The organism is Deinococcus roseus (genome assembly GCF_014646895.1).
Taxonomy (GTDB): domain Bacteria; phylum Deinococcota; class Deinococci; order Deinococcales; family Deinococcaceae; genus Deinococcus_C; species Deinococcus_C roseus.
Map to the genome: position 1 here is coordinate 1 of NZ_BMOD01000031.1, position 46,634 is coordinate 46,634.

Below are 46,634 nucleotides of genomic sequence, written 5' to 3' on the forward strand. Positions count from 1 at the left end.
TGAAGACGATGCAGGGGGCGGCTTTCTTGGCCTGCTCGAAGAGGTCGCGAACACGGGCGGCACCGACGCCGACGAACATTTCGACGAAGTCTGAGCCGCTGATGCTGAAGAAGGGGACGCGGGCTTCACCTGCGACGGCTTTGGCGAGCAACGTCTTGCCGCTTCCGGGAGGGCCGACCAACAAAATGCCGTGGGGGATGCGTGCTCCGAGGGCGTGGAAGCGCTCAGGGTTCCTTAAAAACTCAACGACTTCCTGGAGTTCGTATTTGGCTTCTTCGCAGCCTGCGACGTCACTGAAGGTCAGTTTGATTGAGCCTTCGGTTAAGACATGCGCTCTCGATTTGCTGAACTGGGTCACGCCCGCGTCCGAGTTGGCCCGCACGCTGCGGTTCATCCAGAGGATCAGCAGAATGAACACACCCACGGAAGTCAGGGGCAGGATCAAATTCCACCAGTTGAAGTTGCTGATGGGCTGGATGTTGATGTTGACCCCGTATTTCTGCAGGGAGCTGGTGCTGAGCAGGGGATCGTTGTTCAGGGTGCGAACAGTGATCAGGGTCTTGCCATCTTTGAGGGTGGCCTGCGCCTCAGTGGTGGCACCTTCTGGAACCAGGGTCACCGACTGAACCTGCTGGCTTTGCAGTTGCTTCTGGAATTCGCCGATGCTGACTGCGGTGCTCGGGGTGTTGCGGACCGCCACGCTGATCATGATGGCCAGGATGGCCACCACCAGAAACACCCACCAATAATTGAGTCCCCTGAGGTTCATACCCTATTTTAGCCACGTTTTCCTTACAAACGTATGAACCGCTGTCACAAAGAAATCTTAATCATCACATTTTTGTTACATTTCCTGAGTGTATAACACTCAAGTCTATTGACAAAGCTTACATTCATGGTTATGATGATCATTGTAACAAGCCTGTTTATGGCTTGCTGGAAGAAAAAACACCAAAGCACTGTAAAGGAGCTTGAACATGCCTAGAGCAGTAGGAATCGACCTGGGAACCACCAACTCTGTCATCTCCGTCATGGAAGGTGGCAAACCCGAAGTCATCGTCAACGCAGAAGGCGCACGCACCACCCCCTCTGTGGTGGCCTACAAAGGCGAAGACCGTCTGGTCGGCCAGATTGCCAAACGCCAGGCTGCCCTCAACCCCCACGCCACCCTCTTTGAAGTCAAACGCTTCATTGGTCGCCGCTGGGACGAAGTCAAAGAAGAAGCCAAACGCAGCCCCTTCAAGGTCAAAGAAGGCCCCGGCGGCTCCGTCAGAATTGAAGTGAACGGCAAAGACCTCGCCCCCGAGCAGGTCTCTGCAGAAGTGCTGCGCAAACTGGTGGACGATGCCAGCGCCAAAGTCGGCACCAAAATCAAAGACGTGGTCATCACCGTGCCCGCCTACTTTGACAACAGCCAGCGTGAAGCCACCCGCCAGGCCGGAGAAATCGCTGGTCTGAACGTGCTGCGCGTGATCAACGAGCCCACCGCCGCTGCCCTGGCCTACGGTCTGGAGAAAAAAGGCAACGAAACCGTGCTGGTCTTCGACCTTGGGGGCGGAACCTTCGACGTGACCATCCTGGAACTCGGTGATGGCGTCTTCGAAGTGAAATCCACCCACGGAGACACCCACCTGGGCGGTGCTGACTTTGACCACGCCATTGTGAACTGGCTGGTGGCCGAATTCAAAAAAGAGCACAGCTTCGACCTCACCAAAGACCCCCAGGCCCTGCAGCGCCTGATCGAAAGCGCTGAAAAAGCCAAGATCGAGCTGTCCAGCGCCACCGAAACCACCCTGTCTTTGCCCTTCATCACCTTTGACCCCGAGACCCGCACTCCCCTGCACCTTGAGCGCACCCTGTCCCGTGGCAAGTTTGAAGAACTGACCGCTGACCTGCTGCGCCGCGTCAAAGACCCTGTGACCAAGGCCCTCAATGACGCCAAGCTGAGCGCCAGCGACATCAACGAAGTGATTCTGGTTGGGGGTTCCACCCGCATCCCCGCCGTGAAGCGCATCGTGCGTGACCTGATGGGCAAAGAGCCCAACGAGAGCGTCAACCCTGACGAGGCCGTTGCTCTGGGTGCTGCCGTTCAGGCCGGGATCATCACCGGTGACTCTGCCCTCGGCGACATCGTGCTGGTGGACGTGACCCCCCTCACCCTGGGTGTGGAAGTCAAAGGTGGCATGATTGCCCCCCTGATCACCCGCAACACCACCGTGCCCGCCAAGAAAACCGAAATCTTCACCACCGCTGAAAACAACCAGCCTGGTGTGGAAATCAACGTGCTGCAAGGTGAGCGCCCCATGGCTGCCGACAACAAATCCCTGGGCCGCTTCAAACTGGAAGGCATTCCTCCCATGCGTGCCGGACAGGCCCAGATCGAAGTGACCTTCGACATCGACGCCAACGGCATCCTGCACGTGACCGCAAAAGAGAAATCCAGCGGCAAAGAATCCAGCATCCGCATCGAGAACACCACCACCCTGGACAAAGGCGAAGTGGACCGCATGGTGCGCGAAGCCGAACAGAACGCCAACGCCGACAAGCAGCGCAAAGAGCGCACCGAGAAGAAAAACACCCTGGACAGCGTGCGCATCCAGGTGCTCGGGGCCATCGAAGACAACGCTGGCGCTCCCCAGGACCTCAAAGACAAAGCCAGAGGCATTGCCGAGGAAGCTGAACAGGCCATCCGGGATGATGCTGACAACAGCAAACTGGACGACATCAAATCCCGTCTGGAAGCCGTCCATCAGGAACTCCATGCCGCCGGACAGGGCGCACAGGGTCAGGATGCCCAGGGTGCACAGCAAGGTGCCCAGAAGCCCGACGAAGACGTGATCGACGCCGACTTCAAACCCGCAGACTGATTCATCCCCTCCCTCTCGTTGAACCCCAGCTCAACCTGTTCCATAAAGGACAGCGTTCTGCATCTCCCCGGGGTTTAATGGGGGGGACTTTTTTGCAAGGAGCCTCCCATGAGCGAAGAAAACCTGAAAGACCAGCACCTGACCGAAGACCAGGTGGATGAAGAAAACACCGAAGAGGACACCAGCGGCTTTGATCCCGAGGGCTTTGACCCCAACATGATGGCTGGTGTGCAGGAAATGATGGCCAAACTCCAGCGCGCAGATGAACTCGAAAAAGAAATAGGTGATCTGAAAGGCAAATACGCCCGCCTGCTCGCCGACTTCGAGAACTACCGCCGCCGCACCAACCAGGATGTGCTGGACGCCCAGAGCGCAGGAGTGGGCAAGGCTGCTGAAGCCCTCTTTCCCATCCACGACGATCTGGACCGTGCCCTGCAAGCTGCCCAGCAGAACCCCGAGAGTGTTCTGGGAGGCATCCAGGGTGTGTACAACAACCTGATCCGCGCCTTCGAGAAACTGGGTCTGGAGCAGACCGGGAAAGAAGGGGAGCAGTTTGACCCCAACTTTCACGAAGCCCTGACCGTGGTCCCTGGCGAACAGGACGATGTGATCGTGCAGGTGTACCAGAGCGGCTTCCGCATTGGCAGCAAACTGATCCGTCCAGCCCGTGTGGTGGTCAGCAAGAAGTAAGTTTACAGCAAGTTTACAGTTCACAGGCTACAGTTCACAGTTTTGACCCTTACTTTTGCTGTCTTGACTGTCCACTGTAAACTGTGAACTTTTTGCTTCGCAGCAGGAGGTGAATGATGGCATATAAGGACTACTACGACATCCTGGGGGTGAGCAAATCCGCCTCCGAAGATGACATCAAATCGGCGTACCGCAAGCTGGCCAAAAAATACCATCCAGACAAAAACAAGGATGATCCCAGCGCTGCAGACAGATTCAAGGAGATTGGAGAAGCCTACGCGGTCCTCTCCGATGCCGAGAAGAAAAAATATTATGACCAGTTCGGCTCCACCGGGCAGGTTCCCCCAGGAGGCTATCCCGGAGGCGGCTTCAATCCTCAGGATTTCCAGGGCGGCGGAGCGGCAGGTTTTGACCCCAGCCAGTTCAGCGACTTCTTCCAGCAACTGTTTGGAATGGGTGGGGCCAGAGGAAGAGGACCCTCTCCTTTTGGGGACATGTTTGGCAGCGGGTTCCAGGGCCAACCCCAGGCCCAGAACCTGCAGGCCAGCCTGAACATCACCTTTCAGGAAGCCTACTCTGGCGGACCCAAAACCATTCAGGTGGATGGGAAGCGTCTGGAAATCAACATTCCGCCTTATACCAGGCACCACCAGAAACTGCGCCTGAGGGGGCAAGCACCCGGAGGCGGGGACATCATCCTGCGTCTGGATGTCAACCCCGATTCCACCTTCACCCTGGACGAAAACGACGTGCGGGTCTCTGTGGCCGTTCCAGTGACCGTGGCTGTTCTGGGCGGTAAGTGGAAAGTCCCAACCCTGAAAGGCAACGTGGAACTGACCATCCCTGCAGGCACCAGCAGCGGCAAAACCCTGCGCCTGCGCGGTCTGGGCTGGAAGCACAAGGAGTACACCGGAGACCAGCTGGTCACAGTGCAGATCCAGGTGCCCAGAACCCTGACGGATCAGGAACGGGAATTGTACCAGCAGCTGGATGATTTGCGCATGCAGTAAGCCGAGAGCCGAGGGCCGAGAGCATAAAAAGCAACAGCTTGAGCTGCGTGTCCAACCACAATGCTGAAACAAAAGCTTTCTTTAGCCCTCGGCGCTGCGCTCTCGGCCCTCAGCCTTTATGAACCCCCCTTAACATAGACACCCCCCTGGGTTTTCATACTTGCGAAAGGTCAAGCCTGATACACTACCCCCTTGATGAGGGCTGGCCTGATTTTCCTTTCGCTTTCTTTGCTGGCAACGGCCCAGGCGGGCAAATTCAATCCGGTGGGGGCGGGTGCCCTGATGCGGCTTCCCCACACCGAGGGGGATGCCTACCTGTGGGTGCCGCACAGTTGCAAACACAAAGCCTGCAGCCTGATGGTGGTGTCCCATTCCAGGGGCAACACCTCCGAGGCGACCCTGCAGAAACCGCACCTGATGCAGTTCTTCAAGACTTTTGTGGACGATGGCATTGCGGTTTTGATCAGCAATGACGCTGGACCCAACACCTGGGGCAACGAGAAGGCCCTGCTGTACCTGAAAAGCATCTGGGAGGAAGCCCGCAGCAGCTTCCATTTCAATGGGAAGACTTTCGCTCTGGGTTACAGCATGGGTGGATTGCCTGCCAGTTTGAGTGTGCAAAAAACCCTCTATCCGGTCAGTGCCCTGGTTTTGATCGATGCCCGTGTGGACATGCTGGCCGCTTACCAGGGCTCAGATGCCAGTCGGGTGCAGGAAATCCAGGTGGCTTACCAGCACGATCCGGCTGCAACTGAAAATCCCCTGCTGCACGACCCCATGACCGAAGCTTTTGCAGGAAGTGTGCCCCTGATGGTGATTGGCAGCAAAGACGACCGCACGGTGCCCTTTGCAGACAATGGAGAGAAGTTCTTTTTGCTGCACGGGAAAAACCCCAACAGCGTGATGCTGCAACTGCCCGGAGGCCACCTGCACATGAACCGCTGGGACCCGGACACCGCCAGGGACATTCTGGGGTTTCTGAAGCACCTGAAGCCTGGGGTGGAGAAGCCAATGGAAGCGAACAAGCAGTAAAGATGGCCGAGAGCCGAGGGCCGAGAGCTAAAGACAAAAAGGGGAATTCGAAGTGTTATGGACCGCCCAAGTTCTGGGCCATAAAGCAGGCAGAAAGCTGAAGCATCATGTATTTTCTGCCTGAGCCTTCTGCCTGCTTTCTTGATCTCAAACAGGGTCCAACTGGTCTGCCCCTCTGGTTTTCGGCCCTCGGCCCTTGGCTCTCGGCTCTCGGCACCGTCGCTGCAAATTCCGTGCCGCTCATGGGCAGCAGCTCAACTGACTTGCAGGCGCCTGGTCAGCACCTTGATTTTGGCCCGCACCATGCCCAGCCTGAGGTCCTGCACAGGGATCACTTTTTGCAGGTGCTCCCAGATTTCGAGGTCTTCGGGGAAGCGGGTGGCAAATTTCCAGACCAGATCAAGGTCCTGGCTGCCCAGCACGGCACTGCGCACGCTTTCGTGCAGGTATTCCCGGTAGTCGCTGACGGCAGGGGCATCCGAGAAAGGCAAAAGTTCGCCCTGATAAAGGTCCACGGCTTCTGCAAGCCTGCCCTGCATGAGGAGGTTCTGCACGTCCAGAAAGTCGGCTTTCAGGCGCAGGGTGACGCGGTAGGGTCTGCTCTGGATGGGGACCAGTTTGGAGAGGCGGTGGATTTCCAGGGCCTGGTTCTGGCTTTCGCTCCACTCTCCGTAGAGTTCCATGCCCAGTTTGCTGCTGGTGACCCCGCAGGGGTTGGTGGCCAGGATGACCAGGATTTCGCAGAAACGGCGGCGGAGTTTCATCACCTCTCCAGAGAGGGTGGCGTGTTCCTGTCCCAGAAAGTGCAATTGCAGAATCTGGTGTTCGCCGGGGGCGGTTTCGGAGGGGGTCCAGGGAATGACGGTCATGGGCATCCTCCTTTCAGTGCAGCAGTCCTGCCCGCAGGCGGGTGGTTTGCAGGGTCTGGGCGGAAAACAGCAGGATCCCACTGAGCGCCACAACCACCGGGAGGGCTGCGGAAGCGGTGTAATCCAGCACGGGCCAGTGGTTGAATGCGCCCAGGTACCAGAGCACGAAGTACAGCACCTCGAAGAGGGTGTGGTTCTGGCTGAGGGCTCCCAGGGCAATGCTGAGGGTGCCTGTGAACAGGGCTGCAGCCAATACAGTGAGGGCTTCCAGCACCTGCCCATTTGCCAGGAAACGCAGGAAAACACTGCTGCACAAGGCAAAGCTGATCAGGACTGCCGCAGCCCATTTGAAGAACAGCAACCTGTCTCCGTTCAGGGTGGTGAACAGCACGCCGGGCAACTGGTGCTGGTAAGCGCTGCTTCCGAGTCTGGACAGCACCAGAACAGGGGCAACCAGGAGCAGGGGCAGCATGACCTGTGGGAACACAAATCCAGCAGCCCAGAGTGCGGCAGCCAGCAAAAGCGCACCGAAGGGGGTGCCTTTGAGGGCAATGCGCAGTTCCAGATTCAAAACCGTGAGCCACACTGGACCGGGGCGCATCCCTCTGACAGGTTTCTGGGAGGTCTTTGCAGCCCGGTAAGCGGTTTTGCGTGGAGCCTGATAAATGGCGGCACCCCAGCCCAGCAGCAGCAGTCCAGCGAACATCCAGCCCAGACGGCCCAGCAGGTAGGCTGGAGTCCAGTCAAATCCGGTCCAGGTGAAGGTGTGCACCTTCAGGTTCTCCGTGACCCCGATGTTGATGTCTTGCAGGTTGGGCTGGGCACTGATGCTGTACAGAATGTCTTTCATGATGGCAGCCACCCCCAGGGGATCAGGGAAGTGGGCATTGACGGCCAGGCTGGGAATCACCAGACCGGACCACAGGAAGAAATAAATCAGGTTGCCTGCACCTGCCCTGAGGCCTCTGGCAGCCTCGAAGAACACGGCAAGGCAGCTCACCAGGAACATGCTGGGCAGCGTGACAAACAGGGTGGGCAAGAAAAGCTGTGCCGCATGCACCTCTGCAGCCTCTCCCCGGAAAAGCTGGATGGGCAGGGCTGTGATGGCCACGGTCAGGGCCAAAAAGGACAGCAGGGCAAAGTTGCTGAAGGCTTTGGAGCACAGGTAGGTGAATTTTTGAATGGGGCTGCTGAACACCAGTTGCCACACCCCCAGGCGGTGGTCCCGTTCCAGCGCATTTTTCACCAGATAAAATCCGGGCAGCGTGAACAGCATGGCCCCCAGAATGGCCACCACCAAACCCACCCAGGCGGAATTGTAAATTCCACGGGTGTTCATGGCGATCAGGGTCACGTAACTGGCGTCTTTTGCAGGCAGGTAAGAGCTGGTCAGGACCACCATCACCAGCAAAGCCAGAATCACGTAAGGGCTGCGCAACCGGTCTTTCAGGTCAGCCGAGGCGAGGCGCAAGCTGCGCACGGGGCACCTCCTCTTTGCGGGTGTAAAACAGGTAGGCGTCTTCCAGGGTGGGCACTGCTGCAACAGCTTTTGAGGATGGAGCCGTCTGACTGAGAACGCGCACCAGCACACCATCTTCCTGCTGCACACTGGCGCTGATGGTGTACCTGCTTTGCACTTCTGGAAGGTCCTGCTCGGAGACCAGCAGGTTCCAGACTTTGCCTTTCATGCTGTCCTGCAGGGTTTTTGTCTCGTTCTGGAACACCACCTGGCCCTGGGAGAGCAACACCACCTGACGGGCCGCAGATTCGAGGTCCGAAACGATGTGGGTGGAAATCAGGATGATGCGGTCTTTTGCCAGCGAAAGCAGCAGTTGCCTGAACCGCACCCGCTCCTCGGGGTCCAGACCCACGGTGGGTTCATCCAGAATCAGGAGTTCAGGGTCTCCCAGGAGGGCCTGGGCAATCCCCACCCGTTGCCGCATCCCACCGGAGAAATCTCCGATGGGGCGGTGCAGGGCACTGGAGAGGTTCAGGGCTTCCAGCAGTTCCAGCGAGCGTTTTCTGGCTTTTGCAGCAGGAATGTTCTTCAGGGCCGACACGTAATCCAGAAATTCCAGCGGGCTGAGGTTGGGGTAGGCATTGAAATCCTGGGGCAGGTAGCCCAGTCTGGAACGCAGAATCTGTGGGTTGCGGGTGATGTCCTGGCCCTGCCAGAGCAGTTTGCCTTCGGTGGGCCGCGTCAGGGTGGCCAGAATGCGGATCAGGCTGGATTTTCCGGCCCCGTTGGGTCCCAGCAGGCCAATGATTCCGGGCTGCAGTTGCAGATTCACGTCCTGCAAAGCGGTTTTCTCTTTTGAATAACGGTGGGTCAGGTGTTCAATTCGAAAGTCCATGGTCTGTCCTCCGTGCGGGCATGCTGCGCCCGGTGTGCCTGAAGTGCCCTCACAATGGCATGCGTGGCGGGCAAATGAAATTCAGCAAATCCCTGACCCGCCTCGAAAGGGGTGGGTTTGAGGGGGTTGATGAACCCGCAACTGCCATCCGGTTTCTGCTGAAAAGCCAGAAATTCAGCCACTTCGCGCACCACCGGGGTTTGCAGGTTCAGGTACAACATGAGTCTCAGCACATCTGCCGCCAGAGGCAGGTGGTATTCCCGGCAGGCCACCATCGCGCAGGCGGGGAGCACCGCCAGATGATCCTGTTCCAGCCTGGGGGGGTGATGCAGACTGTACCTCACCTGGGCCAGAAGCTCCTCATCCGAAAGCAGGAGCCAGTCCAGCACGGGACGGGGAGCGGGTGGCTCTGACCATTCGGCATTGAGGCTTTCTGGTTCCCCATTGCACATCTGCACGATGTCCTGCAACAATGCACGCTGATGTTCTGGGTGGGGTTCATGCAGTTTCAGTTCGGCCCAGGCCTGAACGCTTTTCCAGTTGAACAGGGAAATCAGGTCAGAGGCCCTGGTCCCCTCCAGGTGGGAAGGGGAGGTGCTTGCTGTGAACTTCTTGAAGCCAGCATTCTCCTGCTGGGAACTGGACCAACCTTCAAATTCAGACATAAAACATCTCCTTGCGAATGAGTGCAATGGCCAGATCGGCGCTGCTGCTGGCCGCATCCCACACCGAGGCGGGCCTGAGCTGCACGGCTTTTTGAATGGCCTGCTGGTACAGACGGCTGTCCGTGCCTGAAGTCAGGGCGTAATGCAACAATGCGCTGCTGAGGGGTTTCAGGGCCTGTCCGTTCAGGCTGGCCAGCAGTTCGGCGGTGCAGGTCACCTGCCAGTGTTGGGGCACCTGCAACCGGGCGGTGGAAGCCACCTTCAGCAGGTAATCCAGCACAGAGGTTTTCTCGTAGCACCACATCCAGGCCGGGACATGCACAGGCAAAACCGTGCTGTCGTAAGCAGCCTCTACATCGAACACATCGAAGCCAGAGAAGCCCAGTTCCTGCATGGACACGCTGACCTCCAGCAGGTAAGGGGGCATCCATTCGCTGTCCTGGATGTAATTCCATGCCAGCAGCCTGTGGATGGGTTCCAGCACCTGCTCCATGCGGGGGCCGCCAGACCTGCGGTACAGCCTGAGGAGCGGCAAACTGCTGATCAGCAGGGAGGGGTTGCGCATCAGGGTGTCCAGCCAGATCGGGGAGTGCAGCAGGGCCTGCACGGCTTTCAGCAGGCGGGGGATGTGTCCCAGTTGCTCGTGCAGCACCTCTTCCGGGAGGCACAGCAGCACCCGGCTGATCTGGGCCAGCTGAGAGAAATCCTGCTCCACCTCCTGCACAAAAATGCGTTTTGGAAGGCTGCCATTCAGAACCTCCAGCCAGTCTGTGGCGGTTTCGGGAAGTCTGGAAAGGGTCATGCAACCACCTGCTTTCCGTACACCATCACCGCTGCGCCGAGCATCACAAGGGTGGTGTGGTAGCACTGGGTGAACTCGTAACGCTGCACATCCTCTTGCATCTGTGCTGCTTTTTCAGGGCTGTAGGTGGGGGCAGGCATGGCCCCTGAAGACAATTGACGCTCTGAGAGCAGGTTCCAGGCAAAGCGGGTGATGGGTGTGTCCAGCACCTCCACAAAAGCCAGGCACATCAGGAATTCTCCGGCCAGATCAAGGTTGTCCTGCCTGAGCATCATGGCGAGGGCATCCTGCAGCATCCTTTGCAAATCATGCGTTTCTGCGGGCAGCACCTGCTTTAAGGGCACCTGCCCAAGGTCTGCCAGGTAAAACAGTGTGTGGGTGATGCTGTAGAGGTCGTTGGTGTTGCACTGGGTCAGGCTGCGGCCTTTTGCCAGAATGGTTTTCTGGTAGAGGGGCAGGTAAAGCACGGGATCAAACTGCCCTGTGGCCCGGTCCAGTGCGTAATGCAAATCCATCACCCGAAAAGGAATGCGGCTGCGCTCCACCACTTCGTGCAGCCTGGAAGCCAGGAAAACCTCCAGCAAACCATCTGCACAGCGCTCTGGCTGCCCGGTGATGTTGAAGAACTCGTTCCTGAGGGCAAAAACCATCAGGCCAGCAGGGTCATGGTGGGCAAAGGCCGGGAAATCATAACTTTCAAAGGTGCGCTCGATGAAGTGGCGGATGGTGTGCAGCTCTGGGAATTGCCGCTCCAGGTTCATGCGCAGAAAAGGATTCACCACAAAGACCAGTTCCAGAAAGGGTTTCACCCTCAGGGTGTGGTCCTGCACGTAAGGATGCCCAGGGTCAAAGCACTCCAGATGGTCCATGACCCACTTCAGGGACTGCTGGAACACCCGATCAACCTGCAACGACATGGGGCACCTCCTCCGCTTTTGGTCCGATGATGGCTCCTGCGCCGCCCTGCAAGTGTTTCTCTGCCAGAGCAGGAAGCACTGAAAGTTGCGTGTCCAGCAACCTCTGCATGAAAGCGGTGCGCACCTGGGGGGTGTACCCTCTGGCCTGATCCATCAGGGTTCTGCGGGCCTGGGCTGCACTGGACACCAGGGGCCGGATCTGCCGGAAACTGGAGAGTTTGGCAGCATAAAGCTGCTCTGGGGTGATGTCTTTTGCAAGCTGTCTGGCCTGCTGGAACACTTTCAGGGTGGCCTCTGCCTGGGGGTCTCGCAAGGAAGCGCAGATCAGCAGGCCCTGTTCAGGTGCAGCCCGGCCCATCGCGCCGTAAGCCCCGCCTTTTTCACGCACCTGCACATGGAAATGGTCGTGCAGGATGCGGGCCAGCAGGTACATCCCCGGCGCATCGTCGTGCAGATAAGGCACGGTGCGGTAAATCCATGCTGCAAAAGACACCGGACTGGGGATGTGCTGCCTCCAGATGGGGGCAGAGGCTGCTGTTTCAGGGAAAACCACCTTCTGGGACAACACAGCTTCACCCTGAGGGAACCGGGCGAGAAAATCAGGCAAAGCCTGCAGTCCCGTGTCTTCCTTGCTGCAGATCACCACCTGCATTCTGGATTGCTGGAACAGCAACTCATGCAGGTCCTGAAGCCTGTCCAGCAAGTCGGGATCCTGCAGGTGCTGATGGTGGGTCTGCAAAGCAGTCAGACCATCCAGCTGCTCTCTCCACTGCAGAGCAGGGTTCAGCCTTCTGGAAGCCTGCAGCACAGCGAACTGGTGCCCGGCCACCACCATCTGGTTTTCCATCAATTTGATGCGCTCCTTCAGGACGGCCTGCACTTCCTGGGCTGTGAACTGCAAGCCAGCAAGCCAGCTTCCCAGCGTTTCCAGTGCCTGAGGGATGCGCTCTGAAAGCCCTCTCAGGTGGATCAAAAGTTGAGCACCCACCAGGCCCGAATGTTCCGGGCTGTGAAAGATGTCCACTGCAGGGGTCCACTGGGCGCCTGCGTCCTGCATGCTGGAGGCCAGCGCTGCAAAAGTCTGCTTTTCTGTCCCACAGCGGCCCAGCATCACCTGATAGGTGGTGAGCAGTTCCCACTGCTCAGAAGTCAGGTCAGAGAGTTCCACCGTCAGGGTCAGGTGCGTGAGGCCCGATTCTGCCAGAACCACCTGCTGCACAGGAACACCAGCAATCAGGTGCAGGTCGTGGGCCACTTCAGGGGTTTCCGGGTTCAGGTCTTCCAGCTTTAAGGCAGGCAGGATGCAGGTGTCCAGGGCTGGAGTTGCTGTGCGCTGGCGTTCCAGCCTTGCAGCAACATCTTCCGGGTTCAATTCAGGCAAGTTTTGCTCTGCAGGACCAGACTTCATGACGATTCTGGAAGGTTGCTGGCTCATCAGGTGCTGCTGGACCAGACCCTGCAAAAACCCTGAAGGATCTTCCATGCTTCTGAGCTGCTGGATCCAGCCTCCCATCGAGCAGGCCTCTGCACTGCTGGCCTGGTGGTGGTGTGCGCCCAGCACGCTGAACAGCAACTTGACCCCATAAGGCACCTGGGCGTGTCCGGTGTCCCGGTCTTCCAGTTCAAAGCGGGTCAGGGCCGCCTGGATCAGGTCATTTGGCACAGGTTCACGCAGGCAGGCCAGCACCTCTCTTTCAATCAGATCTGCATCGGTGGTGCCTTTGATGCCCACAGCAAAGACCGCTTCTTCGGTTTCGGAGTGAAAGCCAGAGCAATCTGCCAGCGCATAACCGTGTTTCAGCAGCACTTTTTGCAGGGGTGCAGCGGTGTGCCCCAGCAGAATGAAGGTCAAGAGGCTCAGGGCAAAATGTTCCAGCCCTTCTTTCTGGTGCACGGTTTTCCAGACCAGCAGCACCTGATCGGTGTTGGGGTGGGTGCAGATCAGATCAGACACTGGAGGATTCAGGGCTTCAATTCTGGGAGCAGGCTGGCCCACGGGAACGTGTTTCAGCACCTCATCCAGCTTTTCCAGCAGGTCAGAAAGCTTCACATCGCCGTAACTGTAAAAGCAGGTGTTGGCTGCACAGTAATGCTCTGCATGGAAATCCCGCACCTGATCTGCAGTCAGGTTCACGATGGCTGCAGGATCTCCCCCGGAGTTTCTGGCCCAGGCACTGCCCGGAAAGAGCGCACGGGTGACCTGTTCGCGCATCACACGGGCAGCGTTGGCCATGCCGCCTTTCATCTCGTTCATCACCACGCCCTGGTACTCACCTGTCTCCGTGACCCGGCAGGCTTCCTGATCGAAACTGCTGTCCAGCAACAAGGGATGAAAGCAGGCATCCAGGTACACGTCCAGCAAATTCCAGTAATCCTGCGGCACACTGCTGGCAAAGGTGAACGCAGTCCAGTCGCGGGTGGTGCTGGCATTCATGTAATCGCGCAAGGAACGGCTCTGCATCTCGAAGAAGGTCTTTCTGGAAGGGTACTTCCGGGATCCGCACAGCACCAGATGCTCCAGCACGTGGGCCACACCAGAATCGTCTGGCACCGGGGTGTAGAAAGAGGTGGTGAACACGCGGCTGGAATCCGGGGTCTGCAGGTGCAGCAGGGTGGCACCACTCTCGTGCCTGAGCTGCAGAAACTCCCCTCCCAGATGAGACAGCGCCTTGCGCTGAAGGACTTGAAAACCATGTGACAGTGTCATGTTGCTCCCCACAAATGCTGATGATGTGAATGGGTTTGAACGGTGCTTCAGAGGTGAAAGATGCGCTGGGGCCAGAAGGTCATGATGCTCAACCCAGGAAAACCCAGATCTTTCTTATGCTTTAAGCAAAGCTGCTGCACACCCTGAAAGCTGCTGTCTGACCGCTGACTGCTGCTCTCAATAGCTGTTCAGCACACCCTGCAGACGCACACCCCGGTCTGCTTTCCTGAACACCCACACCCCGAGGGCAAACCACAAGAGGCCGTTGGCCAGCATGAGGGCGATTTGCTCTAAAGGCAGGCTTTCCCCGCGCACCATCACGTCCCGCAGGCCAATGGCACTGGGCACCAGGGGCAGCACAGACAGGAGTTTCTGCACCAGAGCAGGGCTTTGCTCGAAGGGGGTCATCATCAGGAACAGCAGCCCGAAATTCACAAGGTTCAGCAGTTGCTGCACTTTCTTGGCACCCAGGGCCAGTGCCCCGAACAGGAAGGCCAGTCCGTAAGCGGCCAGAATGGTGGTCACCACGGGCACCAGCACCCACACGCTGATGTGCAGGTGCACTTTTGTCAGCAGCACAATCAAAGTCAGGATGATGGCATTGCTGAGGACCATCCAGATGGTGTTTGAAAAGGTGCGCAGCACAAAAATCTTCGTGAGGCCGTAAGGGGAAAGGCACACCTGCTCCAGCGTTCCGCTCTGGGCTTCCTGGCTGGTGTCGCTGCTGATGTCTGCCAGAATGAACAGAATCAATGCCCACAGGGTGTACCCCACCACGATGGAATCCAGACGGTCTCCGAACTGGTTCAGGCCCGACATGTATTTCGCACCAAAAAACAAAGCCAGGAACACAATGGTGATGCCCAGAATGCTGCCGATGGTGTTGCCCATGTAGCGCTTCAGCAAAATGGCGCTGCGCCGGAATTCCGCAAAGAACAGCTCAAACATGGAGGGCTCCTTTCTGCAGGTGCAGGAAGATGTCTGTGAGGTCTGCAATGGTGGGTTCCAGATGGCGGATGTCCAGGGGTCTGAGCACATCCAGCACCTCGTAAAGTCCTGCAGGTGAGCCAAAATAAAGCAGTCTGTCTTCCTGCACGTTCACAGGGAGAGAGCGCAGCTTGTGTTGCTGCAGGGTGTCCAGCTCACCTGCAAACTGGATGGTGTAAGACTGACCGCTGTACTCGGCGATCAGTTCCCCGGTGGGTTTCTCGGTGAGGATTTCCCCCTGGCGCATGATCACCACGCGGGTGGAGAGCTCCTGCGCCACATCCAGCTGGTGGGTGGTCAGCAATATGGCCTGACCCTGCTCTGCAAGCTCCATCACCATGCTCTTGATCCCCAGGGTCGCCTCCACATCCAGACCCAGGGTGGGTTCATCCAGCAGCAGCAGTCTGGGCTGGTGGATCACGCTGAGGGCAATGGCCAGTTTCTGCTGCATGCCTCTGGAGAGCTGGAACACCAGGGTGTTTTTCTTCTCGGTGAGGCCAAAGCGCTGCAGAAGTTCGGCAGCACGGCTTCGGGCCTGCCTGTGGTTCAGGCCCTTCAAGACCCCGAAGTACTCCAGGTTCTCCTGCACCGACAGTTTCCAGTACAGGTTGCGGTTTCCTTCCAGCACAGCACCGATCTGGCGCAGGGCTTTCGGGTCCCGGTTGGGGTCCTCTCCGCACACCTCCACCGTTCCGGCATCCGGCCTGACCAGACCGGTGAGCATCTTCAGGGTGGTGGTCTTCCCAGCGCCGTTCGCGCCCAGAAAAGCCACCACTTCGCCCGCAGCACAGCTGAGGCTGAGGTTCTTGACCGCTTCGACGGTCTCGCCACGCACCCGATAGTGTTTTTTCAGTCCTGTTGCCTTGAGAATTTGCATGCTGCCCACCTCCATGAATGGGGTAGGGTCAGGGTATTCCCGCATCAGGGAAAAAACGGAGAAACCCACCCTCTTCAGGCAGGTTTCTCCGCTCGGTTTTCCGTTTTGGTTTTTGGGGTGTTTCTGGTCTTACTCGAGTTCGGCGGCGAGGCCGCTCTCGAAGGCTTCGGTGTCGGTGTCGGTGTTGGAGTACACCAGCACATAACCGGTCAAAGCCAGAATGTTGACGCTCACTTCTTCGCTGTACACGCTTGCATCGTTGGTCCAGAACATGCCTTTATCCATGGTGTTTCTCCTTTGGGATCCTCTGGTTTGCAGAGGAGTGAATTGCGTTGGGGTGAAGGGCGGATTGTGAAATCAGAAGCGCTGAATTACTCGAGTTCGGCGGCCAGGCCGCTCTCGAAGGCTTCGGTGTCGGTGTCGGTGTTGGAGTACACCAGCACATAACCGGTCAGGGCCAGAATGTTGACGCTCACTTCTTCGCTGTACACGCTTGCATCGGTGATCCAGAACATGCCTTTGTCCATAAAAGTTCCTCCTTGAGCTTTCCCTGTCTGGGAGAGCGTTTAAAAATTCCCGGGGTGGGTTTGAAAGTTCAGCAGCTTATTCGAGTTCGGTGGCGAGGCCACTCTCGAAAGCTTCGGTGTCGGTGTCGGTGTTGGAGTACACCAGCACATAGCCGGTCAGGGCCAGAATGTTGACACTCACTTCTTCGCTGTACACGCTTGCATCGGTGGTCCAGAACATGCCTTTATCCATAACGTTTCCTCCTCAAATTTCACTCAAGCTCAAGAGCCAGTTCGCTCTCAAACGCCTGTGGGTGACGAAGTTCGCCCTCGAAAATGAACCTGAATCCGGTAAAGCAGAAGATGTTGACATCTTCGGTGGGTGAGGTGTCCTGCACCTGGGATTCCTCTGCCCAGAAATTCGCTTTCTGCATCTCCAACTCCTTTCCTTCACTGTCATGCACTGCCTTGCACTTTCTTGCTTTTTGTTGTTCAGAAGCCTGTCTCTGAAGTTCGCTGTCCTTCTCGCCCGCTTCTTGATATGAAGTATGCGCTTTGCCCCTTTGCAACCGTTTTTCACCCTTTTGCCTCAAATTTGCCTGGTTTTTCCTGGGTGTTTCCCGAACTTTTCCCAGGTTTTGCAGGCACCTTTCAAATTGGATTGGGTTTATTTTTGGGGGTGGGCGAGGCATGCCTGATTTGAGGTTTCTTCCATTGGGCTACAGTCGTTGAGACCAGCTCTGCCAGCGGTTCAGCCAACAGCGATGAAAAGACCATCGATATTTCTGCCATTGAGACGACCAGGCACAGTCTTGTTCGAGGTTCCTGCCAACAGGGCGCAGCGTGCTGCGCCCCTACAACCCGTTGAACATTTCGTCCCATGCCTCTGCCTTCTGCTGTCTTTTGCCCTCTCTTGACCCTACAACGTGCTTGCGGGACGACCCGCGTCGCACTGGTCGCTCTGCCCTCGGCTTCCCTCCCCCTTAGGGGTTTCCTCTGACTCTTTTTCCAGAGGTTTACCCGTAAAATGGGAAGGGATTTTCACGGATTCCCCGCTGTTCATGGGGATCGGTGACTGCGGTCACTGCTTGCAGGGTGGAGGCGAACGGACAATTCAGGAAGACTGAAAGCCTGACTTCTTCCCCTGTGCTGATTTGCACACACATCAAGACGGCCCTGAATGGGAGTTGTCCATGAAACGAATTCACCGTCCACCCCAGGCCCTGAAACAGGAGCTTCCCCGGGCCTTGCTGCTGGAGCGACTGGCCCGAGCGCAGGATCACAAACTGGTTGTGTTGCTGGCCCCCTCAGGGTACGGCAAGACAACTTTGCTGGCGCAGTTTGCCCGCACCAGTCCGCAAAAAGTTCTGTGGCTGTCTTTGCAGGAGGACGATGCAGACCCGGCCATGCTGCGGCATTCCATGGCACTGGCCCTGTCTTCACTGGAACTGGGACTGGATCCTTCCTCGCCCTTGCGGCTTCTGGCCCAGGCCCTCAACACCATCCCGGACAACCTGCGCCTGATTCTGGATGGGGTGCAGCATCTGGGGGGCGAGGCTGGACGGGAGCTGGACAGTTTCATTGATGCCCTGAGCGAGGGACATCAGGTGCTCTTAAGCACTTACATGGATCCTCCCATCCGTCTGGCAAGGCACCTGGCCCAGGGAACGGCACTCCTGCTGGGTCCAGATCAGCTGTCTTTCACGCCTCAGGAAACAGAATTGTATTTGCAGGCCAGGCATTATGCCGGGAATGCCCTGCATGCCCACCAGACTTTGCAGGGCTGGGCGGCAGGTCTGGCCCTGATTTCCAGTGAGGCTTCTCTGCATTACGCCCCGGAAGATTTGATTCTGGAAAGCCTGGACACCCTGCCCTCTGCTTTGCGAAAACACCTTCCCCAGGCGGCTGTGCTGGATGTGTGGAGTGAGGAGATGGCTGCTGCCACCGGAATTCCGCTGCCAGAAGGCTGGCTGGATGAGGTGCGCAAACTGGGCCTTCCGCTCACCCCACTGGGAGCAGGGCGTCACCTGCCCCACCACCTGATGACCCAGACGCTGGAACGGGAACTGAAGAAGAATCCTGAGCTGTACCGCACCTTGCACACCCGCGCGGCCCGCAAACACCAGGAGCAGGAGGAGAACCTGCGTGCCCTGCAACATTTCCTGAAAGCTGGAGAGCACAGGGAAGCGGTTCAACTGGCAGAGCGTCTGATCGAGGGGTACAGCCAGCGTGCAGAGTTGCTCCTGATCCGTCAGGTGCTGCAGGATTTTCCGCTGGAGGTGCTGTCCGACACCCTGAAGGCCCAGCTTGCCATTGCCTGGATTGAAACCGGGAATGGCAAAGCGGGTGCAGAGCTGCTGAGATCGGTGGAACACCTGCAGACCCCACAGGTGCTGTACCATCTGGGTCGCCTGTACAGCAGGCAGGGACGCAGAGAAGACCATGTGCAGCAGCTTAAACACGCAGAGCACAGTTTGCATGCCTACCCCAGAGACATCCGGTTGCACTGGCTGAAATCCCATGCCCTGATGAACCTCGGGGAAGTCCAGGAGGCCCTGCAATCGGCCCAGCAGGCGCACACCCTGGCCCTGTTTCAGCAGGCTCCTGTGGAGGTGGGGCTCAGCCTGTACATCATTGCCAACTGTCAGGAACAGCTTGCCTTGCTTTCTGAGGCCCAGCAGACCCTCCGGCAGGCTTTGCTGCACTTTGAAACCCTGAAGATGCCTGCCCGCACCATCACCATCCTCAACGATCTGGCGCACCTGCACCTGCGCAAACAGGAATACGAGGAGGCCCGAAAACTTCTGGAACGTGCCCTGCCCATTGCCCGGGTGGAGCGCAATTCCTTTCTGGCGGTGCTGCTGGAAACCCTGGGTGAGATCCATCTGGCCCTGCAGGACCTTTCAGGCGGCATGGACCACTTGCAGGAGGCCTTGCAGCACAGCCAGGACACAGGTCAGACTTCTCTGGAGGTGCGCATCCGCCTGACCCTGGCCGAAAGCCTGTGCATTGCTGGAAGGCCCCGGGAGGCAGCGCAGCACCTTGCCTTCTGCACCCCTCCACCAGAGAAATTTTCGGACATGCACCGCTTTGTGGAGGGATTGCTCGCTTTTCAGCAGGGGGAATCCAGAGAGGCCCAGCGGCTTTTTGAAACCCTGATTGGGCAGGACACCGTGCATGCTTTGCGGGCAGAGAGCCATCTGGCAGAACTTGAGCGACAGCAAGGCCAGCTGGATTCTGCTGCCCTGAATGCCCTCAAAAGACACTTGCAGAACCATCCAGAGCAGCACCAGCTCCGAAGAGACCACCATCTGGGTTTGCTGCTGCACAACAAAACCCTGGCTTTTGAAAGTTCGGCCCTGCAAAAACCGGTGCTGAAAATTTTCACGCTGGGCCGCCTGAAAGTGCTGACCGCTGCAGGTGACCTGCACCTGCCTTTCGCCAAGGCTGGAGAATTGCTGGTGTGGCTGGCCCTGCATGGCCGCGCCCACCGGGACCGCATTGTGGATGCCCTCTGGGAAGGCTCCAGAGAGGAAAAACACGTGGGGTACTTCAAGGTGGCCGTGCGCAAATTGCGGGCGGTGCTGATGGAGCACCATCCCAGCGTGCTGAACCCGCTGCCCTTTGAAAACGGACAGTATTCTCTCAGCCCTGAGCTGGATGTGCAACTGGACGCCTTGCACCTGGAACATGATCCTGATTTTGACCTTGCCGGGTATCAGGGGGATTTCCTGCCTGCCTTTGACACGGAATGGATCCTGCAGCACCGCGATCACCTGCGGGAATGCATGGTGAGGTTGTGTCTGACCCGTGCCCGAAATGAAACCCACCTGACCAGGGCTTTGCAGGCCTACCAGAAAGCCCTGCAGCTCGATCCCCTGAGCCTGCCCATCCACCAGGAGATCATCCGGCTGTACCACCGGGAAGGGGATGTGCAGCTCTCACAACGGGCCTACCAGCAGTACGCCCGCCTGATGCGAGAAGAGCTCGGAGACCATCCCGAGCCCTATGAGGTTCTGCTGTCTTCCTGATTTAGAGTTGTCAGTTCACAGTTTTTAGTTCACAGTTTTCAGTGAGAGCAAAAATTGCCACCAGGATGCAAATGAAGCTTGATTCAAGTTGCCCTCAGAATTTTTTGCTGTGGACTGTTCACTGTAAACTGTTGTCTTCTTCAACGACTCATTCTTGCTGTTGATCGAATGAATCCATCCCCCTGGAATTTTGCGGTTCCAGCCAGTTCTGTACGGCTTCTTTCAGAGCGTGCAGCAGGGTCACATCAATGGAGGGCAGGTGGTCTTCCAGCACCTCCAGGCGGTGCAGACTGCTCTGGACACACCAGAGGTCCCGGCACCCTTCCAGCAGTTCCAGCTCGATGAGAAGTTGCTGCTGGACGAAGGGGTCCACCTGTTCACCATTCCAGTAAACTGCACGGCGGCGCAACACGTCCATGATGGGGGTTGCAGTGGAGAGATTGAAGCCTGTCATGTCATCCTCAAATTTTGGGCAGGGGTGGGAGGGTGATGGTTCCTCCGGTCCCACAGGGAGAAATGATGATGGTGATGCCAGCACTGGTGGAAGTGAAATCAGGAGTGGTTTCGGCGTGGGCCACAGCAGCAAACAGCACAATCACAAAAGCCAGTACGTGTTTTTTCATGGTTGGTTCCCTCCTGCTTGAATTGAAATCAGGTTAGAGGGAAGCCAGAGAAAAAACGGGGAAAAAGAATGCAGTCTGAAAGTTTAACCGCCCTGCTTTGCCCCACCTGCCAGCACGATGTTCTGACTGGCCGCCCATTCGGAGATGGGTCTGCGCTGGATCGCCACTGCCATCAGGTCCGGGAACTGGTCCGGGGTGCAGGCAAAACTGGGGATGTCAAAGGCAGCGAAAGCCTCTGCCACACGGTGGTCAAAGGAAGGTTGACCGTCGTCGTTGAGGGCCAGCAAGGCCACCACCTGCACCCCGGAGGCTTTCAGGTGCCCTGCACGCCGGATCATGGCTTTCTGGTCTCCCCCTTCGTACAGGTCGCTGATCAGGATGAAAATGGTTTCCTCCGGGCGCTCGATCAGGGTTTCGCAGTAGGCCATGGCCCGGTTGATGTCGGTGCCTCCACCCAGTTGAATCCCGAACAGCACTTCCACCGGGTCAGAAAGCTGGTCGGAGAGGTCCACAATTTCGGTGTCAAAGACCACCATTCTGGTGCTCACCGCCTTGATGGAGGCCAGCACCGCTCCAAAGATGCTGGAGTACACCACGGAGGTGCCCATGCTGCCAGACTGGTCGATGCACAGCACAATGTCCCTGAGGGCAGATTTCTTGCGGCCATACCCAATCCTGCGCTCTGGGATGATGCTTCTGTACTCCTGCTGGTAGTGCTTGAGGTTGGCCCGGATGGTGCGGTTCCAGTCCATCTCGTTGTGGCGGGGTCGGTTGTTGCGGATGGCCTTGTTGAGGCTTCCGGTCACGGCTTCACGCATGGGTTCTGCGAGTTTGCGTTCCAGATCTTCCACCACTTTGCGCACCACCAGACGGGCGGTGTCCTTGACCTTGTTGGGCATCACCGATTGCAGACCGATCAAAGTGGCGGCCAGGTGCACGTTGGGCTCCACGTTTTCCATGAATTCGGGTTCCAGCAGCATGCGTTCCATGCCCAGGCGCTCGAAGGCGTCTTTCTGCATGACTTTCACCACACTGCTGGGAAAGAATTTGCGGATGTCTCCCAGCCAGGCTGCAGCTTTGGGGGCACTGGAACCCAGGCCTCCCGAGCGGTCTGAATCGTAGAGGGCTTCTAAAGCCCGGTCCATGCGCAGGGCTTCACCTTGCAGCTTGCATCCGGTGCCGTCCTGCTGGCCCCCCAGGATGAGCCTCCAGCGTTCCAGACGGCTTGAATTGTTTTCAGTTGAATGGTTTGTGGTCATGGGTATCCTTTCAGAGATTTTACCATATCAAGAAAATGAAGGCATGTATTTTGTTTATAGCATATTTTTTGCAGCAAGTTCATTTTGTGGATGGGGTGAGATTGGGATGTGCGGCCCGGCTGGTTTAATGGCTTCCATCAGAGGAGCAATTCCCTGAAATGCACAACCCATATGAAAGGAGATTCGTATGCCCCTGGTGATCCTGCTTGTCGCATGCCTGCTGTTCTGCAGCACCCCCGCACGCTAAGATTCATGGGCAGGTTTTCTGTGTCACAAACCTGCCCACCCCTCTGACAGGAGTCACCATGCTGGAATTCCAGAACCTTTCATTCGCTTTTGAAAAGCAAACCATTTTTCGAGACCTGAACCTGACTTTGCCCCGGCAAAATTATGCGCTGATCGGCAAAAATGGCAGCGGGAAATCCACCTTTGTCAAATTGCTGCTGGGAGAACTGCATCCCAGACAGGGACAGATCCTTTTTGAAGGCAAACCCCTCTCTGCGTCCTGCATCTCTTACATTCCTGAAACCCTCAGTTACGGGCTGGATCTGCGGGTCCGTGACTTTCTAAAGTACATGGCAGGCATTCGGGGACTGGAGCTCAAACTGATGCACCAGATCGCTGAACACCTGGACTTCGATGCCTTTGGCAGCACCCTGCAGGATCTGTCTTATGGGATGCTGCAGAAACTCAACTGGGTGCAGGGTCTGGCCAAAAAACAGGCCCGCATCTTCATTCTGGATGAGGCCACCGTGGGTCTGGACGATGGTGCCCGCAACAGGGTGCTGGAATACTTCAAAACCCATCACCGAAACCAATGCTCTTTCATGATCTCCCACCGTCTGGACGACCTGCTCTCCACCAGCACGGCATACCTGGCCATCAAAAACCACAGCCTGTGTCCCATCGATGTGCTGGATTACGTGGATGTGCATTTCAAAACGCAGGTGGGAAACCAGATCGTCACCACCACCCGTCCTTTCCAGGAACGCGGCGAAATGGACCTTGCGGGGCTGCTGGGCATGGAAAACAGCATCAACCATGACCGCCTGTACGGAGAAACCCATGCTTAAAATCCTGACCCTGGTGCGCCTGATGCTGCACGAGTATTACCTGCGCACCTTCTGTGTGCTGGAATTGCTGGTTGCGTTTCTGGCCTTCACCTTCAGCGATCCTGCGCAGGACCTGAACCTCTTTCAGGCCCAGTTGACCCTGATGTTCAGCCTCACCGGTGTGCTGCTGGCTTCCCGGCTCAGCAGCCGGTTCAAAGGCAGCATCCCCCGGATTTTGCGGGCAGAACTGGGCACCCCGGCCATTTCACTGGCCCAGAACCTTGCGGTCACCCTGCTGACCACCACGCTTTACCTGCCCATGGTCCTGAGGTACAGCTTGCAAAGCCACACCTTTCCTGCAAGCCTTCCACTGCTGGTTCTGACGGCTTTTTTGTGCACCAACCTGTATTCCCTGCTGCTCTACCGCAGCCACCTCAGCCTGAACAGGGGAGCCAGAACCATCAACTCCACTTTTGGTCTCTCTGTCCTGCTGATCCTGGGATCTTACTTTCTGGGAGGACAGTCGGTGGCAGGCCAACTCCTGCCTTTTTACCCTGGCGATGTGACCCAGCTGGTCGTCGCCATCCCCAAAACCCTGTTGTATTCAGCCCTTGTGCTGTGGGGTGTCCAGTGGACCATCCGCAGAAAAAACATCCTGCTGGATTGAGGAGAAACCATGCTGAACATTCAAAACCTGACCCACCGTTATGGAAACCACACCGTTTTCGAGAACCTGAACCTGACCATTCCCCCGGGAGGCATTTACGGATTGCTGGGCAACAACGGGGCAGGAAAAACCACGTTGCTGCGCATGATCTGCACCACCCTGCAACCCCAGCAGGGAGGCATCACCTTCCGGGGAGACTCCATTTTTCAGCAACCCGTCCTGCACCGAAACCGCATTGGGGTGGTCAATGGTGGCATGAACCTGTATGACCAGAGCAGCGCAAAAGCCTTCCTGCATTTCTTCGGGCACCTGCATGGCCTGAAGAGGCAGCAGATCGACCGCCGCATCGATGAACTCGACGAGGTGCTGCACTTCCGGGACTTCCTGCTGCAACCCGCAGAACAGCTTTCTACAGGAATGCGCCAGAAAATCATCATTGCGCGGGCCATCCTGCACGAACCCGAAGTGCTCATTCTGGACGAGGCCAGCAGCGGCCTGGACATCCTGACCCGCAAAACCCTCTTTGATTTTGTGGCCTACTACCGTTCTGCAAAACGCACCATCCTGTACTCCACCCACATCATGGAAGAAATCGAGCGCCTGTGCGACACCATCTGCATTCTGGACCAGGGACAGGTGGTCAGTGAAACCACCCGCAACCGGTTGCTGCTGAAAGGCCAGTCCATGGAGGAACACTACTTTGAGAGCATCCAGATGCCTTCGCAGGCCCTGCGCCTCTCCCGGACAGGAGCCTCAGCATGAACCCCCGCATGAACCTCTCCCCGTTGCTGCACATTGCCAGAAGGGAAATTCTGGCTTTCATTCTGGACCGCAAAGCCTTTTATGCCAGTGTGCTGGTGCCCCTGCTGATCATTCCGGTGCTGATGCTGGGTCTGCCTGTGCTGTACGGGAATTTCATTGGCAAGACCAGCACCGAGAAACAGCAGGTGGCCGTGCAACACCTGGAACACCTGACTCCAGAACAGAGGGACTTCCTGGAAACTGGAAGCGGCACAGGCAGCACGTTCCAGCTGGTGCCCCTGGCAAAAATCAATCCTGAGAGCCTGAAAAAACATCCTGTGGTCCTGGACATCAGCAAGCCTCTGGGGCAGCCTGAGGCCAGAATGCAGCTGTACTTCAACAGCACCAACCAGAAAAGTGCCCTGATTGGCAGCAACCTGAAACAGGCCCTGGAAAACCTCAAGGTGCGTCTGATTTACGAGAAAGTGGACAAACAGCTCAGGCCCCTTGAAGGACCCACGGCTTTCCAGCTGGCCTATCAGGACACGGCCAGCAAACAGGAAAGGCAGAACGGGATGCTGTTCTTCCTGATCCCCATATTCCTGATCCAGTTCATCATCATCGGAGGCCAGGCTGCGGCCATTGACACCCTGGCAGGAGAACGGGAAAAAGGCACCTTTGAAAACCTGCTGGCCGCCCCTGTTCCCATCCAGATGGTCTTGCAGGCCAAACTGCTCACAGTCATTGTCATCAGCCTGATCAGCAGTGCCTGCGTGTTTCTGGGGCTTTCCCTCTCCAGAATCCTCACCCTGACGGTGCTGCCAGAAATCCTGCACCACCTGAAAGGCGTGAGCAGCAGTTACACCCAGCTTTTCGGACAGGGCATTCAGCTGGACCTGATGGGTTACCTGCTGGTCGCACTGGTGCTGTTCAGTTTTGCCCTGATCAGCAGTGCAGTGCAGTACCACATCTCCATGACCTCCAGAAGCGTCAAGGAAGCCCAGAGCAGGGTGGCCCCCATCGGGATTGTGATTGCCACCTCGGCCCTCATCATCCAGTTCTCCGATTACTTTCAGAGCCACAATGCCCTGTATTTTGCCCCGGTGATCAACAACATGCTCCTGATCATCGACATCCTGAAAAACCAGGCCAGCACCCTGCATCTGGGGTCTGTGCTGCTGACCAATGTGCTGGTTTTCATGGTGCTTTATCGGCTGTCCATGCGGTTCTTTGCAAAAAACCAGATGGCTTTTCGCAACCGCTGATGTCTAATGACCAGAAGGGACTGACCAAAACCTCAGGTCAGTCCCTTTTCCAGAATTGCCACCACTGTTTGCGCCTCGTCTGCATCTGGTTGATGAAAGAACGCATCTCCCCTGCCTGCAGCACCCGCTGTTCCTCGGGAATGAAAATGAAATGCACCTTGAACAGCTTGAAAGGACCCCTCGGCTTCAGGGTGTGGTCAAAAACCGCCTCGGTCCCGAGTTCCCAGGGAAGCCCATTGAGCAAACACTCCACGAAAGGTTCATTGCCCTCCATGGAGTGCATCACCAGACGCCAGTCGTAGACCCCAAACTCGGTGAAGTCGGTGGGAATGGCCCGCTGGTTCACCAGTTCCACCCACGGCTGCGAATGAAAATGGCTCAGGACTGCAGCACGGGTTTCAGGACTGGGGGTTCTGACCTGCGGGGTGCCAGCGTAAACCTTCCAGGTTCTCAATAAACCAAACTCGGCATTCAGGCTGTAAACCTGGTATTCAGGCTCCATGTTCTCGATGCACTGCCACAGCACCTCGTAAACCGAGTTGCGCCAGTTGCGACAGGCCTCATGGATGGCTTCCTGCGCGTCCTGTCCAAACTCGGTGATGCTCTCCTGCAAAGGGGCCGAACCGGGGAATTTTTCCAGGATCACCTGAAACACCAGACCCACCTGCACCATGGTCGGGTGTTCCTGGCGGGCAAATTCACGCACCGAACCCTTCATTCCGGGAAGCGAGAACGTGACCTCAGTGTCCCTGGTCCTGACCTGCATGGCCGGAAACATCTGACGCAAGCTCTCTGCTATCCACTTTTCGGACATTACCCCTCCGGGAGTTGCCAGTTGATGGGGGGCAAATTTGCCTCCTCAAGTGCCTGATTGGTGCGACTGAACGGACGGCTGCCAAGAAAATGTTTCACACTTAAAGGACTCGGGTGGCCTGACTCCAGCACCACATGTTGCGGGCCAGTGATCAGTTTGTTCTTCTTCCTAGCGTAACTTCCCCAGAGGATAAAAACCACCCTCTGCTCTTTTCGGTTCACCGCCCGGATGATGGCATCCGTAAATTCCTCCCAGCCCTGGTTGGCGTGGGAGTTCGGCTCGGCCTCCCGCACGGTCAGTACGGCATTGAGCATCAACACACCCTGCTCTGCCCAGGAGATCAATTCACCGTGTTTCGGAATTTTGAAGTCCACATCGGTTTTCAATTCCTTGTAGATGTTCTTCAGTGAAGGGGGCGGGGTGACGCCCTTTTTGACACTGAAGCTCAGGCCATGCGCCTGACCTGCCCCGTGGTAAGGGTCCTGGCCCAGAATCAGCACCCGCACGTTCTCGTAAGGGGTGAGCCTGAGGGCAGAAAACAAATCCTCTCTGGGAGGGTAAACGGTGTGGTTCTGGTACTGCTCAGAGAGGTGTTTTTCGAGGGCAGCAAATCTGGGGGAATCCAGCACATCGCCTAAAACAGCTTGCCATTCTTCAGGGATCAATTCACGCAAGTTCATGGTTTTCTCCTTTAAAGGGGGAATTTGGGGGGCGGGTGAGGGCGAGGCATGCCTCGCCCCTACAGGTGTCATCTGTTTTAGACACCATCATCTTTCTTGAGAATGCGCTTCATGGATTTTGAGGTCTCTTCATGCTCCACTTTAAGCAGGCCCAGCCTGTGCATGGAGTATTTCTCAGCCCAGCCATCTTCTCCTGCATACTCGGCCTCACAACCATCCGTCAGGTCCAGGGCGTCCACATATTCACCCTGCTGGTTCTGAATGGAGATCTTGAACCTGAGGTCGGTGTCAAAAACCTGCAAAAACACCTCAATGGCACTGTCAACCGCGTATGGGATCATGTATTCCTTTAAGAAATGCTCTTTGTTCTCTGCTTCCTGATACTTCTGCAGGAGGATTTGACCTGTTGTGCTGCGGGTTTTGCCAGTGAAGAAATCATCAAAGAAAGTGATGACATCATCACGGGCATATTTCACCACCTGCCGGGCAAAGATTTCCAGAAGTTCCTGCTGGCTCATGCACTCCCCAATATCATGTGCAGCAAAGGAAGCACTTTCTCGCTCCGTTGCACATTGATGCCCTCTTCTTGCTGTGCGGTCAGGGTGCCCTGACCCTGTCTGGCCTGTTCTCCGAGTTTCTTGCGTTCTGCAGGAGCAAAAGTGGAGAAGGTGCGGCGCATCAGGGGCAAAATGCGCTGAAAAGCATCTTCGGAGAGTTCAGTGACCCAGTGGTCCAGCAGGTTCCAGAGGTTGTGGTCGTGGATCAGGACCAGACCGCTGCCTTTCAGGAAACCCTCGGCCCAGTTGGCGGCCTGTTCGGGTTCGGGGTTGCTGAGGCCCAGACGGAAGGCTTTTGCGACCTCATCAGGATTAAATTCTCTGGCGTCGCTGAGCAGGCGCACCACCCGACCCACCACCAGACCATGCACGCCACCCTGGCTGGAAATTTTCTTGAGGGTGCCCTGCCATTCTTTCAGGTATTCCTCGTTCTGCAGGTTTCTGAGGGCAGCATGGGTGCTCTGCACCCGTTCCTGCATCTGGTCTGCCGCCTGATCGTCCAGAGAGGCCACAGCATTGGAGAGGCCCACACACACACGGGCAATCAATCCGTCCAGCACGTGCAAAAGAAGCTGGGTGTCGGTCTGGCGCACGTTGCCGTACCGTGCCACCTGTCCCAGGCTGGGAATGGCCTGCATCAGGTGGGTCACGTCGGTGCTGCTGGCAGCCAGATCGCTGAGTTTCTGGATGGTGCGCTTTGTGGCTTCAGGAAGGTGGGCCAGCAAAGTGTCCTGCAAAACCTGGGTGACTTCTGGCAGGGTGGTGGCCTGCTGGGTGATTTCCAGCACCCGGTTTTCTGAGGCAGAGGCCACCGTCTGGCCGTAACGCCCGGCTTCAATCAGGCGGATTTCGTACTCGGGCATCCACTGCAGGGTCCAGCCTTCTTTAAACGTGCCCTTGGTGGACACCGGACGGATTTCCCCCCAGTTCACGCCCAGAAGCCTCAGGCGGTGCAGCACCTGGGAGCGTTCCAGATCGTTCTCTTTTCTAAGATCAAGGTCCAGATCCTTCGCTCCAGCCGCAGGAGACAGCCTCAGGCGTTTCTGCAAGGCTTGCAAATCTCTGGAAAGGGGCGCACTGGGCACTTCTGCAGGCACCGTTCCCAGTTCTTCTCCCAGGATCAGTTCCTGATGGATCACCTGCACCATCCCATCGTCCCCGAAGCACAGCACCGCCCGCACCGCGTCCATCAATTCAGGCAGACCGGGCACCTTGCGCTGCGTGAGGGCAGTCAGGGTTTCTGCCAGACGCACCGCCTCAATGACAGAGGCACTGGAAGCGTCCAGATCTTTGCTTCTGAGAAGCTGGGCCACCCGCACCATCCAGGAAACGGTGGGGTTCTCGGGGTTGCGCCACAGGTGGGAGTACCAACCGGGAGATTCCACCCCAGCACCATACCCACTACTGAAGGCCAGTCTACCATGCGTCCAGGGCACCCAGGTCATGGCGATTTTGGCTTTCGGAAGGTCTTTCAGCAGGGCTTTGTCCGCTTTTGCATTGCCCGGGTCCAGCAGGGCCGGAGCATGCCACGCTCCGCACACCACGGCAATTTTCTCGAAGCCGTCTTTCTGGGCTTTGCGGATGCTTTCCCGCATGAAGGCTTCACGCTGCTCCTCGAAAGGAGAAGCAGGTCTTGGGGCATCATGGGGAGCCACCAGAACCTCCCGTAAAGCACCCATTGCCCCCAGCACGGCCTCGAAAATGCCCTCCTCGTTGCCCCGCAGTTCCACATGGTGTTCCCACCAGCGCTCGCTGTCGGAGTAACCTGCAGCCTCCGCCAGATGGGAAATCGGGTCTTTCTGGAAAGGGCTGGCCTCGATCTGTTCTTCTGCTGCGGCTTCACGGGGGGCCAGCCAGTGCACCTGCGGCATGTCCATGAAACGCACCCGTGCTCCATGCTGGACTCCGTGCTTCATGGCAATCCACTCTGGGCTGAAATCCGCAAAAGGGAAAAACGCACAGCGGCTGGGGTCTTCCGGCACATAAGACAGCATGGCCACCGGAGGTTTCAGGTCTTCGGACTCCAGAAAATTCAGCAGGGGTTCGGCCTCGGGGGGGCCTTCAATCAGGATCACATCGGGTTCCAGGCGTTCCAGGGCCGCTTTCAGGCTGCGGGCGGATCCCGGCCCGTGGTGACGGATGCCAAAAAGATGCACGTTGGACATGTTCACGCTCTTTTCTGCCACTTCATGTGGACTTCGATTTTGCGGCTGGCTTCCCCATCCCAGAACACCTGCAAACCGGTGGTCTTCAGGGTTCTGAAGATGGTTTCTGCAATGTCTTGTTTGATCTGGAGGTTTTCATAAAAATCCTGATAACCCAGGTAAAATGCTTTGCCTCTGACTGCATCATCCATCCGATACCCCGTGTAATAAACATAACCTTTAATCTTCACGGGCTCAGAGTGCAGCAAGCCATAATAACAATTGTCATCCAATTCTTTATCAAAAGGATCCAGCACCCCCAACTGCTTGAGCAAATAAATGAAATCAAACTCCAGAAGGCGTTCTTTCAATTCCTCCAGAGCCTCATAAGGTGCGGATGAATTGGTGCTTTGCAGGTTCTGCAGAACCAGAATTCCTTCATGCTCCATGCTTTCAAATGCCTGTTGCAACAGGTCATGGTCAGTGGGGAACACCCAGGTTGCTTGTTCTGACCTGTATTCCTCGAACAGGCGATCTGTCAGGATCTCAAACAATCGCTGGTTCTCAGCATCTTGCCAGTCTTGAAGATAATCCACCACAAAACAACGTTTGAAATCCTCTGGGTTTTCAAATCCACCCCAGATCCGTAAACGCATTTGTTGTTCAATCTGCTGCCAATCTTCCATCTTTTGGTATGCACCCCTGTGTTTTTGTGTAGGGGCGCAGCGTGCTGCGCCCTTTCCAACGCCAATGCCCTCTCCCCTTATCCTTCCAGATCCCCCTGGTAAAGCGCCATGTCTCTGGCTTCAATGGAATAAATGGTGGAGGTGGCCGGGGTGTCTCCGTAGAACACCAGATCCACACCAGAGGCAAATTTCAGGGTGAGGTTTTCGGGGTCGTAGGTGTATTGCAGGCCCTCTTCATCTGCAGCTTTCATGGTGTCCAGGATGTGCACGCCAGCGGTCAGCACCCAGGGGTCGAGTTCCTGGGTGTTTCCCAGGGTGGGCACCTCGAAGTCCTGCGTGTGGATCATGTAAAGCTGGCGGCTTTTGGGGGAGAAGGCAAATTCAAAGAGGCCGTATTCCAGCGTGTGGGCAAAGGTGTCGGTGTATTCGTAGGTGGGTTCACCCAGGGCAGCCTTGAGGGCCTCGGGGCTGGACCCGAGGGGAACCCCAGCAAAGGCGCGGGTTTTCAGGAAGTCAAGGAGCTGGATCATCGGGGGTCCTTTCCGGAAAAGTCAAAATCAGTTGCTCAGGTCGGTGATGTTTTCGATCCACCCGAAAAATTCATCCGGGGTCAGGCCGTCTTCGGTTTGCACTTCAGGGTTCTGGAAAGCGTCCAGCCTTTCCTGAGGGGTCAGATCTGCAGCCAGTGGAACGGCAGCATCAAGGTATTTTTGCAGGGCTGTTTTGATGGCTGCATTGGCCGCTTCGCTGTACATGCCAAAACGGTCTGGGAGTTTGTAGCCTGCCCTGGGCACCAGAAATCCCAGGTACACGGCCTCAAACAGATTCTCCCGAACGGCAGTGTCAAAGATCTCCCCGTGGTCTTCTGCAACGTCGTTCAGGTCATTTAAAAAGTCTTGCAGGGCCTGATTCAGGTCAGCGGTCATCAGCTGACTTCCTTGCAGGCGCGGTAGACATCCTTCCATCCCGAGCGCTCTTTCACCACGGTTTCCAGGTATTCATGCCAGACCACCCTGTCCTGCACAGGGTCTTTCACAATGGCCCCCACCAGACCTGCGGCCACATCGTGGGGCCGCAAAATGGCATCTCCGAAGTGTGCAGCCAGACTGAGCCCCTGTCCCACCACCGAGATGGCTTCTGCAGTGGACAGCGTTCCAGAAGGGCTTTTCAGCTTGGTTTTGCCGTCTTCGGTGACGCCATTGCGCAGTTCACGGAAGATGGTGACAATGCGGCGGATTTCTTCAAGGGCGGGGGGTTCGCTGGGGATTTCCAGGGCACGGCCCAGTTCGTTGACCCGGCGCTGCACGATCAGGATTTCCTCTTCTGCACTGTCTGGCACAGGTAAAATCACGGTGTTGAAGCGGCGTTTGAGGGCGCTGGACAGTTCATTGACCCCTTTGTCCCGGTTGTTGGCGGTGGCAATCACGTTGAACCCCTTGACCGCCTGCACTTCGGTGTTCAGTTCGGGAACCGGCAGGGTTTTCTCGGAGAGCACGGTGATCAGGGTGTCTTGCACGTCGCTGGGGATGCGGGTCAGTTCTTCAATGCGGCAGAGCTTGCCTTCCTGCATGGTGCGCATCAGGGGGCTTTCCACCAGCGCTGCACGGCTGGGGCCTTCGGAGAGCAGGCGGGCGTAATTCCAGCCGTAACGGATGGCTTCCTCGCTGGTGCCTGCAGTGCCCTGAATCAGCATGGAAGAGTCACCCGAGATGGCGGCTGCAAGGTGCTCAGATACCCAGCTTTTTGCAGTTCCAGGCACCCCATAAAGCAAGAGTGCCCGGTCTGTGGCCAGGGTGGACACTGCAATTTCCATCAGGCGGCGGCTTCCCACGTATTTGGCGCTGATTTCGGTTCCATCTGGCAGGGTGCCTCCCAGCAGGTAGGTGATCACTGCAGAGGGGCTGAGTTCCCAGTTTGGGGGTTTGGGCCTGTCATCAAAGTTTTTGAGGGCAACGAGTTCGTGGGCAAATTGTTTCTCGGCGTGCTGGCGCAAAACGTCACTCATGTCAGATCTCCTTGTGCATGCGGATTCGCAGGTCAATCAGGTGTTCCACCTGTGCGTAATTGGGGTGTGCGATCAGGTTTTCCTGCAGGGTCTTCGGGTGCAGGTACAGGGCCATCTGGTGCAGGAAGCGCTCCAGTTCGTACTGTTTGTTGTAATCGTTGGGTTTGAGGGCCTTGAGTTTTCTGGAAAACACATGCAGCACATGCAGGGAAAGATCAGCACTCCAGCGGGGCAGAATGCGCAGCACCGTCACATCGGGCAGGCGGTCCTGGGTCAGCCAGTTTTTGATTTTTTGCTCGTGCTGGTCTGCAGGGTAAAATTCCAGCCACAAAGCATTGTGGTAGTTCTGGATGACATCCAGCCACTGCAGATTGCGGGTGTTTTTGGCCGCTTCCGTCAGGGCAGACATCAGGTGTTTGCCCCAGTCCTTGTTCTGGGCCACCATCTGCCAGAAGGCTTTTGCTTCCAGTCCAGCGAGTGCCGTCCAGAAATCAGGATCGACTTTCTGCACCACCTGCACCAGCCAGTAGCCTTTGTCTCCCAGGCCATAAATCTGGCTTTTCTCCTGGATGCCGTCTTGCTTCCAGTCTTCCGGGAGGGTGTCTGGGAGTTGCACCTCCAGTTTGAAGTCGGGCTGGCCTTGCAGTTTTTTCATCACACTGAGTTGAACAGGTTGTTTGACGATCAATGTGCTGGCCCGTTGCTGCATGCGTTTCTGGTAGGCAGATTCTGGCAAACGGGCCAGCAAGGTGCCTGCCTCTTCCCGGACCCCTTTTGCACGGTCTGCCAGTGCTGCTTCTAAAAAGGCTTCATCTGCACCGGAAAGCCCTGAATGAAAGGTCTGCAAAAAGCTTTCCCGGTCTGCTGCTTTTTCCTGCTTCCATCCGGTTTCCAGCAGGGTTCTGGCCTGTCGGGGGTCCAGCTGGCGCAGCTTCTCAAGGTGCTGGCGGCGCTCCTGGGGGGTGCCGTTTTCCCAGTCCTGTTCGGTGCCCTGGGCCTGAACCGCCCACTTCCAGCGGGGATTCTGGCGGGCCAGCCAGTTGCCCCGTTCCCCCATCACAGCATTCAGAGGCACCCTCAGTTCTGTTTCTGCAGTGGCGGTTTCCAGCAAAGAGGGCAGCAGGGCATGCGGCACCCGCCAGCGCCTCTGTTGCAGCAAATTCAGGATTTCGGGCAGGAGCAAGGAAGAGGTGGCCTGCACGGCTTGCAAGACAGAAGTGGCAGCAGGGCTGCATTCTGGCAGCTTTTCCAGAGCGGCTTTTTCAGCCGTGTGAGCGGGCGCAGCCTGGGGTTCTCTGGACACCCTCAGGTACAGGCCCAGGGCTGCCAGTGAAAAAAGGGCCTGTTCTTCGGGGGTGCCCTGCGGTACAGGCAGTCCTTCTGGGAGGTTTGCGGCTTCTGGCTGCCTGGCGGTTCCCAGAAGCACCTGCTTTTTGAGGGTTTCCCAGGCAGAGGTGGCTGTCACTGGTGGCCTCCTTTCAGGGCAATGGCCTGTCCTTCTACAAATGCGCTGAAGGGCACAAAAACCCCTCCGTTGTATTGCCCGAAAAGCTGAATGGGTTTGCCACCAGAGAGGGCCAGCAACGTCCAGAAATCCTGGTCGTACACAGAGGTGGGAAGCACCTGGCCCTGACTGTCCTGAAACAGGGGTCCACGGTCTGGTTTGCTGACCGTGATCCCGGAAATCAAAGCTGGAAAAGCCACCATCCAGGGGTTCTGAGCAACTGCAGCAGCATAACCGTCCAGCATGGACTGAAGGTTGGGATGCGCTTCCGGTTCGGCCTCGGTGAGCATCACACTGGAGGTCTTGACCAGTGCCCTCAATGGAAAACCGCTGACAAAGTAGACCAGTTCTGCATACAGCACACTTCCCACAGCGTAAATGCCATTGAAGCTGGGCTGACCGTGGGCGTAATCCAGCACCATGGCGTATTTCTGGCTGCTGAGGCCGTAAAAATACGTCTGGCGGGTCCACAGGCGTTCATCGGATTCGGTTTTCTGTCCGATCACCAGCCAGTCGTCTTTGATCCCGTCCTGCAGCAGCAGGGCTTTCTGGTCCTGGGTGAACCCGATGGCGGTTTTCACATCCTGTTGCAAGAGTTCGGGAAGGGTGTCCAGGCGGTCAAAGGCTTGCAGCAGCAAAAAGAGGTCTCCCAGCTGGCGCATCAGGGAACCGGGAAAATCCTGACCATGGGCACTGAAATTGAGGCCCCGCACCATGCGGGCCAGACCGGGGGCCTGGGCATCGATGAGGCGGCGTTCCATGTTCTCTCTGTCGCGCAGGGTCTGGGGGTTCACCTGGGCCAGTCCCGCGTGCAGCAAATCCGAGAGCCAGACTTTGAGTTCCTGGATGCCTCCTTCCACCTTGTTTTCACGGGCCTGCTGCCTTTTGGCCTGCTGGGCAGCATCAACGGGTTTGTCTTCTTTTTCTTTTCTGGCACTTTGTTTGGCCTGACGGCCTTCCAGCCATTCGGTCACCCACCCTGGAGGCACTGTGTCCTTCAGCACGGCGGGGGTTGCTGCGTACATCAGCATCAGGCCGATGGCATGCTTGCAGGGAAATTTTCGGCTGGGACAGGAACATTTGGTGTTTAAATCGCTGAAATCCACACGGGTCTGGTAGGGTTTGCTGCCACTGCCCTGGCATTCTCCCCACAGCGCCTGAGTGTTGGCCCCCAGGGTCACCCATTTTTTGGGTCCGCTGAGGCCCTGTCCGGCTTTCTGGGAGGCGGCATCTGGAGCAAGACCGAGCACCTGAGCTTCTGTTAATTGCACAATAACCTCTCTTGTTATGTTATATACAAAATCCATCCTGTTGGCAAGATGGACGGCTCACCCTCACTGTGCTGTTCAAGCCCCATAATAAAACAGACATGCGTAAAATCCTTATCCTCGCACTTGCCAGCCTCTCTGTGGCCCATGCACAACTCATGAACCCCCAGGAATTCATCCTCAATTCCACATATTTCAAGGGGTACCAGAAAGCGGCAGATGGCAGTTACAAAAAGGGTTTCAACACCCTCAAACTCACCACCAAAGCAGGTCTGGTTTTAAAAGCCGAATTCACCAGCAACGCCACCACCCTGGAAACCGCATCCCAGATGGTGGCTTACCTCACAGGGTACGGAGAGGGGTTTGACCAGTCGGTGCTGGATTTCTGGAAACAGAACCAGAAACAACTTGCCAATGGCCTCTCGGTGCTGGACCAGGAAAGCCAGTACAACATCAGCCTGGTGCAGCAAAATGGCCTGCTGGGGCTCTCTGTCGAACGGTACCAGTTCCCCGAATCCACCTTTCCAAAAGACGTGCCCACCTACGGAGATTCCAAAGCAAAGGTGGCCATTCGCATCCTCAGCGATTACCAGTGCCCTTACTGCAAACAACTGGCGACCACCGTGCTGGCCAGCTGGAAAAAGCAGGCTTCCCTTCTGGGCTTCAAAATCGAGCACCACCCCTTCCCCCTGAGCTACCACAAGAACGCCTTCATTTCAGCCGAGGCTTCCGAGTGTGCCCAGGCCCAGGGCAAATTCTGGGAGTTCACCGATGCAGCCTTCCAGAACTGGGACTGGACCCAGAAAGATGTGCTGGGGGCCATGAAAGATTTCTCCCAGATGGCCACCAACCTGAAGATGGACACCAAAAAGTTTGACACCTGTCTCTCCAGCCACCAGTTCAAAGACAAAGTCAATCTGGGCCTGAAAACCGGAGAGAATGCCAGATTGACCGGGACCCCATCTGTATATGTCAATGGCTTTAAAGTCAGCAGTTACACCGACTGGAAAGAAATGCTCACCCTGATTCAACTGTCACAGTAAGGTCTTCCCTTCCAACAGCCCGAGCACCCCTCGGGCTTTTTTCTGCATATGGGACTTTAAAACTCAATAAACTTGACAATGCTACACTCAATTTATATTATTGTATTAATGAAGTTGAGCGTTGTGCCAACCCCCACCCGTGAAAAATCTGACTGCCTTCAGGCAGCAGGTTCTTTACCCTTGAAACAGGAGGACCTATGAACCCCGAGCGTTTCACCGAAAGCGCTTTGCAGGCGTTTCAGGAGGCCCAGCAGCTGGCCACCCAGAACCAGAACCAGCAAATTGCGCCCCTCCACCTGCTGATTGCGCTGCTTTCTGATCCCAACACCCACAAAGTTGTGGAACTGGCCGGAGGCAATGCCAGTGCCGCCCTGAACATCCTGCGCGGAGACCTCACCAAACTCCCCAGGGTGAGCAGTGGTGCAGGCATGTACCTGGATTCCAGCGTTCCCAACATCTTCAACAAAGCAGAAGAAATCGCCAGTGAGCTGCAGGACAGTTTCATTGCTGCAGATGCTTTTCTGGTGGCGGCCACCAGCGAGTACAGGGGCCGCGCTTTGCCCTCTTTCAAGGACCTGAGGGCAGCCCTGAAGCAGGCCCGAGGAGGCAAAACTGTGAGCACCAAAACCGCAGAACAGAACTTTGATGCCCTGGAAAAATACGGTCTGGATTTGACCGAGCGGGCCAGAGAAGGCAAACTGGACCCGGTGATTGGCCGCGATGAGGAAATCAGGCGCAGCATGCAGATTCTGCTGCGCCGCACCAAAAACAACCCTGTTCTGATCGGTGAGCCTGGTGTTGGTAAAACTGCGATTGCAGAAGGTCTGGCACAGCGCATCGTCAAAGGGGACGTTCCCGAGGGCCTGCGCAACAAACGCATCGTGACCCTGCAAATGGGAAGCCTGCTGGCCGGGGCCAAATACCGCGGTGAATTCGAGGAGCGCCTGAAAGGCGTGATCCAGGAGGTCATCGACAGCGCTGGAGAGGTGATCCTCTTCATCGATGAGATCCACACCATTGTGGGCGCAGGCAAAGCCGAAGGGGCAGTGGATGCAGGCAACATGCTGAAACCCGCCCTGGCCCGTGGCGAACTGCACCTGATCGGGGCCACCACCCTCAAAGAGTACCGGGAAATCGAGAAAGATGCGGCTCTGGAGCGCCGTTTCCAGCCCGTTTATGTGGAAGAACCCTCTGTCGAGGACACCATTTCGATCCTGCGCGGAATCAAGGAGCGCTACCAGCTTCACCACAACGTGGAAATCACCGACCCTGCGCTGGTTGCTGCTGCCACCCTCTCCCACCGTTACATCTCAGACCGCCAGTTGCCAGACAAGGCCATTGACCTGATTGATGAATCCGCTGCCCGCCTGCGCATGGCCCTGGAATCCAGCCCTGAGCAGATTGACGCGCTGGAACGCCGCAAACTGCAACTTGAAATCGAACGGGAAGCCCTCAGGAAAGAAAAAGACGAGGAATCCCAGAACCGCCTTCTGGACCTTGAGCACCTGCTGAAAGACATCACCGAGGACCTGTCCCATTTGAAGACCCGCTGGGAATCTGAACGCCAGGAACTTGCTGAGATCAAGCAGAAACGCGAACTGCTGGACCGAATCCGCACCGAAATTGAGCAGGCAGAACGCAACTACGACCTCAACAAGGCTGCAGAATTGAAGTACGGCAAACTGCCCGTGCTGGAAAAAGAAGTGCTGGACCTGGAGAAGAAACTCAAAGGTGCAGAATTTGCCCACCAGCAGGTCACAGACGAGGACATCGCCTCGATTGTCTCCCGCTGGACCGGCATTCCTCTGGAAAAACTGCTGCAGGGTGAACGCGAAAAACTGCTGAACCTGGAAGACGAACTGCACAAACGGGTGATCGGACAGCATGAGGCCATCCAAAGCGTTGCAGACGCTGTGCGCCGTGCCCGTGCAGGCCTGAACGATCCCAAACGTCCTCTGGGCAGCTTTGTGTTCCTTGGCCCCACAGGGGTCGGGAAAACCGAGCTTGCCAAGGCCCTGGCTTCCTTCCTCTTTGACACCGAAGACGCCATGGTGCGCCTGGACATGTCCGAGTACATGGAGAAACACAGCGTGTCCAGATTGATCGGTGCCCCTCCTGGATACGTGGGCTACGAGGAAGGGGGGCAACTCACCGAGGCCGTGCGCCGCAGACCCTACAGCGTGATCCTGCTGGACGAAATTGAGAAAGCCCACCACGATGTATTCAACACCTTGCTTCAGGTGCTTGATGATGGCCGCTTAACGGACGGTCAGGGCCGCACCGTAGACTTCAAGAACACCGTGATCATCATGACCAGCAACGTGGGTTCGCACTTCATTCTGGAAGCTGCCCAGCATGGCGGCATCAGCGAAGCCACCAAACACCAGGTGATCAGTGAGCTGCAGCGCTCTTTCCGGCCCGAATTCCTCAACCGCATCGATGACATCATCGTGTTCGATGCCCTGAATCCCGAAGACCTGCGCCGCATTGTGGACATCCAGCTTTCTGGCTTGCGCAACCGTCTGGCAGAGCGCCGCGTCACCCTGACCCTGACGGACGCGGCCAAGGACCATCTGGCCCGCGTGGGTTACGATCCACAATTTGGAGCCAGACCCCTGAAAAGGGCCATCTCAAAGGAAATTGAAACCCCACTGGCCCGTGAAATCCTCTCTGGCAAAGTGCCAGACAACTCCCAGGTGGTCATTGACTTCCGTGAGGGCAAACTGCTGTTCAATCCCCAGTTTGTGAACTGATCCCTGCACAGAAGACCTGCAGCAAGATTCTTGAATCAGGCAAATTCACTCAAAGCCTGGAACCTTAAAATTCCGGGCTTTTTGCTTTGCTTACACACCCGTAACACTTAACAGTTGAAAAGCAGTTTTGAAGGAATTTAAAAACCCAGAGAACAGAGTTTTTTGAGGTATTTTTCACTGAACCTTATTTTTTATTGCCAGATGAGGTGACATGCTCACAAAGACACTGCATATTGGCTTTTGATGTGTTTCTTGTTAGAATCACCTGTCTATACCTCAACAGGTAGGAGAAATCCCATGAAAAAACTTGTAATCAGCATGCTGCTCGCACTTGGAGCGGCACAGTCCACTGATGCACCTTCACAAATGGACGATGGCGGCAATGGCGGCAAAACCATTCACCTGGCCATCGTTGGCCCCTACAGCAAAAACGACCCGGTTGCCGAACAGATCCGCATGGCCACCGAACTGGCCCTGGAAGAAGCCAGAGAATACATCAGCGTGAACTTCGGCTGGCAGCTGGACACCATCACCATCGACGATCAGGACGACCTCGGAAATGTGGGCAAAGTGGTCAAACAGCTCAATGCAGATTCACGGCTGGTGGGCGTGATCAGCGCCTCCAACTCGGAAATCACCGCAGAACTGGTGGAACAGCTGTCCAGAGACAAAATTCCGGTGATCTCCTCCACGGCCACCTCCAACATGCTCACCGAGCGCAACTTCCTGAACTTCAACCGCCTGATCCCCAGGGAATCCACCCAGGGGGCCATCGTGGCCGATTTCATGCAGAAATCCCTGGTGGCCAGAAAAGTCTACATCCTCAACGACAAAACCAGCTCTGGTGAAGACCTGGCCAGTGCCGTGCGCAGCACCCTGAACCAGAGCAAAGTCGAAGTGGTCAGTTACGACGGCATCCCCGACCAGACTTACTTTGCTCCCGCCCTGATCAAAATCAAGAACTACAAACCCGATGTGATCTTCTACGGAGGCAAAGCCGAACTGGGGGCCGAATTCATCAAAGCCCTGCGCAACGCCGACATCGATGCGCCCTTTGTGGGCGGGGCCGGACTGGACACCCCCACCTTCACCAGACTGGCAGGCAAAGCTGCTGTGGGCACCTACTTCAGCACCGTGGTGGGACCCACCGAGGGGTACGCCTACGCAGATGACTTCCTGAAAACCTTCAAGAAAACCTACCGCAAGGAAGCCACAGGCTGGGCCATTCTGGCTTACGACTCTGCCAAGGTGATGATCAAAGGCATCGCCAGGGCCGCCGTCATGAAAGACACCGACCTGGGCAAAATCCCCAGCCGCAGCGCCATCATGGAAGGCATCCGCAGCCTCAGTGCCCAGGACCTCGCCACCGGAGATGTGCGTTTCAACAAGAAAGGCGACCGCTCAGGCACCACCCTGTTCATCATGAAAGTGGGCAGCAACCTGGAACCCAGCATGATCCGCAAGGTGGGGGCGGAGCAGTAAGAATGCCGAGGGCCGAGGGCGTACAGTGCCAGAGCAAAAGCAAACTGTAAAGAGCAAAATGCTCAGGCAAAAACTTTCTTGATTTGCTCTCTGCTCTGGGCTCTCGGCTCAGAGCTACTTCTTCACATCCAGCAAAACCGTTTGCTCTTTCTCGGTCACCGATTTCACTGTGCCCAGGTCTTCCACCACCCAGCTTGTGGCATGGGTGACCACGGGTTTCAGGAAGTCCAGCACGGGAAGGGTCATGCCTTCTGGGGTGGCGTTGCCGCCCTGCAACTGGGATTTGAGGTCTTCCAGCATGGGGCTGGAGAACACCGAAGTGATGGTGGATTTCAGCTTCCAGGCGGTAAAAGTGCCTGCTGGAACCGTGACGCTTTCCTGTCCGACCACTTCTTCTTCCCCTTTGATGGAAAAGGTCATGGTCATGCCTTCGGTTTCCCCTTCAAAGCTGTACTCGTAGGTCCATCGGGTGCCCACATTCCAGGTGCCCAGGGGAAGGCGGGTGCCTTTGGAGGTCACCTTGCTGACCCTGAAGCGATCCATGCCGGGTCCAGTCATTTGCTGGCTGTCCAGCGACATGTACCCGACTTCACCGCAGGTCCAGTGGGAAAGCAGCTTTTTGCCATCGTTGAAAGACATCAGCAGGGTGAAGCCTTCTGTTCCGATTTCCGGGTAGGTCTGCTGGTAGGTCTGGATCTGGGTTCCGGTGTTCTGGTAGGTCCAGGTCCAGTCGGGGCGCACCGGGAAGTAAGGGCTGTCGCATCTGGCCTGGGCCACACTGAGCAACAAAAGTCCGGTCCCAAGAATTTTTTTCAGCATGGGCATCTCCTTTGATGCTTTCAGCATAGGGAGCACACAAGCTCAGAGATCTTAAGCGGCCTTTTTAACATTGTTAAGCTGCCAGGTGAAGGTGCAAAGACCCCAGCGTGAAAAAGCCTGCCTGCAAATGCTTCACATCAGGCAGGCTTTCGTGATTCAGGCGTGCTGTTCGGATTGCCTGGCCTGGATGATTCTGCCCTGCAGGTGCTGGGGTACCTCTGCGTAATTGCTGAATTTCAGGGAGTAGGCTCCGCGTCCTCCGGTGATGGAGCGCAACTGGGCGCTGTATTCCTGCAGTTCTGACTGGGGCACCAGTGCACGCACCACGGTGAGGTTGCCGTCGGTGTCCATGCCCAGGATCTGTGCCCGTTTGCCTTGCAGGTCGGCCAGCACATCGCCCATGCTGGTTCCGGGGATGTAGACGTTCAGTTGCAGGATGGGTTCCATCAGGATGGGCTGGGCTTTGGACATGGCTTCCCTGAAGGCCAGTCCTGCTGCCATCTTGAAGGCAATGTCTGAAGAGTCCACCTCGTGGTAAGACCCGTCGTAGACCACCACTTTGATGTTCTGCACGGGGTATCCTGCCAGTGCTCCTTTGCTCAGGCTTTCTTCCACCCCTTTGTGGATGCTGGGGATGTATTTGCTGGGCACCACCCCACCCACCACCTCCGAGGCGAATTCAAAGTTTTCTCCGCTGGGTTCCAGCCTGAGCCAGCAGTCTCCGTACTGGCCGTGCCCTCCGGTTTGCTTCTTGTATTTGCCCTGGGATTTTGCTGTGGTTTTGATGGTTTCGCGGTAAGGAATTTTCGGTTTGCTGGTGGTGACCTGCACACCCAGCAAAGCCAGTTCTTCAATGGCCAGGTTCAGGTGCATGTCTCCCAGTCCAGAAAGCACCCATTCTCCGGTTTCGCTGTTGCGGGCGAAGGTCAGGGTGGGATCATCGTCCAGCAGGCGGCCCATCTGGGTGGTCAGTTTGTCCTCATCCTGGCGGGTTTTGGGGTGCAGGGCCATGGACACCACCGGATCAGGCAGGTGCAAGGGGCCGTAATCGATCAGGTGGTGCGGATCGCAGAGGGTTTCTCCGGTTTTCACATCGCTGATCTTGGTGAGGGCTCCAATCATGCCTGCCGTGAGTTCGGGCACCTCCTGCAGGTCCTTGCCATTCAGGGTGTACAGGTGGGCCGGGGTGGAGGTGGTCCCTCTGGAAGCGTTGTAAATGGGCTGTCCGGGCTTCAAGGTGCCTGACCACACCCGCACGTAGGCCACTTTCCCCAGGAAGGGATCGGTGGAAGAGCGGAACACGCGGGCACTGAAGGGGGCATCTGGAGTGGGAGGGCGGGTTTGCCCATCCACAGCCACAAATGCAGGCCGCTCTGCAGCTTCCCGCTCGATGGTGACCAGCAAATCCAGCAGGGCGTCCACCCCGATCAGGGTGGTGGCTGAAACCGGAACCACCGGGTCAATCTGCCCAGTTTTAAACGCGGTCAGCAGGGCCTTGTTGAGTTCCTGCAAGGTCACTTCCTCATCTGCCAGGTAACGCTCGATCAGTTCTTCATCGGTTTCCACGATGCGTTCAACGAGTTTGGCCCGGTACTCCTGCACCTGGTCCTCGTATCCAGCGGGGATGTCCACGACCTGCTCTCCGATGTAGGCCTTGCGGGAAAGCAGGTCAATGACCCCGGAGAAGTCTTTTTCTTTGCCAATGGGCAGGTGGGTGGCCACCACCGGACCAGAAATTGAGGCTTCCAGGCCAGAGAGCACCTCAAAAAAATCCGCGCGATCCCGGTCCATTTTGTTGACGGCGATGATGCGCGGCATTCCAAATTCGTCGGCGGTCTTCCAGACCCTTTCGGTACCCACCTCCACGCCTGAAACTGCACTGACCACCACCAGGGTGTTGTCTGCACTGCGCAAGGCTCCCCGGATTTCGCCCACAAAGTCTGCAAATCCAGGCGTGTCCAGCAAAGTCACCTGGCTTTCATGCCAATTGAAAGGGAGCACCGATGTGAAAATGCTCATCTGGTGCTCCTGTTCCAGTGCCGTGTGGTCTGAGTGGGTGTTTTTCTGCATCACCGCTCCCAGACGTTTGATTTGACCTGCCCGGTAAAGCATGGCTTCTACCAGACTGGTCTTGCCGACCCCGCTGTGCCCCACCACCGAAACATTAAAGCGCATAACGCCTCCTCGGGAAATGAGTCGCCCTCTGTCCTGCTCTGGCAGGTTCAAGAATCCTTAAGAATCTGCCGCACTGGCGTCTCAGGAATGCTGGGCTAATGGTTGGAGTGCCAACAATGGTAATGACTGTGTATGTAGCATCATACAACTTTCTTACAGGACAAAAGACCATCCTTCATGGCGGCTCAAGGGAAAGTCAAGGGGTCCCCTAAAGCTGGACTGCGTTCATTCATCTTTTTCATTTTTTTTTGTTGTGTCACACAATAAAAGCTGAAGCCACGCTGAAGTATAAAGATTTGGTGAACCAAAATCGCCCTCCCAGAGAATTAAAACTTGTTTTAACAACTGCAATAAAACTGTCAGGATTTTCCCTTAGAATAAAAGTAACTCAGATCTGAGGGTGAGGCCACTTCTCCAACACCATCCCAAGGCACCTCGTCCAATGGTCCGCAGCCTGCAAAGGAGGACAGTATGAAAATCGATACGATCACCCTAGAAGTCCTGGCGGATCAGCGCGAAGAATTACGCTCTGAAACGGATGAAGAGGCCCAGCGCCGTGCAGCCATCGCCTCTCTCGCCCACCTCGATCCTGATGCTGTTTTCGCTCACCTGCAATCCCTCTCTCCTTCTTTGCGTCGTCCCACCCAACAGCAAACCACCCTGCAATGCTGAATTCCATCTTCCCGCAGGGCAAAACGTAAAAAACCCCGAGTTCTGAGCGATCAGGCCCGGGTTTTTTCTTGTGCCTGCTCGGGTTTTTCTGGTTTCTCGGTCTCTGTTCCCCTGAGGGCCTGAATGGCACGTCTTAAGGGCTCTGGAATGGGCACCCCGGCTTTTGCCATCTGTTCCACAATGGAAAACAGTTCGTTGCCCAGCAACACATAGGCCACAGCATTTCTGAGGGTTTGCTGCTGTGAAAGCACCAGATCGACCTGATGGGCTGCAATTACCATCAGCCACAGCAGGATTTTTTTCAAAAGGGTTCTTAAAAAGTGCTCTTTTCTGACCCTTGGACGAATGGATTGCACAATGGTGCGGGTCAGCACATCCAGCAGCATCAGGATGAGCAGGGCAGGCAGGGTGGGATGACCAGGTCCCAGAACCCACTGGGTGAACGTTTCGAGGTGCAGCATCAAACTCCTTTCTTCAGCTCTCCAGGACGACACCGGAAGCTGAAATTCTGTCTTTACGGAATCACTACGCTGTATTTCGCTATTTACATCATCCAGTTTAGCATTATAATGCTAAATAACAAGATCAGGCGTTTCCCTGATGGCATCCATCCGCCAAAAGTCCTAGCATTGTATTGCTAAGCAGTGTGATCAAGCAGTGTGAAAACAAGAGGTCTGCATGTCCACCCGAACCCGCACTTCCAGAGACATCCCCCGCTGGGCCGAAGCCCTGCGTTTGCGCCGCACCAGACTGGGCCTTTCCCAGGAAGAGGTGGCCCGGCGCTGTTCTGACCTGCTGGTTCAGCGCACGGTTTCTGCCCTGGAAACCGGAGTGATCGACCTGAAAGACCTCTCGGTGGGACGGCTGCTGGCCCTCTCAAAAGCTCTGGACTGGTCCCTGTACGACCTGCAGCAGGCCACCCGCCTGAACCTGGGCATCCAGACCCCCGAAGGGCAGCTCTCCCCTGCTCCAGTCCACACCTTTCCGCTGTATCCCCTGCAGGAAGCCAGCAAACCGCTGGACCAGATGAAACCTTTTGCAGATTATCCTGCTCCGGTCTGGAAAAGGGACGTGCGTCCGGGGCTTTATGTGTTCTTTGAAGGCCACCACCCCATCACCGGTGGGAAGTTGCATCACATCGACACCGCAGACCTTGAACTTGAAACGGGCCATGCCTATTTGATCGTGCACCAGGACATCCCCCGGATGTGTGACTATCAGGAAACTTCATCTGCACACGGCAACATCGGCCTTTTTCTTTGCAGCGATGGTCGTTTCATTCCCGCCCCGGACGCCCTGCTTGTCGGGCGTCGTTACCTGCTCAGCCGCATTGAGCGGGCCTGATTGCATTCAGATCCCCAGGAGGCCCCGTGTACAGATTCAGCAAAAACAGCCTGCCCCAGCATTCTGCTCAGCGCAAAATCACTGTCCCTCTCTATGCTTTTGCACTTGCCAGTGAACCCCTGGACGAAAGCCCGCTGGAGAAACACGGGCTGACCCAGGTGCTGGAAGATTATTACAGGCCCCAGTATTTCTACTTCACGGTGCAAGGCAACAGCATGGACAACGGCACGGACTTCTCCATTCTGGACGGAGACACCCTGGTGGCAGACACCAACGACCTCAATGCACGTCAGGGGCACATCTATTTGTGGGAAATTCCAGGGCTGGGACCCTGCATCAAAAAACTGGGGCACACCGCAGAACTGGGAGACTGCCTGATCAGCCTGAACCCGGCCCACCGTCCTTTTATTCCGCTGGATGGGGCCAGACCCATTGGTCGGGTGATCGGAAAACTGCTGCCTTCTGGAACTGTGGTGTTCATCCGTTGAAACTCTGCTGGATGGTCAGGGAAACTTCGTATGGTCAGGCCTCCGCTGATCCGTTACACTTTTCTGACAGATCAAGAGCTTTCTTCTCTGGCCCCACCTGTTCCTCCCCTCGGGTGGGGATTTTCATGTGGGGCCAGCAAGCAGCGCTTGCACTGGTCGAAGCATGCGTCTTGGGCAAAACGCGAATCCGCAAGCTGTCTTGACCCTAAAACGTGCTCCCCGAACGGCCGGGTTCGCACTGGTCGCTGGATTCTCTGCCCTATGTCCTGTGCAGAAGGC

Annotated in this window: 45 protein-coding genes; 15 read left to right on the plus strand and 30 right to left on the minus strand. The window is 56.6% G+C overall.

Annotation, left to right across the window (positions count from 1 at the left end):
- The coding region (locus IEY52_RS23005; protein WP_308425026.1) for an ATP-dependent metallopeptidase FtsH/Yme1/Tma family protein at positions 1 to 769 on the minus strand (769 nt) is incomplete at its 3' end.
- Positions 770 to 977: 208 nt separating this feature from the next.
- Here IEY52_RS23005 and dnaK point away from each other — a divergent pair.
- The 4 genes from dnaK to IEY52_RS23025 all read left to right on the plus strand — a co-directional run bounded on the left by dnaK (position 978) and on the right by IEY52_RS23025 (position 5,599).
- A complete protein-coding gene (gene dnaK / locus IEY52_RS23010) occupies positions 978 to 2,867 on the plus strand; it encodes a molecular chaperone DnaK (RefSeq protein WP_189007679.1) in 1,890 nt (629 codons plus the stop codon).
- A gap of 108 nt (positions 2,868 to 2,975) precedes the next feature.
- Positions 2,976 to 3,557, plus strand: coding sequence for a nucleotide exchange factor GrpE (locus tag IEY52_RS23015; protein ID WP_189007682.1), 582 nt, complete (start codon positions 2,976 to 2,978; stop codon positions 3,555 to 3,557).
- A 113-nt stretch (positions 3,558 to 3,670) separates the two neighbouring features.
- Positions 3,671 to 4,567, plus strand: coding sequence for a DnaJ C-terminal domain-containing protein (locus IEY52_RS23020; RefSeq protein WP_308425027.1), 897 nt, complete (start codon positions 3,671 to 3,673; stop codon positions 4,565 to 4,567).
- A 192-nt stretch (positions 4,568 to 4,759) separates the two neighbouring features.
- Positions 4,760 to 5,599 carry an alpha/beta hydrolase family protein gene (locus IEY52_RS23025; RefSeq protein ID WP_189007685.1) on the plus strand — a complete coding sequence of 280 codons (840 nt, stop codon included), beginning with the start codon at positions 4,760 to 4,762 and terminating at the stop codon, positions 5,597 to 5,599.
- 254 nt (positions 5,600 to 5,853) lie between these two features.
- Here IEY52_RS23025 and IEY52_RS23030 read toward each other — a convergent pair whose 3' ends face one another.
- From IEY52_RS23030 to IEY52_RS23090, 13 genes are all read right to left on the minus strand, one after another.
- The gene (locus IEY52_RS23030) at positions 5,854 to 6,468 is read right to left on the minus strand and encodes a hypothetical protein (RefSeq protein ID WP_189007688.1); all 615 of its coding nucleotides are present in this window, start codon (positions 6,466 to 6,468) and stop codon (positions 5,854 to 5,856) included.
- A 13-nt stretch (positions 6,469 to 6,481) separates the two neighbouring features.
- Entirely contained in the window at positions 6,482 to 7,948 is a 1,467-nt protein-coding gene (locus IEY52_RS23035) for a hypothetical protein (protein WP_189007691.1), read from the minus strand.
- Complete coding sequence (locus tag IEY52_RS23040; protein WP_189007694.1) at positions 7,920 to 8,822, minus strand: ABC transporter ATP-binding protein; 903 nt, start codon at positions 8,820 to 8,822, stop codon at positions 7,920 to 7,922. Before IEY52_RS23040 ends, IEY52_RS23035 begins: the two co-directional genes overlap by 29 nt.
- Complete coding sequence (locus IEY52_RS23045) at positions 8,798 to 9,487, minus strand: hypothetical protein (protein ID WP_189007697.1); 690 nt, start codon at positions 9,485 to 9,487, stop codon at positions 8,798 to 8,800. Before IEY52_RS23045 ends, IEY52_RS23040 begins: the two co-directional genes overlap by 25 nt.
- Positions 9,480 to 10,289, minus strand: a complete 810-nt coding sequence (locus tag IEY52_RS23050) for a hypothetical protein (protein WP_189007700.1) — start codon at positions 10,287 to 10,289, stop codon at positions 9,480 to 9,482. Before IEY52_RS23050 ends, IEY52_RS23045 begins: the two co-directional genes overlap by 8 nt.
- On the minus strand, positions 10,286 to 11,206 hold the full coding sequence (locus tag IEY52_RS23055) for a DUF6895 family protein (protein ID WP_189007703.1): 921 nt from the start codon (positions 11,204 to 11,206) through the stop codon (positions 10,286 to 10,288). The genes IEY52_RS23050 and IEY52_RS23055 overlap by 4 nt, the downstream gene beginning before the upstream one ends.
- Entirely contained in the window at positions 11,190 to 13,913 is a 2,724-nt protein-coding gene (locus tag IEY52_RS23060; RefSeq protein ID WP_189007706.1) for an insulinase family protein, read from the minus strand. The genes IEY52_RS23055 and IEY52_RS23060 overlap by 17 nt, the downstream gene beginning before the upstream one ends.
- 177 nt (positions 13,914 to 14,090) lie before the next feature.
- Entirely contained in the window at positions 14,091 to 14,861 is a 771-nt protein-coding gene (locus tag IEY52_RS23065; RefSeq protein WP_189007709.1) for an ABC transporter permease, read from the minus strand.
- Positions 14,854 to 15,777 (minus strand): ABC transporter ATP-binding protein, encoded by a 924-nt coding sequence (locus IEY52_RS23070; RefSeq protein ID WP_189007712.1) that lies wholly within the window; start codon positions 15,775 to 15,777, stop codon positions 14,854 to 14,856. Before IEY52_RS23070 ends, IEY52_RS23065 begins: the two co-directional genes overlap by 8 nt.
- A gap of 129 nt (positions 15,778 to 15,906) precedes the next feature.
- Complete coding sequence (locus IEY52_RS23075) at positions 15,907 to 16,062, minus strand: hypothetical protein (RefSeq protein WP_189007715.1); 156 nt, start codon at positions 16,060 to 16,062, stop codon at positions 15,907 to 15,909.
- An 86-nt stretch (positions 16,063 to 16,148) separates the two neighbouring features.
- On the minus strand, positions 16,149 to 16,304 hold the full coding sequence (locus IEY52_RS23080) for a hypothetical protein (protein ID WP_189007718.1): 156 nt from the start codon (positions 16,302 to 16,304) through the stop codon (positions 16,149 to 16,151).
- Positions 16,305 to 16,380: 76 nt separating this feature from the next.
- Positions 16,381 to 16,536, minus strand: coding sequence for a hypothetical protein (locus tag IEY52_RS23085; RefSeq protein ID WP_189007721.1), 156 nt, complete (start codon positions 16,534 to 16,536; stop codon positions 16,381 to 16,383).
- Positions 16,537 to 16,555: 19 nt separating this feature from the next.
- Complete coding sequence (locus IEY52_RS23090; protein WP_189007724.1) at positions 16,556 to 16,975, minus strand: hypothetical protein; 420 nt, start codon at positions 16,973 to 16,975, stop codon at positions 16,556 to 16,558.
- Positions 16,976 to 17,476: 501 nt separating this feature from the next.
- Here IEY52_RS23090 and IEY52_RS23095 point away from each other — a divergent pair.
- Entirely contained in the window at positions 17,477 to 20,314 is a 2,838-nt protein-coding gene (locus IEY52_RS23095) for an AfsR/SARP family transcriptional regulator (RefSeq protein WP_189007727.1), read from the plus strand.
- 148 nt (positions 20,315 to 20,462) lie between these two features.
- Here IEY52_RS23095 and IEY52_RS23100 read toward each other — a convergent pair whose 3' ends face one another.
- The 3 genes from IEY52_RS23100 to IEY52_RS23110 form a co-directional block, all read right to left on the minus strand.
- Positions 20,463 to 20,768 carry a hypothetical protein gene (locus IEY52_RS23100; protein ID WP_189007730.1) on the minus strand — a complete coding sequence of 102 codons (306 nt, stop codon included), beginning with the start codon at positions 20,766 to 20,768 and terminating at the stop codon, positions 20,463 to 20,465.
- Between the two features lie 7 nt (positions 20,769 to 20,775).
- Positions 20,776 to 20,937 carry a hypothetical protein gene (locus tag IEY52_RS23105; RefSeq protein ID WP_189007733.1) on the minus strand — a complete coding sequence of 54 codons (162 nt, stop codon included), beginning with the start codon at positions 20,935 to 20,937 and terminating at the stop codon, positions 20,776 to 20,778.
- An 83-nt stretch (positions 20,938 to 21,020) separates the two neighbouring features.
- Entirely contained in the window at positions 21,021 to 22,196 is a 1,176-nt protein-coding gene (locus IEY52_RS23110) for a VWA domain-containing protein (RefSeq protein ID WP_189007736.1), read from the minus strand.
- 305 nt (positions 22,197 to 22,501) lie between these two features.
- Between IEY52_RS23110 and IEY52_RS23115 the strand changes: the two genes are divergently transcribed.
- From IEY52_RS23115 to IEY52_RS23130, 4 genes are read left to right on the plus strand one after another with little or no spacing between them, the layout of a single operon-like run.
- A complete protein-coding gene (locus tag IEY52_RS23115) occupies positions 22,502 to 23,269 on the plus strand; it encodes an ATP-binding cassette domain-containing protein (RefSeq protein WP_189007738.1) in 768 nt (255 codons plus the stop codon).
- Complete coding sequence (locus IEY52_RS23120) at positions 23,262 to 23,915, plus strand: hypothetical protein (protein ID WP_189007741.1); 654 nt, start codon at positions 23,262 to 23,264, stop codon at positions 23,913 to 23,915. Before IEY52_RS23115 ends, IEY52_RS23120 begins: the two co-directional genes overlap by 8 nt.
- 9 nt (positions 23,916 to 23,924) lie before the next feature.
- Positions 23,925 to 24,677 (plus strand): ABC transporter ATP-binding protein, encoded by a 753-nt coding sequence (locus IEY52_RS23125; protein WP_189007744.1) that lies wholly within the window; start codon positions 23,925 to 23,927, stop codon positions 24,675 to 24,677.
- The gene (locus IEY52_RS23130; protein WP_189007747.1) at positions 24,674 to 25,921 is read left to right on the plus strand and encodes an ABC transporter permease; all 1,248 of its coding nucleotides are present in this window, start codon (positions 24,674 to 24,676) and stop codon (positions 25,919 to 25,921) included. The genes IEY52_RS23125 and IEY52_RS23130 overlap by 4 nt, the downstream gene beginning before the upstream one ends.
- Before the next feature lie 37 nt (positions 25,922 to 25,958).
- On the opposite strand, the gene IEY52_RS23135 is transcribed toward IEY52_RS23130, so the two are convergent.
- The 10 genes from IEY52_RS23135 to IEY52_RS23180 form a co-directional block, all read right to left on the minus strand.
- Positions 25,959 to 26,735, minus strand: coding sequence for a DUF6348 family protein (locus IEY52_RS23135; protein WP_189007750.1), 777 nt, complete (start codon positions 26,733 to 26,735; stop codon positions 25,959 to 25,961).
- Complete coding sequence (locus IEY52_RS23140; RefSeq protein ID WP_189007752.1) at positions 26,735 to 27,415, minus strand: uracil-DNA glycosylase; 681 nt, start codon at positions 27,413 to 27,415, stop codon at positions 26,735 to 26,737. Before IEY52_RS23140 ends, IEY52_RS23135 begins: the two co-directional genes overlap by 1 nt.
- A 77-nt stretch (positions 27,416 to 27,492) precedes the next feature.
- Positions 27,493 to 27,933, minus strand: coding sequence for a hypothetical protein (locus IEY52_RS23145; protein ID WP_189007754.1), 441 nt, complete (start codon positions 27,931 to 27,933; stop codon positions 27,493 to 27,495).
- On the minus strand, positions 27,930 to 30,137 hold the full coding sequence (locus IEY52_RS23150; protein ID WP_189007757.1) for a DUF5682 family protein: 2,208 nt from the start codon (positions 30,135 to 30,137) through the stop codon (positions 27,930 to 27,932). Before IEY52_RS23150 ends, IEY52_RS23145 begins: the two co-directional genes overlap by 4 nt.
- 2 nt (positions 30,138 to 30,139) lie before the next feature.
- Positions 30,140 to 30,802 (minus strand): DUF6891 domain-containing protein, encoded by a 663-nt coding sequence (locus IEY52_RS23155; protein ID WP_373289915.1) that lies wholly within the window; start codon positions 30,800 to 30,802, stop codon positions 30,140 to 30,142.
- 77 nt (positions 30,803 to 30,879) lie between these two features.
- A complete protein-coding gene (locus IEY52_RS23160) occupies positions 30,880 to 31,332 on the minus strand; it encodes a hypothetical protein (protein ID WP_189007761.1) in 453 nt (150 codons plus the stop codon).
- A gap of 27 nt (positions 31,333 to 31,359) precedes the next feature.
- A complete protein-coding gene (locus tag IEY52_RS23165; RefSeq protein WP_189007763.1) occupies positions 31,360 to 31,728 on the minus strand; it encodes a hypothetical protein in 369 nt (122 codons plus the stop codon).
- Positions 31,728 to 32,807: an ATP-binding protein gene (locus tag IEY52_RS23170; RefSeq protein WP_189007766.1), complete on the minus strand. Its 1,080-nt coding sequence runs from the start codon at positions 32,805 to 32,807 to the stop codon at positions 31,728 to 31,730. Before IEY52_RS23170 ends, IEY52_RS23165 begins: the two co-directional genes overlap by 1 nt.
- A gap of 1 nt (position 32,808) precedes the next feature.
- Positions 32,809 to 34,272: a DUF5691 domain-containing protein gene (locus IEY52_RS23175; RefSeq protein ID WP_189007769.1), complete on the minus strand. Its 1,464-nt coding sequence runs from the start codon at positions 34,270 to 34,272 to the stop codon at positions 32,809 to 32,811.
- On the minus strand, positions 34,269 to 35,582 hold the full coding sequence (locus IEY52_RS23180; protein ID WP_189007772.1) for an SWIM zinc finger family protein: 1,314 nt from the start codon (positions 35,580 to 35,582) through the stop codon (positions 34,269 to 34,271). Before IEY52_RS23180 ends, IEY52_RS23175 begins: the two co-directional genes overlap by 4 nt.
- A gap of 98 nt (positions 35,583 to 35,680) precedes the next feature.
- Here IEY52_RS23180 and IEY52_RS23185 point away from each other — a divergent pair, with 98 nt between their 5' ends.
- From IEY52_RS23185 to IEY52_RS23195, 3 genes are all read left to right on the plus strand, one after another.
- The gene (locus IEY52_RS23185; RefSeq protein WP_189007775.1) at positions 35,681 to 36,622 is read left to right on the plus strand and encodes a DsbA family protein; all 942 of its coding nucleotides are present in this window, start codon (positions 35,681 to 35,683) and stop codon (positions 36,620 to 36,622) included.
- A gap of 197 nt (positions 36,623 to 36,819) precedes the next feature.
- Positions 36,820 to 39,375 (plus strand): ATP-dependent chaperone ClpB, encoded by a 2,556-nt coding sequence (clpB, locus tag IEY52_RS23190; protein WP_189007778.1) that lies wholly within the window; start codon positions 36,820 to 36,822, stop codon positions 39,373 to 39,375.
- 297 nt (positions 39,376 to 39,672) lie between these two features.
- A complete protein-coding gene (locus tag IEY52_RS23195) occupies positions 39,673 to 40,857 on the plus strand; it encodes a branched-chain amino acid ABC transporter substrate-binding protein (RefSeq protein WP_189007781.1) in 1,185 nt (394 codons plus the stop codon).
- 114 nt (positions 40,858 to 40,971) lie between these two features.
- Here IEY52_RS23195 and IEY52_RS23200 read toward each other — a convergent pair whose 3' ends face one another.
- Together IEY52_RS23200 and fusA are read right to left on the minus strand one after the other, a co-directional pair.
- Complete coding sequence (locus IEY52_RS23200; protein ID WP_189007784.1) at positions 40,972 to 41,676, minus strand: hypothetical protein; 705 nt, start codon at positions 41,674 to 41,676, stop codon at positions 40,972 to 40,974.
- A 156-nt stretch (positions 41,677 to 41,832) separates the two neighbouring features.
- Positions 41,833 to 43,851, minus strand: coding sequence for an elongation factor G (gene fusA / locus IEY52_RS23205; RefSeq protein ID WP_189007787.1), 2,019 nt, complete (start codon positions 43,849 to 43,851; stop codon positions 41,833 to 41,835).
- Between the two features lie 471 nt (positions 43,852 to 44,322).
- Between fusA and IEY52_RS23210 the strand changes: the two genes are divergently transcribed.
- On the plus strand, positions 44,323 to 44,523 hold the full coding sequence (locus IEY52_RS23210; RefSeq protein ID WP_189007791.1) for a hypothetical protein: 201 nt from the start codon (positions 44,323 to 44,325) through the stop codon (positions 44,521 to 44,523).
- Between the two features lie 50 nt (positions 44,524 to 44,573).
- Here IEY52_RS23210 and IEY52_RS23215 read toward each other — a convergent pair whose 3' ends face one another.
- The gene (locus IEY52_RS23215) at positions 44,574 to 44,984 is read right to left on the minus strand and encodes a phage holin family protein (protein ID WP_189007793.1); all 411 of its coding nucleotides are present in this window, start codon (positions 44,982 to 44,984) and stop codon (positions 44,574 to 44,576) included.
- Positions 44,985 to 45,201: 217 nt separating this feature from the next.
- Here IEY52_RS23215 and IEY52_RS23220 point away from each other — a divergent pair, with 217 nt between their 5' ends.
- Together IEY52_RS23220 and IEY52_RS23225 are read left to right on the plus strand one after the other, a co-directional pair.
- Positions 45,202 to 45,867, plus strand: coding sequence for a helix-turn-helix domain-containing protein (locus IEY52_RS23220; RefSeq protein WP_189007796.1), 666 nt, complete (start codon positions 45,202 to 45,204; stop codon positions 45,865 to 45,867).
- A 26-nt stretch (positions 45,868 to 45,893) separates the two neighbouring features.
- Entirely contained in the window at positions 45,894 to 46,355 is a 462-nt protein-coding gene (locus tag IEY52_RS23225; RefSeq protein WP_189007799.1) for a S24 family peptidase, read from the plus strand.
- The last annotated feature ends 279 nt before the right edge of the window (positions 46,356 to 46,634 follow it).

Coding starts and splice junctions, on each gene's coding strand:
- dnaK (WP_189007679.1), top strand. CDS start 978: ATGCCTAGAGCAGTAGGAATCGACCTGGGAACCACCAACTCTGTCATC.
- IEY52_RS23015 (WP_189007682.1), top strand. CDS start 2,976: ATGAGCGAAGAAAACCTGAAAGACCAGCACCTGACCGAAGACCAGGTG.
- IEY52_RS23020 (WP_308425027.1), top strand. CDS start 3,671: ATGATGGCATATAAGGACTACTACGACATCCTGGGGGTGAGCAAATCC.
- IEY52_RS23030 (WP_189007688.1), bottom strand. CDS start 6,468: ATGACCGTCATTCCCTGGACCCCCTCCGAAACCGCCCCCGGCGAACAC.
- IEY52_RS23040 (WP_189007694.1), bottom strand. CDS start 8,822: ATGGACTTTCGAATTGAACACCTGACCCACCGTTATTCAAAAGAGAAA.
- IEY52_RS23045 (WP_189007697.1), bottom strand. CDS start 9,487: ATGTCTGAATTTGAAGGTTGGTCCAGTTCCCAGCAGGAGAATGCTGGC.
- IEY52_RS23050 (WP_189007700.1), bottom strand. CDS start 10,289: ATGACCCTTTCCAGACTTCCCGAAACCGCCACAGACTGGCTGGAGGTT.
- IEY52_RS23055 (WP_189007703.1), bottom strand. CDS start 11,206: ATGTCGTTGCAGGTTGATCGGGTGTTCCAGCAGTCCCTGAAGTGGGTC.
- IEY52_RS23060 (WP_189007706.1), bottom strand. CDS start 13,913: ATGACACTGTCACATGGTTTTCAAGTCCTTCAGCGCAAGGCGCTGTCT.
- IEY52_RS23065 (WP_189007709.1), bottom strand. CDS start 14,861: ATGTTTGAGCTGTTCTTTGCGGAATTCCGGCGCAGCGCCATTTTGCTG.
- IEY52_RS23070 (WP_189007712.1), bottom strand. CDS start 15,777: ATGCAAATTCTCAAGGCAACAGGACTGAAAAAACACTATCGGGTGCGT.
- IEY52_RS23075 (WP_189007715.1), bottom strand. CDS start 16,062: ATGGATAAAGGCATGTTCTGGACCAACGATGCAAGCGTGTACAGCGAA.
- IEY52_RS23080 (WP_189007718.1), bottom strand. CDS start 16,304: ATGGACAAAGGCATGTTCTGGATCACCGATGCAAGCGTGTACAGCGAA.
- IEY52_RS23085 (WP_189007721.1), bottom strand. CDS start 16,536: ATGGATAAAGGCATGTTCTGGACCACCGATGCAAGCGTGTACAGCGAA.
- IEY52_RS23090 (WP_189007724.1), bottom strand. CDS start 16,975: ATGCCTCGCCCACCCCCAAAAATAAACCCAATCCAATTTGAAAGGTGC.
- IEY52_RS23095 (WP_189007727.1), top strand. CDS start 17,477: ATGAAACGAATTCACCGTCCACCCCAGGCCCTGAAACAGGAGCTTCCC.
- IEY52_RS23100 (WP_189007730.1), bottom strand. CDS start 20,768: ATGACAGGCTTCAATCTCTCCACTGCAACCCCCATCATGGACGTGTTG.
- IEY52_RS23105 (WP_189007733.1), bottom strand. CDS start 20,937: ATGAAAAAACACGTACTGGCTTTTGTGATTGTGCTGTTTGCTGCTGTG.
- IEY52_RS23110 (WP_189007736.1), bottom strand. CDS start 22,196: ATGACCACAAACCATTCAACTGAAAACAATTCAAGCCGTCTGGAACGC.
- IEY52_RS23115 (WP_189007738.1), top strand. CDS start 22,502: ATGCTGGAATTCCAGAACCTTTCATTCGCTTTTGAAAAGCAAACCATT.
- IEY52_RS23120 (WP_189007741.1), top strand. CDS start 23,262: ATGCTTAAAATCCTGACCCTGGTGCGCCTGATGCTGCACGAGTATTAC.
- IEY52_RS23125 (WP_189007744.1), top strand. CDS start 23,925: ATGCTGAACATTCAAAACCTGACCCACCGTTATGGAAACCACACCGTT.
- IEY52_RS23130 (WP_189007747.1), top strand. CDS start 24,674: ATGAACCCCCGCATGAACCTCTCCCCGTTGCTGCACATTGCCAGAAGG.
- IEY52_RS23135 (WP_189007750.1), bottom strand. CDS start 26,735: ATGTCCGAAAAGTGGATAGCAGAGAGCTTGCGTCAGATGTTTCCGGCC.
- IEY52_RS23140 (WP_189007752.1), bottom strand. CDS start 27,415: ATGAACTTGCGTGAATTGATCCCTGAAGAATGGCAAGCTGTTTTAGGC.
- IEY52_RS23145 (WP_189007754.1), bottom strand. CDS start 27,933: ATGAGCCAGCAGGAACTTCTGGAAATCTTTGCCCGGCAGGTGGTGAAA.
- IEY52_RS23150 (WP_189007757.1), bottom strand. CDS start 30,137: ATGTCCAACGTGCATCTTTTTGGCATCCGTCACCACGGGCCGGGATCC.
- IEY52_RS23155 (WP_373289915.1), bottom strand. CDS start 30,802: ATGGAAGATTGGCAGCAGATTGAACAACAAATGCGTTTACGGATCTGG.
- IEY52_RS23160 (WP_189007761.1), bottom strand. CDS start 31,332: ATGATCCAGCTCCTTGACTTCCTGAAAACCCGCGCCTTTGCTGGGGTT.
- IEY52_RS23165 (WP_189007763.1), bottom strand. CDS start 31,728: ATGACCGCTGACCTGAATCAGGCCCTGCAAGACTTTTTAAATGACCTG.
- IEY52_RS23170 (WP_189007766.1), bottom strand. CDS start 32,807: ATGAGTGACGTTTTGCGCCAGCACGCCGAGAAACAATTTGCCCACGAA.
- IEY52_RS23185 (WP_189007775.1), top strand. CDS start 35,681: ATGCGTAAAATCCTTATCCTCGCACTTGCCAGCCTCTCTGTGGCCCAT.
- clpB (WP_189007778.1), top strand. CDS start 36,820: ATGAACCCCGAGCGTTTCACCGAAAGCGCTTTGCAGGCGTTTCAGGAG.
- IEY52_RS23195 (WP_189007781.1), top strand. CDS start 39,673: ATGAAAAAACTTGTAATCAGCATGCTGCTCGCACTTGGAGCGGCACAG.
- IEY52_RS23200 (WP_189007784.1), bottom strand. CDS start 41,676: ATGCTGAAAAAAATTCTTGGGACCGGACTTTTGTTGCTCAGTGTGGCC.
- fusA (WP_189007787.1), bottom strand. CDS start 43,851: ATGCGCTTTAATGTTTCGGTGGTGGGGCACAGCGGGGTCGGCAAGACC.
- IEY52_RS23210 (WP_189007791.1), top strand. CDS start 44,323: ATGAAAATCGATACGATCACCCTAGAAGTCCTGGCGGATCAGCGCGAA.
- IEY52_RS23215 (WP_189007793.1), bottom strand. CDS start 44,984: ATGCTGCACCTCGAAACGTTCACCCAGTGGGTTCTGGGACCTGGTCAT.
- IEY52_RS23220 (WP_189007796.1), top strand. CDS start 45,202: ATGTCCACCCGAACCCGCACTTCCAGAGACATCCCCCGCTGGGCCGAA.